Here is a 57,671-nt window from a genome sequence, read left to right on the forward strand (position 1 = left end):
ACAAGATTTATCATGAGAAGTCAGCAGAGGTCATGGTACAAAGGTAGTCATGAATGCCTTGGGAAGGACTGAACAATAGGAGGTCTTGGAAATTTGAAAAATTCGAAGGAAATGCAGAGACTGCAGAAAACTTCATAGGATAATATCCAACAGCCCAATTCTAAGTACAACTCTAACGAATTCATATCTTGAAAAGATAGGATATACAAGTATCTATAAAAGGTATATGCTAGTACAATAAATTCTATTGAACCGCCGTATACCGAACGGTACGTACGGTGGTGTGAGAGGTCGGTAGGTGAAATAATCACCTACCTCCTACTCGATAAGATTACGAAAGCTTTTCGATGACGTTTTCAATTTCCAAGCAGGCTTTTTCAATGGCCTTTTCTCTGCCTATTTCCGGCATGTCTATTCCTTCAACCAATATTTTTTCAAATCTTTTTATTCCTAAAAATTTAAATGTATCCTCGAAATAGTCTATACCATGATAGAATTTTCCCGAAAGTATTTTTGGATACTTACCCCCTGATGACTGAATATAAATCATGTTTCTTTCCTTATCATTGAGAAGACCGGTTACTTCTTCAGGCGTTGCTTTGATGACCCTGCCATTAATTATGATGCAATCTATGTATCTTTTCAATATAGAAGGAAAGCTTATATTCCACATGGGAGTAGCAATTACATAGGTATCGGCTCTTAGAAATTGGTCGCATAATGCATTTATCCTGTCCACTGCTTTTTTATCATTATCTGATAATGCTTCATAATCAGCTCCTGATACGGGTTCTGCCCTTTTTTTGAATATGACATGATTTACTTCTGGGATATACTCATTGTAAAGATCCAGCTCTTCAACCGCATAATCAGTATTTTTAGTTATGAAACGATTAACAAATTGTCTTCCAACTGTTTTGCTGATAGAAAGATTCTCAGGCTTTGAATTTACGGTAATATATAATAACGTTTTCAATATATCACCTCCCAACTGTTATTATTTGCTTGAAGCTTTTGTTTATGCAAAATAAGCTTCATTAGGTAAAAGCATATTAATTAATGACAAAAATGCCGTTAATATTACAGTTTATTTTTTAAAATCATAATCAAAATACTAAATAAGGAGGTTTTAAAATAGGGAGGGATGATAAATGGTAGATTTATTTCCTTATGGCAAAAATCATTTTTTAATGCCAAGAGATGCTTTCTCATCGTTTCCTATGTACTTTTTTGATGATGATTTTTCTTTGACAAGCCCCATGAAGGGAAATTTTAAAGTGGATTTAAAAGAAACAGAAGACAAGTATCTTGTGGAAGCAGACCTGCCTGGAGTGAAAAAAGAAAATATTGATATAGAATATGATAATGGCAATTTGACCATCAGTGCCAAGAGAGATGAGGTTTTAGAAGATAAGAAGGAAAACTATGTAAGGAGAGAAAGGCATTACGGCGAGCTTAAGAGGAGCTTATATATAAAAAATGTTGACGAAAACAATATAAGTGCTTCTTTTAATGATGGCGTATTGAAAGTTACTTTGCCAAAGTTGGAGAAAGGTGATGACAGAAGAAAAAGGATAAATATTCAGTAGCAACAATAGACAACATAAACCTCAGGAGAATTTTTTCTTGAAAATCTCCTGAGGTTTTTCATGGCTATGGTAGTGAATTTTTACATAACAGATGTTTTATATTATAATGTTTCTGCGTTATTTGCTTTTTTCATGTTATCATATCTGCCAATACCCAATATTATAGACACAAACATTACTGCCAACATTGCATATGCATATAATACATATGGCGTAACTTGAGTTGCCGTTAGAGGAATAGCGCTATCTCTTGCAAAGCTTATAGTATAGATAATGGCTGGAGTCCATGGCATTGAGTAAACAAGTGTATTTGATTGAGCATCTAATAAGTTAGCAGTTCTATAAGGGCTGATTCCATATTTTTGACTAAGAGGTTTAGCAAATGAAGCACCTACTGTTAAAATTGCTGGTGCATTTAATCCCATTAGTCCTGAAAGTATTATAATCATAACGCTGATTACAAATTCAGCTCCACGTGGAGATTTTGCAATTTTACCCAATACCTCCAATAACCTTTTATCTCCATGACCTGCTCTCATTATTTCGATGGAACCAAATAACAACAGTGCTAACATAATGACTTGTATCATCCCATTAATACCTGAATAAAGAACACCATCCACAGTTCTATCAAGGCCACTTCCATGAACTCTAATTAGAGCATTTTTTACTACATTTTGAGCGGGGTCTATTTGTGCAAAATCAATTAATCCAGTTATTACAGCAGTAGCACCTGCTAGAACTGAACCTAAAGTTGTAGCTATTATTATATCTCCTACTTTTATTGCAATCCATACAGTTATAGCAACCGGAATTAACATGACAAGAGTTAATGGATTATAATCAATAGTTACTTCAGATACTGTAGTTGTATCGTATCCAGAACCTATTATGAGAATACCTATAATAACTATTGCTCCAGCTGCAAGGGCATATTTAAGTCTTGACCTTACAACTCCGGGAACATCTACGCCTTGGCTTGTTGCAGAGCAAATAGTTGTATCGGATACTGGCGCTAAGTTATCACCAAAAGCACCTCCGGATATAATAGCACCGGCCAATAGTCCAGGATGTGCGCCTAAGGCTATGCCAGCAGGATATAGAACACCCATACCCATAGCGATGGTACCGAAGCCTGTACCGGTAGCAGTAGCAAACAAGCAGCAAGCTAAAAATGATATTATAATGAAAAACGTTCCTTTGATTCCCATTGAAGCAGCAACACCCGCAATACCATTGGCCAAACCTGAAGATTTAAGAATTGTTGCAAAAACTCCGGCAAATATCCAACAAACTATTGGGATAATAGCTTCTTCACTTGCCATACCTTTTATTATGGTATTTGCATATAATTTTTTATCTTTGGCAAAGAAAAAGGCAATTATGAGTGCACTAAAAGCTGGAACCCATAGAGCGCCATCAGAAATGGAACCCCATGCAAAAGTGGTTACGATGATTAGCGCGATAAAAATTAGGAAAGGTAAAAATGATACCCACTCACCACCGTAAAATTCTAGTTTTTTTGAGCTTTTTTCCATAAGTCTACCTCCTTATTTTTAGAGAATGATGTGCATATATTAAAACGCAAGATTCATGCCATAAAAAATTTGGATTTCAGAAGATTATTAATATAATGTGTGCAAAAATAGTGAGAAAAAAATTTCACTGTGAGAAAAAATTTTCTCAAATTTCTTATAATAATTGAAAATTTCTGTATGATTTTTTTCATAATCGCTACAGGATTTAATTATACTTATCTGCTATACTCTGGTAATTTTCACATAGAAAATATCTCCAAGTAGTAAACCAAATTCTAACTAATTTGATTCTCCACTTAAGGAATACGGTATTGCTTGTTTTAACATTGGTAGGCTATTTTAAAAATCGGAATTGTGATAAAATGAAAATATTAATGGTTTTGGAGGCGAAATATTGAAGCTTAACATTAGCAGAAATATTTTTAGAGTTTTTTTACTTTCGCTGGTTGTATTTATTTCCTTGACTTTTATAACAAAATATTTTGGGTTAAGTATAAGAAAAACCACTGACCTCACAGATGAGGAAATAGAATGGCTTAAAAATAACGGGGCTTTAATTTATGCTTCAGACAAAAATGCACCTCCTTTAAGGTATCTAGATGATAAGGATGGTCAATATAAAGGGGTTTTGATTGATTATGTACATTATTTATCAATAGAGTTAGGAACTAAAATTGAGGTCACGCCATTGCTATGGGAAGATGTTATGTTAGAATTATCCAGCGGAAATGCTGATATGTGTGATATGTTTTCCAGTGAAGAGAGGCAAAAGAAGTTTCTTTTTTCTAAGCCAATATATAATCTAAGAGGGATACTTGCCATCAATTCAAATTTGACTGATGAGATTAAAAGCTTAAAAGACTTAAAAGGGAGAACCATGGCTATACAGAAAGAAGACTATGCCAGTGAATATCTATCCAAATACTATCCGGAAATAAAGCAATATTTTGTAGCAGATCTGGAAGAAGCCCTCGTTTTGGTTGCTGAAGGAAAAGCTGATGCAACACTTGGTGATGAACCTGTGATGACTTATCAAATTGATAAGCATAATCTACATAATAAAGTAACTATAATTGAAAAAGCTATTTATGAAAATCAAGTTGTTTTTGCAATTCCAAAGTCAAAGCCAAAGCTTGTATATATTCTGAACAAAGGTATTAGTTCAATGAATGAAAAAAATGTATTGGAGAAGATACAGCAGAAATGGTTTGGCATATCCACTCCAATTGTAAAATATAGAGATTTGGATAGCATAAAAGGTTATATATTAATATTCATTATAATTGTAATTGCAATTCTAGGTCTAATGGCAATTTGGAACTACTCACTTAAAAGTCAAATTAAACTGCGTACAAAAGAATTGGAAGATAGCCGCAATGAGTTGCAAGCAGTATTTGACGGTATGACAGAATATATGTTGGTTTTAGATGAAAATAAGAACATAAAGAATATCAATAGAGGATTTTTAAAAAAGCTAGATAAGAATAAAGATCAAGTATTGGGAGCCAATTATAAAGAATCTCTTGGTGTTTTTTCTACGAAGGAATTTGAACAACTTATTGATAAGGCTATAGAAGAAGGCGTTTATATAACAGAGGAACTACAAATAAATAACTATATATATCAGGTAAGTTTGAACATATTGAACAGTTCAAATTTCGGGGAAAAATATATTTTAATTTTTTTATTTGATGTTACAAATGAAAAAATCAGCGCTAATAAGTTGCTGCAAGCTAATAAGATGTCTGCTATAGGAGAGCTGGCAGCCGGTATAGCTCATGAAATAAGAAATCCATTAGGAATAATAAGAAACCATAGTTATATTATAAGAAATTCGGCAAGTGACTGGGAACTGGTGAAAAAATCATTAGGGTTTATTGATTCTGCAGTGGCTAGGGCTAGCAAAATAATTGACAACCTATTAAACTTTTCAAGAATTTCTGGAGATAGCATGGAAAAAACCTATATGTTTAATTTTGTGAAAAATATATTTGAACTTCAAAATAAAATATTGCAAAAGAACAACATAGAATATGAATTAATCTGCGATGAAAGATTAATGGTTATAACAAATCAAGAATCACTTAAACACATTCTGATCAATCTAATAAGCAATGCAATAGATGCCATGGATAATGGCGGTAAAATAGCCTTTAAGGCATATGAAGACTCAAATAACTTAGTGTTAGAATGCATAGATACTGGAGTAGGAATAGCAAAAGAAAATTTGGAAAAGATTTTTAACCCATTTTATACTACAAAAGAACCTGGAAAGGGAACTGGACTCGGATTATATATAGTATATAATGAAGTAAAAAAATTAAATGGAGATATTACTGTAGATAGCAAACAAGGTGAGGGAACTGCATTTAAGATTCTTATTCCGTTAAGCAAAGAGGTGGCATAAGATGACTAAGCAATTTAAAATTCTAATTGTAGATGATGAAGCTGAGCAAAGAGAGGCTATAAAAATAATATTGGAAAGCAAAGGATTTATGGTAGGAGAGGCCAGTTCGGGCGGTGAAGCATTGGATTTATTGGAAGGTGAATTTTATCCTTTGGTTTTATGTGATTATATAATGCCCGGAATAAATGGACTTGAAGTATTAAAGAGGATAAAGCAATTATATGGTGAAAGTATTGAAGTGATAATATTTACAGGATACGGTGATGTAGAGTCTGCTGTAGAAGCCATGAAGCTGGGTGCATTTGGATATTTCATTAAAGGCAACAATCCGGATGAGCTGCTTCTTGAAATAGAGAAAGCTAAAAAATTATTAAGTCTTGGTAAAAAACATAGCTTGATTGCTAAGAAAAATGAGAAGAGATATCTATATCGAACCAAAAATCAAAAAATGAAGGAAATTTTATCAATATTGGAAGATGTAGCGAATACCAATGCAAATGTACTTTTATTAGGAGAATCGGGTGTAGGGAAAGAAGTAATTGCACAGAAAATACACGATATGAGCGATAGGGCCAAAATGCCTTTTGTAGCAATTAATTGTCAGTATTTTTCATCTAACTTATTAGAATCTGAGCTGTTTGGACATGAAAAGGGAGCCTTTACCGGAGCCAATGAAAAGCGCATAGGCAGATTTGAAGAAGCCAATGGAGGCACTGTTTTTCTTGATGAAATAGGAGAAATTTCTAATGAAATTCAAGTTAAATTTCTAAGAGTATTAGAAAATAGAACAATTGAAAGGTTAGGCTCTAATAAGCAAATTCCTGTAGACTTTAGATTAATTTGTGCCACTAATAGAGATTTGATAAAAGAAGTTAAGAATTATAATTTCAGAGAGGATTTATTTTATAGAATTAATACAATCACTATAGAAATACCCCCATTAAGGAAAAGAAGAGAAGACATAGAAGATATGATATATTTTTTTATGGATATGTATAAAGAGGAATTAAAAAAGGATATCAAGGAAGTTGATAATAATACATTAAAGTTTTTATTGAATTATGACTATCCTGGGAACATAAGAGAGTTAAAGAACATGATTGAAAGGCTTGTGGTATTATCTAAAAATGGCATATTAAAGATGGACAATCTTGGAGCCATAAGTTTTCCGGTAAAAGAGAGTAATAGGAGTCAAAAAGTTGCTCCCTATGAAAAAGCCAAAGAAGAATTTGAGAAGGAATATTTTTATAGTGCTTTAAAACAACATGACTTCAATGTAACTAAAACTGCTGATGCAATAGGAATCAGCAGAAGGCAGCTTATAAATAAAATAAACGAATATAATTTACGACAAGAAATGGACCATTAGGTTCATTTCTTTTTTGGCACAAAAATTGCAGTAATGTTAAAGAAAAAATACTAGGAGGGATAAATATGATTAAAGCCAAAAAGAATTATTGGGTTGAAATCGAAAACCTAGTTTTAAAACCAAATGAAAGAGCATCACACTTACCTGAAGATACAAAGGCTACGCCCCTTATGATGTGGATTAAGGGTTTCCTCATGGATGATGAAGCTGATATAGGAGATGAAGTTTCAGTTAAAACCTTAAGTGGAAGAATTGTAAAAGGAAGACTTGTAGACATTAATCCAAGGCATGTTCACGATTTCGGTAATCCCGTTCATGAATTGCTGGAAATAGGCATGGAACTTAAAGAGAATAAATAGGGGGGATATTATGAGAGATTTATCATATGATGCCGTAATGGCAAGAAAAAATGAAATTATGAAAAATGCTCTTGGAATAGACTATCAGATCTATGAATACGGTAAGATTGCATTTGATTATGAAAGAATGTTGAGAGAAAATTCCTATCCAATAGACAAAATTCAAGATATACAAAGAGAAACAAAGGTAGGAAATACTCCATTATTTGAATTGAAAAATATTACAAATTTAGTTAGAAAACATTCTCCAGCAGGAAAAGGAGCAAGAATATTTATAAAAGATGAAGCTGCAAATGCATCAGGCTCTTTCAAAGCAAGAAGAGCTGCTATTTCAGTTTATGAAGCTCAGAAAAGGGGATATAAAGGAGTAATAGCTGCAACCAGTGGTAACTATGGTGCAGCTGTAGCTAGCCAAGCTGCAATGAGAGGTCTTAGATGTATAGTAGTACAAGAAGTATATGATTCCAGAAAAGTGGGACAACCAGAGATTTTGGAGAAGGCTAGAAAATGTGAAGCCTATGGAGCAGAGGTAGTGCAATTAACTGTAGGTCCTGAACTATTCTATATGTTTTTAAGATTATTGGAGGAAACAGGATATTATAATGCGTCATTATATACTCCAACTTCTATTGCAGGAATTGAATCTTTGGGATATGAATTAGCAAATCAAGTTCTTAAAAGGGAAGGTAAATATCCGGATGCTGTAGTAGTAACGAATGCAGGAGGAGGAAATCTGACAGGAACTGCAAGGGGCTTGATAAAATCTGGAGCAAGAGATGCTAAAGTTATTGGAGCATCTGTAGACTTGACTGGTCTTCATATGGCTAGCGACAAAGACTTCAATAGAAAATCCTTTACAACAGGACATACAGGTTTTGGAGTTCCCTTTACAACCACTCCTGATAGGTCAGATGTACCGAGAAATGCTGCGAGAGTATTAAGATATATGGATAGATATGTTACAATTACGCAAGGTGATGTATTTTATGTAACAGAGTTATTAGCTCAATTGGAAGGATTGGAAAGAGGACCGGCTGGAAATACATCATTGGCGGCAGCAATAGCAATTGCTTCAGAAATGGATCAAGACCAGATAATAGTAGTACAAGAAACTGAATACACAGGAGCAGGCAAACACCCAATGCCTCAATTGACATTCGCAAAATCAAATGGAATAGAAGTAAGAAGAGGAGATTCAAAGGAAAATATACCTGGCAAGAATATTGTAATTCCACATGGCATAGACCAGATTTACTTAAAAGACTTTGATATGATGAAATTAAGAAGAGATTATATTAGAAATATAACAGTTCAAAAAGATATCTATGAAATAACTGAAGAGGATTTGCTATTTTTATGTGATGAAGTAAAATTAGGAAAAGAAGATGTATTAGGAATATTGGAATCCTTAAATGTGAAAGTGCAACAGTAAGTTTAGATAAAAAACGCAAAATAAAAAGCAGAAAATCTTAAAATTAGAAGATTTTCTGCTTTTTATTTTATCAATAATTTTTTGATATGAAATCTATTAATTTTTCAATTTTGCATTCAACTGAATAAAGCTTTTGCATATCAAGAGCAGCAGTATATTTCAGACCACTTCCAGTCGCTATGCATACTATATTTTCATTTCCTTTTAAGAATCCTTCAGCTTTTAGCTTGATTACAGCAGCTAATGGCACCGCTGAAGCAGGCTGACCAAATATGCCTTGTTCTGCCATCAATGCTTGTGCTTTTAATATCTCATAATCGGATACCGCTGTGGCTATGCCACCATTGTTTCGCAACATTCTTAATACTTGATTACCGCTTGGAGGGTAGGGGTTTTCTATGGCATGGGCTATGGTATGAGGATTATCAACTCTGGTTATGGCATTGCTGCCATCCATGAATGCATTGTATATTGGAGAGCAGCCTGAAGCCTGAGCGCATATGAATTTTGGAACATAATCTATCAAACCACAGACCTTAAACTCTCTGAAGCCTTTCTCAATACCTCTTATATTACCTCCTGCACTGGTGGGGACAATTACATAGTCAGGCATTTTGAAATTAAGTTGCTCGCATATCTCAAAGGCAATGGTTTTGGAACCTTCTACTCTCATGGGTACATCTGAATTGATGAAATATATGTCCTTATCCTTCCCTATCTCAAGGCTTTCAAAATAAAGATCCCCGTAGTTACCTTCAACTTTTATGAGATGAGGATTGTATATGGCAATGGGATTGATTTTCTCCGGTGATATATTCTTGCTTACTAGCACAAAGGTTTCCATTTTTGCGGCGGCACCATAGGCAGCAACAGATGTGGCCATATTTCCTGTGGATACGGTTCCTATCTTTTTATATCCTAGTTTTCTGGCGTGCATTATACCATATGCTGTGCCTCTGTCTTTAAAGGACCAGGTAGGATTCTGACTTTCATTTTTTATGTACAAATCCCCAATTCCTATGCTTTCTGATAGTTTCTTTAAATTTGTCAGCGGTGTAAATCCTTCTCCCAGTGATAACTCAGATTCCTTATCAAAGAAAGGCAAAAAGTCTGCATATCGTTCCCATATGGTCTGTGTCAAGAGATTTCCATCATTTATTTTAGCTTCTTTCAGTCCTTCTATTTCAAATTCAACGGGTTCGTTGCAGATATTGCAGCGAAAAACAGCCTCCTTTGATTCAATTTTTTGTCCGCAACTTGTACAATGTATCGATACACTTCTCAATAAATTTCCTCTCCTTTTGTTATATGCCTGTTTCATTATTTTCATGCATCAAAAGATTATTATATAATCCATTTATGTAAGAAAGTTATGTTAAAACCTATTACATGTCATTATGGTATATCAAATTTATATTGTCAATGAAGCTTCCATTGATAACCATAAAAGTAAATGGGGGGTCTTTATGGATGCAAAGATAAAGAAAGTAGCTTTTTTGGGACTTTTTATGGCTCTGCTTATCGTGGCTACCACAGTATTCCGTTTTCCCGTGCCAAACTTTAATCTCTATTTTAACTTGGGAGAAGGAATAATATACTTGGTAGCACTTATGTTTGGTGGACCTGCCGGTGCTGTAGTAGGTGGAGTAGGCTCTGGTTTAGCGGATGTCTTAGGCGGATATCCTGTATGGGCTCCTATAACGTTATTGATAAAAGGTACTGAAGGATTTATAGTTGGTATTTTGTCAAAGAAAGTAAAACCTTATCTTGCTGTAATGTCTGGCGCAACATTTATGATTTTGGGATATGCAACAGCAGCAGGATTATTATATGGTACCGGTGCTGTGCCTGTAGAACTGGCAGGTGATTTTGTGCAGGTATCAGTAGGTGGAATAATTGCATTATTGCTCCACAATAGACTAGAAAAACACATCATAGGGCGGTGATAAAATGTTGAAACACAATATTTTTAAAATAGGGAAAGTGCCACCCGAGGTGCTTAAGAGTTCCGTATATCCCTTTCTTGGAAAGAGAAGACAAGAGGTCTTAGTTCATTCAACTTTAGGTGAGGATTGCAGCATAATAGATTATGGAGAAAATGTAGCTGTTGTATCCACAGATCCGATTACAGGCGCAGATAAAAACAGCGGATATATTGGGGTTCATATATCCACCAATGACATTGCAGCTTGCGGTGCAAAGCCCATAGGTATAATGGTAACACTTCTCTTGCCTGTAGGTGCTGATGAAACCATGCTGAAGGATATAATGGAAGGAATCCATAAAGGTGCCAATGCTCTCGGAATAGAAGTTCTGGGTGGACACAGTGAAATCACTGATGGGGTTGTGAAGCCCATAATATCTGTAACAGCATTGGGAGTTGCTGCGAAGGATGAGTATGTTACTTCTTCCGGAGCCAAAGTAGGGGATGATGTTATAGTGACCAAAGCTCTCGGACTTGAAGGAACAGCCATCCTGGCAGCAGATTATGAGGATATATTGAAAGAAAAATTGGGAAATGAAGCAGTATCAAAAGCAAAGGCTTTTATAGAAAACATAGGAGTGGTGGAAGAAGGAATTACTGCTGCCAAAGTAGGAGTTTCTGCCATGCATGATATAACTGAGGGAGGACTATTGGGAGCGGCATATGAAGTTGCAGAAGCTTCGGGAGTAGGAATGGAAATATATGAAGAAAAGCTCCCAATTTATGATGAAACAAAAGCCATGTGCCAGTACTTTCAAATCAACCCTCTTGGACTTATTTCAAGCGGTTCCATGCTGATTTGTACTCCAAAGGGCAAGGAAGTGGTAGAAGCTCTAGAATCCAAAGGTATAAGAGCAACAATAGTTGGGAAGGTTACAAAGAAAGATAAAATATTGATATCAAAGTATGGTTCTAGTTCCATCATACCTCCTGAGAGAGATGAGCTTTATGTTGCAATAGAAAAGGCAACTAAATTATTGACAAAATAAAAAAGCAAGCATATAATAATAACATACTAAACATATAGGATATATAGTATACGTACATTATAAATGTCTCCCTGACAGCAGAGAGGTGTTATTTATGAAGATTTCTACCAAGGGAAGATATGGGCTTAGGGCTATGGTTGATTTAGCCCATAAATCTGTTTCCGATCATGTGCCATTGAAGAGCATAGCAGAAAGTCAGAATATTTCTGAGGGTTATTTGGAGCATGTTTTTTCAACCTTAAAAAAAGCAGGGCTGGTAAAAAGCATAAAGGGACCTCAAGGCGGATATATCTTAGCTGATGATCCATCAAACATTACTGTTGGGGCAGTGTTAAGAGTCCTAGAGGGAGACTTATCCATAGTAGACGATAATACAAACACTGATGGTGATAATCCTATAGAAAGGTGCATAAAGTTTTATGTTTGGAAAAAAATAGATCAGTGCATTAATTCTATAGTGGATGATATTACATTGGAAGATCTGGTTTTTGAATATAAGAAAATGGTGAATGAAGAAACAGATATGTATTATATATAGAATTAAAGTAATTTTTTTAGATAAAAACCTATTAAACATATAGGATATATATAAATTAATATTAATATGGAGGTTGTAATATGTCAAAAATTGCAAAGAGTCTTACGGATTTAATTGGAAATACTCCACTTCTAGAACTTTCCAACTATAACAAAGCAAATGAAGTAGAGGCAACTATCATTTCCAAGCTTGAGTATTTTAATCCAGGAGGCAGTGTAAAAGACAGGATAGCATATGCCATGATAAAGGATGCTGAAGAAAAAGGTTTGATTAACTCAAATACCACTATAATCGAGCCGACTAGTGGAAATACCGGTATAGGCTTGGCCTTGGTAGCTGCTTCAAGGGGTTACAAGCTTATAATCACCATGCCTGAGACCTTCAGCGTAGAGAGAAGGAAGCTCATGGCAGCACTTGGAGCTGAAATTGTGCTTACTCCAGGAACAGAAGGAATGCCTGGAGCCATAAAGAAAGCACAGGAACTGGCCTCAGAAATTGAGAATTCGTTTATCCCGCAGCAGTTTGAAAACCCTGCCAACCCAGAGTTTCACAAGAAGACAACAGCAGAAGAAATATGGAGAGATACAGACGGGAAAGTTGATATTGTTGTAGCAGGAGTAGGAACCGGAGGCACAATAACAGGAATTGGGGAAGTATTAAAGAAAAAAAATCCTGGTATAAAGGTAGTTGCTGTAGAACCTGCAGATTCTCCTGTATTATCCGAAGGACAGAAGGGATCTCACAAAATACAGGGAATAGGTGCTGGTTTCGTGCCAAAGATATTGAACAGGGAAATAATAGACGAAATTTTCAAGGTGGAGAATGAAAGCGCATTTGAAACATCAAGAAAGCTTGCTAAGAGTGAAGGACTGCTTGTGGGTATATCAGCAGGTGCTGCACTTTATGCAGCTACTGAAATAGCAAAGAGACGGGAAAACAAAGGGAAAACTATTGTTGTTATTTTGCCTGACACTGGCGAAAGATATTTGTCCACTGAATTATTTGTATAAAATGTAGAAGCAAAAGAGGCTGTTAACAGCCTCTTTTGCTTCTTGATAATTAATATACTAACAGCGTTACATAATATATAAAAGGCTTATAGTGAAGGGTTTCATATATCATAGTTGGGGTGAGATTATGTTTAAGAAAATAAAAGTAGCTATAGCAAGGTTTTTAAGGAAATTGGCCAAGTCGAGCCAAGAGGAATTTGGCAACAATAGATTGAACTGCTGCAAGCTTGACAAACCCAACAAGGACAAATAAGGGTGATGAAGATGAAATCAAAGGATATGAATATATTTTTCACTTATATTGACACTAAAAAGGAAATAATGTACTATGTAAGTATAGGGTAGGGGAGTATCCTATGTAAAGTGTGATGAGAAGGGATGAAAGGTATGAAGACCCAATCTTTGAATATAAAAGGCATGACCTGTGCAGCTTGTGCAAAGGCATCTGAAAGGGCTGTTAAAAAGCTTGATGGTGTAATTGAAGCAAATGTGAATTTTGCTACGGAGAAGATGCATATTGAATATGATGAAAGCAAAGTGGATCTGGACAAGATTAAAGAAGCAATTAAAAAGGCTGGGTATGAAGCTGTTGAAGATGTTAAAGCAAAGGAAATATCCATACCTATTGAAGGCATGACCTGCGCAGCTTGTGCAAAAGCCGTTGAAAGAGCAGTGGGAAAGCTTCAAGGTGTTGAAAGCGTATCAGTAAATTTTGCAACGGAAAAGGCAAATGTAAAATATGATCCCAAGCAACTAAGGCTTTCGCAGATAAAACAGGCTATTGACAAAGCAGGATATAAGGCCTTGGAAATTGAAAGCAAAAACAGAGTCGATGAGGATAAGGCAAGGAAAGAAAAGGAGATAAAGACATTATGGACTAAATTCGTCCTGTCAGCCATATTTGCTACACCTTTGCTCATATTTGCAATGGCACATATGATACCTGGTTTGAATAAATCGTTGCCTGCTTTTTTAGACCCAATGGCAAATCCTTTAAGATTCGCTTTGATTCAGATAGCGCTGGTTACTCCTGTGGTCACTGCAGGAAACAGATTTTATACAGTAGGCTTTAAAGCCATCATGAGAAGAAGCCCCAATATGGATTCCTTAATTGCCATGGGTACTTCTGCGGCTATTATATACAGCTTGTATTCAACATACAGAATATACATGGGAGACCATCACAGTGTTATGAACTTGTATTTTGAATCTGCAGGAGTGATTATAACGCTTATATTGCTTGGGAAATCCCTTGAAGCCGTATCAAAGGGAAAGACCTCTGAAGCAATAAAAAAGCTCATGGGCTTGGCACCTAAAACTGCAACGGTTATTCAGGACGGCAAGGAGATCCAGTTGCCCATAGAAGAGGTAGAAGTGGGAGATATAATATTAGTTAAGCCTGGTGAGAAAATACCTGTAGACGGTGAAGTCATAGAAGGATATACCTCCGTTGATGAATCCATGTTGACAGGGGAAAGTATTCCTGTGGAAAAGCATATTGGAGACAAGGTTATAGGAGCCAGCATAAACAAGAATGGTTCTATCAAATTCAAAGCCACAAAAGTAGGTAGCGATACTGCTCTTGCCCAGATAATAAAGCTTGTCGAAGATGCTCAGGGTTCCAAGGCTCCCATAGCCCAATTGGCTGATATAGTCTCAGGTTACTTCGTTCCCATAGTCTTTGCCATAGCTATAGCGGCATCAATTGCCTGGTATCTCAGCGGAGAGTCAGCAGTATTTTCATTGACCATATTTATATCTGTTTTAGTTATAGCTTGCCCTTGTGCATTAGGCCTTGCAACACCTACAGCCATAATGGTGGGTACGGGAAAGGGTGCTGAATACGGTATATTGATTAGGAGTGGAGAAGCATTAGAAACTACTCATAAAATTGACACAATAGTATTTGATAAGACAGGCACAATAACTGAAGGTAAACCAGAAGTGACGGATATTATAACAACTGATGGAAATCAAGGAAACAAGCTTCTTCAGATTGCCGCATCGGCAGAGAAAGGCTCTGAGCATCCTCTTGGAGAAGCCATAGTGAGAAAAGCAGAAAGTGAAAATGTTGATTTTCTAAAGGTTGATAAGTTTTCTGCAATACCAGGTCATGGAATAGAGGTTAATATTGAAGGGGCAAATGTGCTTCTGGGAAACAAAAAGCTTATGATAGACAGAAATATAGAGCTTAAGGAGTTGGAGGCAGAATCTGACAGGCTTGCTTCTGAGGGTAAGACTCCTATGTATGTGGCAGTGGACAATAAGCTGGCAGGTATAATAGCCGTGGCTGATGTGGTGAAGCAAAGCAGCGCCAAGGCCATTGAAAGGCTTCATCATATGGGTATCCAGGTTGTCATGATAACAGGAGACAATAAGAGGACCGCTGAGGCTATAGCAAGACAGGTTGGTATTGATAGAGTTCTTGCAGAGGTATTGCCTCAGGACAAGGCTGATGAAGTTAAGAAACTCCAGGATGAGGGGAAAAAGGTTGCCATGGTGGGAGATGGTATAAATGATGCACCGGCTCTGGCCCAGGCGGACATAGGAATAGCCATAGGTTCCGGTACGGATGTGGCTATGGAATCAGCAGATATAGTGCTCATGAGGAGCGATCTTATGGATGTGCCTGCTGCAATAGAGTTGAGCAAGAGCACCATAAGAAACATCAAGCAAAATCTGTTTTGGGCCTTTGGATATAATACTGCTGGAATACCATTGGCAGCCGGTGTGCTTCACTTATTCGGTGGACCTTTGCTAAACCCGGTGTTTGCGGCGGCAGCCATGTCGCTAAGCTCCGTATCTGTTCTTACCAACGCTCTCAGATTGAGAAATTTCAAACCAACAAGAGGATAAAACGAAAGATGATATCCTTAAGGCGTAGCCTGAAGGTGATTAAGATAGAATATGATATGAATGGAGGAAATGAAATGAAAAAGAAAATGAATATCGAGGGAATGAGCTGCGGACATTGTGTAAAACATGTCGAGGAAGCTCTGAAGGAAATCAGTGGAGTTGCAAAAGTGGAAGTTAGTTTGGAAGGGAAATATGCAATTGTGGAACTAAATGGTGATATTGAGGATTTTAAGCTGAAAGAAGCGGTAGAAGATGCAGGTTACGATGTAACAGGTATAAGTGACTTATAAAATATATAAACCTGGGGGTTATGGAATGAATGATGACTGCAAAATAGCTGATTGCGGGAGCTGCTGTGATGACAGTTGCAATCAAAGGAAGACAATAAGGCCAGATAAGATGAAGTCATCACTTATATCAAGGCTTAACAGGATCGAAGGCCAGATAAGGGGCATTAAGGGGATGATAGAGAAGGATGCCTACTGTGATGATATTTTCAATCAGATTGCTTCGGCTCAAGCCGCAATGAATTCTGTAAGCAAGTTGTTGCTGGAAAGCCATATGAAAAGTTGTCTTATAAGCAGGATACAGGCAGGAGAAATGGAAGTGGTGGATGAGCTTCTCAAAACCATAGAAAAGATGATGAAATAAAGAAAGGCTTATTGATTAAGCCTTTCTTTATTTACATGCAGCGGCTTGGAACCGTGGTTGGTGGTAGAAACAAAGGATTAGATTCTGATGTATCAACTGTATCATTTGTCCGCAACCTTTATGATTCTTCTTATCATGCCTATCAAGCAGCTGGAGTTTATATCTTTATCTTCTGGAGTAAATTCAACAATATTTTTTCCTTTGGTCAGCTTCCATTCAAGGTTCAATTCTCGTGCTACGATGGCATTATTGCATGAATTAATTTGTTGTTCATCCATTATCCATCTGACAAATATATCTTTTTGGAAATGATAAACATGATGTGCAAGTCATATAATAAACTTTGATTTTTCCTTTTATAATGCTTGTAGCCCACACCCCCTGTTATAAATGTTTACATAGGAAGGCATTATTTTTAAAAGTATATTATATTTATTGTAAGTATATAAAAAAATGTGTTGATATTATGGAGATGGATGATTATAAAGAAATTTTTTTAAATAATACAGCAACTATTCTCTTGATAGAAGTTTTTTTATTTCGTTATTTTCCATAATCTCTTCTATATTACTGATGCCTAATTGCTTTAGAATTTTCATGACGTTCAAATTATCAAAGGGAGTCAAAATAAATGAATCTTCTCCAAATTCATTTATTAGCCTAACAGCCTTTTCTGCATCTATATTAGTCCTGGGGCCGCCTACACAGCCACCAGAGCAGCCCATACCCTCTATAAAGTTTGAGCTAATTTTTACTCCATTGCGCAGAGCATCCAGAATATGCTTACACCCACTTACTCCATCAACTTTTTTGGCTTTAAGTTTGATGACTCTCGTTGGCTCTAGCCTGTTTACAACAGTTTTTACTGAAAAACTGACACCTCCGGTTCTTCCATAAACCCTTCCTCCAAAAGAGGCCTGATCCTTTTCGTCTGATGGCAGATTTTCCAGATTAATATCAAGAGCATTGAATATTTCATTTAACTCCCTGAAATTCAGTACATAATCAATGGCTCCCTTTAGATCTGCTTCTTTAGCTTCTGCTTTTTTTGCTATGCAGGGAGCAATGAATACTACCTTTGCATTGCTATATAATTTTTTCAGTATTCTACCTGAAGCAATCATTGGAGATACAGAAGGAGAGAGGTGTTTATAGATGTAAGGGTAGTTATTTTTAATCATGTTGAACCATACAGGGCAGCAACAGCTTGTCAAAAAGAAATCCTCTTCTGTCTTAACCAAATGATTGAACTCAAGAGCCTCTTTTATTGTGAGAATGTCTGCAAAGAGAGCTACTTCAACCATATCCTTGAATCCTATCATCTTTAGGGCGGTTCTGAGTTGTCCCATGGTGATGTTCTCACCAAATTGACCTACTATTGCGGGTGCCACTGCAGCAAAAACTGGAATGTCGTCATTTTTCAGCAAATCTATGAGAGGAATGAATTCTATCTTGTCGGATATGGCTCCAAAATCGCATCTTGAAGCACAATAACCGCAGTTGATGCATTTATTATTAACGATGATGGGATCATTTGATCTGTTATATATGGGAGCCTCATACTTTTCAAATATGGAACATTGGCAAGGATTTTCTTTGCAATATTCGCAAGGGCCTTCAATATTTGCAATGACAGGAAGATTGATTTCTTTATGAATTTTTATCTTGCTCAGCTCATCTTTAAACTCATTTTCCCCGTTAGGATCTAATCCCATTGCGATTCTTATGTGATCCTTTATGAAAATCATTTCATCATTTCTGAATCCATACTTATTTTTGACATCATAGGCTAAATCATTTAAGTCGTCTTCATTGTTCAATGTCCCATTCCAATACCTCTTTACAAGTTCACTGAATATATGCATGCGTTTCTCATTGAAATTTGCATATCTGTCATCCATAATAATATTCTCCTCTGATTTAGTTTTTTCAAACTTATTGTTTAATAATTATCCAAACTTATTCTTAAATACACTGAAAACCATAGATAGGGTGATATAATGGCCAATTTCACTTTTCGCATGCCAAATTATAAATTATTCGACATACAAGAAGGATTTTACATTTTTATGTCTAATATATATGATGGCAACTTGTATAGACATGTATACAAGAGGAGGTGAAAGATTGTTAAATAAGAGTGACCCTGTGCCTTTGTATATACAGTTGCAGAGAATAATCAAAGAGGAAATACTTCAAGGTAAGTATGAAGAAGGGCAGATGATACCATCTGAAACCCAGCTTTCTTCAAAATATGGTATAACAAGGACAACTGTGCGAAAGGCCATATCTATGCTGGCCAATGAAGGATATCTGCACCAGGTTCATGGAAAAGGTACCTTTGTGTGCTTTAAGCAGATGAAATACAACCTATGGAACTTTGGGGGCTTTACAGACTATCTGAAAAGTAAAAATGAAGTTCCGGTATCAAAGCTGATAAGCATGAATAAAGTGCTCGCTGATGACAATGAGTACATAGAGATTAAAAGAGCCAGAGGGGTTAAGAAGGATAATGATAAACCTCTGTTCCTTACCATAGATACCTCTTTGATTCCGATGAAATTGTTTCCAGATATAGACAGTTATGATTTCCAAGTAGAATCTTTATATAATATCATGAGGACTAAATATGATATATATCCTAAACGAGCAGTTCTCAAGATGTCAGCAGTTGAAAGCGATAAAACTGCCAAGGAATTTTTTAACTTGGATAGATCTATACCTCTACTAATGGCCCAGGGTAGCGTTTACGATCTTAATAATATAGAGATTGAAAAAGTAAAAGTTGTTTATGGACCTAAAATGGATTTTAATATTGTAGCCAATATGGAAACATATAGGCCATAATTGTGACAAATATACTATGAATGGAGGAGCGTAAAATTGAGTATTGGTAAGACTTTAAAGCGTATCATAGCTGCAATTCTTGTGTTAAGCATGATGATGGCATTGACAGCTTGCGGCGGAGGTAAAGAACAAGGAAGTAACCAAGAAAACAATACCTCTGAAGGAGAAAAAACAAAACTTGTGGTAGTTAACTGGAAAGACTATGGTTCTGATGATCCAAGAGTTATCAAATATTTTGAACAACAATACAATTGTGAAATAGTCCATGAGTACATGGCTTCAGAAGAGGAACTTTTAACTAAGTTAAGAACCGGTGGCTTAGGCAAATATGATGTGGTATTGCCCAATGCTTCAATATTGCCTGTTGCAATAGATGAAGGTCTTTTTGAAGAAGTTGATACATCAAAGCTTGAAAACTATCAGTACATATTCGATAAATTCAGTACACTGCCTGAAAATAAAAAGGATGGCAAGATATATGCAGTGCCGTGGGTATGGGGCTCTACTGCTATTGCCTATAACAACGAGTTAGTTGATGAAGAAATAGATTCCATAAATGTTCTTTGGGATGAAAAATACAAAGGTATGATAGCATTCAGAGATGACTTCAATGATGCAATTATGACAGCAGCCATAGCCTTAGGTCAGGACCCAAGCAACCCGTCTGATCTAAATGCTATAAAACAGAAACTCATTGAGCAGAAACCATTGAACAGAACCTATTGGAAAACAGGGGATGAATGGTCAAAACTATTTGCTAATAAGCAGATTGCTGTTGGTATGATGTGGAGCGGTCAGGCAGCCACCATGAAGAAGGCTGGAGAACCAGTAACATTTGTAGTACCAAAGGAAGGCGCCATAGGATGGGTTGATTATTGGGGAGTAGTAAAAGATGCCCCAAATAAAGATATGGCATACAAATTTATAGACTACATGATCAGTAAGGAATTCCAGTTACAATGGACAGTATCTGGAGGTCCTGCTCCGGTAAATTCAGAAGCTGTTAATGCTCTTGACAAAGAGACAATAAATGAAATGAATATTGGAGAAGATAGCTTGAACAAACTTTACTTCATAGAATATCATGGTGAAGATGTAAAGAAACAATGGAATGAGCTTTGGCAGGAAGTTAAGGCTCAGTAGCAATCTTAGGGCTGCTTGGACAAGCAGCCTTTCTCATAGTTCATGGGAAAGTATAAATCTACCTATATATAAACTTTCTGTAATTGCTTTCAGCAATTCTAGATGAAGGGAAGCCAAAGGGCCCTACGAATTATCGAATTGCTTATAGGGTTTGTATTGAATCTTAATTCTTTTGGAGTTTGGTTTCAATATAATGCTTAGGAAAGGCTACCTTGCCATAAGTAATGCTTCCAATGGAAACATTACTTATAAATTCATAGACGCAAAGGAGGTAAATCCTTGAAGAAGAAAGTGCTCTTAATGAGCCCGGCAATGTTTATACTGTTTGCTTTTGCAATTGTACCCCTATTCATCATGCTTTACTATAGTTTTTTGAGCGATAGTGCGGTGGCAAAGTTTACTCTGGAAAATTACATTAACTTTTTTAGCAAAGGTTTTTATTTGAAGCTTACTTGGAAAACCATAAAAATGAGCATTATTGTTACCTTGATATGCATAGTAATAGCCTATCCCATGGCTTATATTATGGCTAAGGTTATAGAAAAGGGTAAAAACCTGATTTTGCTTTTGATAATAATACCCTTCTGGACCAGCCAGCTTGTAAGAGCCTACTCCTGGTTGGTGTTTCTCAGAGATGGAGGAGTTTTGGCTCAGTTCTTGAATAAGATTGGTCTGATAGCAACCACAGATATGGGCATATTGTTTACAAGCAAAGCTGCTATAATTGCACTGGTACATATATTCTTCCCATATATGGTTATAACCATATATATGGCCTTGGAGAAGCTGGACAATTCAGTTATAGAGGCTTCAAAAAGCCTTGGGGCTAAACCTATAGAAACTTTTAGAAGAATAATACTGCCCTTAAGCAGGCCAGGTATAATAACAGGAGCTATTTTGGTTTTTGTCCCATGTCTGGGTAGCTTTGTTGAACCAAGGATATTGGGTGGAGTAAATGGTTCTGTAATAGGTACAGTTATCGAGGATCAATTCTTTGAGATATTTGGATGGAATTTTGGTTCAGCTATAGCCTTCATATTGCTGGCCATGGTTTTATTATCCATGGGTGGCATGTCATTACTACTTAATAAGGAGAAGTAAGATGTTGAAGAAGATATTGAGTTGGTTTTATACTGCTGTGGTGTTTATATTCTTATATGCTCCTATAGCGGTTCTCATGGCAATGGCATTTAATGAATCTCAATACAATGCGTTGCCTTTTAAGTTCAGCATGAGATGGTTTGAAGCTTTATCTCAAAATACAAGGCTCATTGATGCAACCAAGAACAGCATTTATCTGGCAGCAATCACAGGAGTCATATGTGTAATACTGGCTACCGCATTGATGTTAGGGAGTCGTGACACAAGTTCTAAGATAAAGGCTTTAGTAAACTCTGTAGTAATGTTGCCTCTTACTATTCCATGGCTTATCATGGGGTTATCCTTGCTGCTGCTTTTGAGAGCTTTAGGTCTGGATAAAAATTTTGTCATGTTGCTCATAGGTCATGTGGTAATATCCTTACCCTATGCAGTTTTAATACTAAGTGCCAGAATGCAAGATATGGATAAATCCATAGAAGAAGCCTCTTATAGTCTGGGAGCCAATGAATGGACTACATTCCGCAGAGTCATTTTTCCTATGATATCTCCTGCCATGTTAGCAGGTGGATTCATGGCTTTTATGATTTCCTTTGACAATTTTGTACTGTCCTACTTCCTAATACCTACAGGAACTACTACTTTGCCTATTGAGATATATTCATCCATAAAGTTTGGCTTTACTCCTGAAATAAATGCAATATCAACTATAATTCTTGTTTTGTCACTAGCAATAATAGGTATAATTGCTGCAATAATGGGTTCATCATTGAAGAACCTTATAAGATAGGAGGAGTATAATGTCTTTTCTTTCCATTAGGAATCTAACAAAAAAATATGATGGTGTGACGGTTCTAGATAATATAAGTCTTGATATAGAAAAGGGAAGTTTTTTATCACTTCTGGGACCTTCCGGTTGTGGTAAGACAACAACTTTAAGACTGCTGGCAGGCTTTGAGAAATGCGATGGAGGAACTATAGAGGTAAACGGTAAAATAATCAATGATATACCCGTCTATAATAGAAATTTTGGTATGGTTTTTCAAAGTTATGCTCTTTTCCCTCATATGACGGTTGAAGAAAATATAGCCTATGGTCTTGAGCAGAGAAAAATGAGTAAAAAGGAGATAAAAGAAGAAGTAGCGAAAGCCATAGAAATGGTAAAACTCACAGGCTTGGAAAAAAGAAAACCTAAGCAAATGTCAGGAGGACAACAGCAAAGGGTAGCTTTAGCCAGAGCCTTGGTCATAAAGCCGGATTTGCTGTTACTGGACGAGAGCCTTAGCGCATTGGACAAGAAATTAAGGGTTGAAATGCAGGTAGAGTTAAGACAGATACAAAAAAAGGTAGGTATAACCACAATATTTGTTACCCATGATCAGGAGGAGGCTTTGACTTTATCAGATAAGATTGCTGTTATGAAAGCAGGAAGGATTATGCAGATGGGAACTTCTGAAGAAATATATGAAACTCCCAGAAATATTTTTGTCGCCAGCTTCTTGGGTCAGGCAAACTTCTTTAAAGGAAGTATAGAAGAAAAATCTGGAGACATATATACTTTGAAGCTTAGAAATGGCAACGTGTTGAAGTTTAAATCCCATAAGGATTGGAAGATAGGTCAATTAGTAGCGTTAACAATAAGACCGGAAAAAACCGGAGTAAGCAGAGTAGAAAATGAGTTAAGCATAAAAGGAAAAGTTTTGTTTGTAACTTATGTAGGGGATACAACGGTATATAGGATTGAATCCATGGGACAAGAAGTACTGGCCAAAAAGCAGAACAGCGGAAATGATGAGAAGTTCAATATAGGTGATACAGTATATTTGAACTGGAAGCCGGAAAACAATCTGGTTCTGGACTGGGATGGTGAAGAATAATTGAATAAAGGCAACGTTCTAGTATTCGGGGGAATTATTATAGACAGTTACATGGCAGTAGAAGATTATCCTATAAGAGGACAAGATGTTTTTATTCATGACAGTTTTGATAGAGTTGGAGGATGTTCAATAAATGTTGCTCAAACTCTTAAGAATATGGGCATGAATCCTTATGTGGTCTCTGCTGTTGGTGGAGACGCAAGGGGAAATATGATAATGAAATATCTAAGTGATGAAAAGTTTTATACAGATTGCATCAAACAGTTTGAAAAAGAAAATACAGGTTATTGCGCTACAATATTGGAAGATGGGGGAGAGAGAACTTTCCTTACATACAAAGGATGTGAGTCCTTTTTTTCCACGGAAATGATACCAGATGTTTTGATAAAAGATACATCTTATGTTTACATTACCGGTTATTATCTGCTGGATGAAAGATATAGTAAAGACATTCTGAGTACCATTGGTAAACTTAAAGATAAAGGAAGCCGCATATTATTTGATCCGGGGCCTATGATACATCATGTAAAGAAGGAGACTATACTATCAGTTCTGTCTAAGGCTGATATAATAACTCCCAATGAATCAGAAGCAAAAAAATTAAAGAACTGCTCTCATTGAATACAGAACCGAAAGATTGGGCTGGAGAAATGAACATTGATCTTGTCCTGCTAAAGTCAGGAAGTAGAGGGGTAAAAGTTTGGAGTCGTAATATGGGATTTTATATGCCTCCCTTTAATGTGGAGGTAATAGATACAACAGGTGCAGGGGATAGCTTTGCTGCAGGTCTTATATATGGTTTGTGGAAAGATCTATCAATTTATGAGGCTGTAAGGTTTGCCAGCGCTTGTGGTGCTATTGCCACAACCTTTAAAGGACCTCATGGAAAGTTCGAAGTAGAAGATGTTATGAAGCTTATCAGAGTAAGCAGGGAGGAGTTTTATGATAGATAGAGCATATGGAAGTTTACTTGGAGCAGCTATTGGAGATGCCATGGGCATGCCGGCTTCATTTATGTCGCCGGAAGAAATAAATAGAATATATGGGAAAATCACAGATTTTTTAAAGCCCGCAGAAGAACAGATTGCCCATGGGTCTTTGAAACAGGGTGAAATAACAGATGATACAGAGGAATCCTTGATAATCTCCTCCGTATTAATAGAAGCAAAAAGATTTGATGTAGATCTTTTTATAAAAAAGATGCGAAATTGGGCTATAGAAAGAAAAATGCTGGAATCAACGGTTATTGGCCCTAGCACACGAAGGTTCTTGGAAGCCATAATCAGCGGAAAAGATTATAAGGAAGTAGGCAAAAAGGGGGATACAAACGGTGGAGCTATGAGAGCTATGCCAATTGGCATATTCAATCATGGAAATATAGACAAGGCCGTTGAAGATGCAATACAATCCGCATTACCCTCCCACGGTAGCAAGCCTGGTGTAGCTTCCACCTGTGCAGTGGCAGCCGCAGTAGCAGCAGGTGTAGAAGGAGGCTATACAGTTAAGGAAGTAATGGAAAAGGCCTTATATGCAGCTCGAAGAGGAGAAGAAGCAGGTTTTGATATACCGGCTCCATCTGTAGCTGCCAGAATTCAATTGGCCATGGATATAGTAGATAAGAATAGAAGCAAAAGTCTGGAAGACATATGCTATGAACTTTATAGATACATCGGTTCTGATATGAAAAGCTATGAATCCATACCATTGTCATTAGGTATATTCTATGCAGCCCAAGGTGATGCAGGAAAAGGTATTATTGCTGCTGTAAATGTAGGAAATGATGCAGATACCAATGCCTCCATAACAGGAGGAATCTGCGGAGCCTACAGCGGAACCAAGTATCTTAAAGAAAGCTGGATAGAAGAAATAAAGGCTAGGAATAAGATTGACTTTATAAAGATAGCAAAGGACTTGCTCATGTTATCTTGAGGGAACTATAAAAAACATGGATGGAATAATCCATGTTTTTTTAATATAAACCCATGGTGTCAATGAAAAGGCGTATGAACAGAGTCTTTTTAGCCAGGCCTTCTACAACAAGGGATATTGGGTTTTTCATGTTACAATTCTTTAGTTGCTGTGATGATTTTCAAAAAATAAAGTTAGTTAGTTGAAAAATTTTCTATTTTCAGTATAATAAGAAATATGACAAATATTGTCGAAAATTATAAAACATAAAACAAAAGAAGGATGGGATTAAAATGGAAAAAGCGGTAAGTATTCTATTAACACTAACATTTATTTTATCCTCTACTATCTTTGTATCTGCTGATGAAAATTTTAAAACTTATGGAGAATTGCTTTACGACATAGGTGTGATATCAGGCTCCGATGGAAACATTAATGAAAACGGCCAAATAACAAGAGAAGAAATGGTAACGGTTTTGATTAAAATATCGGATAAATATATAGATTTTGAATCTTATGTTCCTCCCAAAACTCCGTCATTTAAAGATGTACCTGTTTCTCATTGGGCTTATAAGAATATAGAATTTGCACTTAAGAACAATATTACTACAGGTGTAGGAAATGGTTACTTTGGATTAGGACAGCCCATTACATATAATCAGGCATCTATATTTTTGATAAGAAGTTTAAATGCAAATCTTGATGGCATAAATTATGCAACTGCAGCAAGTGAAATAAAGGAAAAGTTCAAATTGTCTCTTTCGCATGAAGTGGCGCCAAATGATCCATTAAAAAGAGGAGAAGTTTTTGAATTATTAGCGAAAACATTAAATATGGATGATTATAATCTTAAAGTAAAAAAGGTAGAGACAATAGGGCTTGATGAGTCAAAAATATCTATGTTCAACCAAAACATTGGTGATGTAATTTCATATAAAGATAAAGCAAATGTATCAGAGAATGTGTCTAATAAAACGGAAAAGAGCGCTAATGATGAATTCCCTGTTGATTTGCTTGAAAATATAAGTGTAGATGGTTTCGCTCCGGAAGAAAGAGAAGAGTTTATTCAAATATTAGAAGAAAGGAAATTGATGAAAGATTTAATCGGCAAGTATTTGGCAGGGAAGTATATGAATATATCCTTAAAAGACTTTGATAGCATGTTTAAAGACCGTGATATTAAAGCAAATGGTACTATTATAGACGAATATACAAGGGAAGATGTAGATTATAAGTATTCTGTATCAAGATACAAACCCACATTTTTCTTTATGCCGGAGGATAATATATGTGCAGTAACAATAAGTTATTATGAATTTGGTTATGATTGCAATGTCAAAGAAATAAGAAAGTATGAAACTGTTGATGATACTACTCCTTATGCATTAATTCTTAGACCTGTATGGTATGATGAACTTGAGGATAATGATCAAAATTATGTAGACAGCTATTTGATAGTTTTCCATGATAAAGACGATAATGTAAAAACAATTTTCATATCACCTCATTGTGAAGGATATTTCAATGAGGCAGATAATACAAACTGAAAGATATTTTAGCATATGATGATTTGCAGAAAAAGCGGCATTCAAAATTTGAAAGCCGCTTTTTCTGATAAAGTGCAGAGCTTTTCAACACGAACCGGTGCTTTTATTATTTCTTACGAACAGGAATCCAAACCTCACTATACCCGTAATCCTTTTTATCTGGATCCATCTTTGTAAAAGAAAAGGAAGGAGCATTTATCACTTCGTAGTTGGAAGAAGGGAGCCATTCAGAATATATTCTAGCCATTGTCTGTTGCAATGTAGATGGGAATGGTCCTTCATTAGGAAATACTGCCCAAGTGCAAGCTTCAATGGGCACCTTGTCTAATTTATCACTGATATTATTTTCTGTGGTCAGAACACCAATTAAATGAGTTAAATATCCTTCTTCTTTTAAGAAATTCGTATCAGAATCATAAGACGCATTTACGACCTCATAAGGTTCTATGTTTTGAAGAGCGTGCATTTCTTTTCTTTGCTCTTCTGTTATGCTTTGGGCAAGCTTTACAATCTCATTATTAACACCTTCAAATTGCAGGGGAACACGCTTGCTTACACCTACCAAATTAAAGGCTGGTTTCTCTTCAATCCTGAATTCCATGCTGATTCCTCCTTTAACGGTTATTATAAATGAAAGTTTAGGGAAGCACTTGCTTACGCCTTTCTTCATCACATCTGATGGCAGAAATCCGCTCCATTTCTTAAATGCTCTGGTAAAGCCGTCAATAGACTGATATCCGTATTTAAAAGCCACATCCGTTACTTTTTCTCCATGCAATAAATCCATATTTGCTTCTGATAACCTTCTGTATTTTATATACTCATTTAGACTTAATCCAGAAAGATAATAAAATATTTTTCTGAAGTGATAATCAGAAACCCCAGTATACTCAGATATAATTTCAGATGATATATCATCAGTTAAATGTTCTTCAATATAATCCATCACATGATTTAATTCTTTAAGCATTGTCTCCCACCTTTCATATTTACATGATACCAAAGTTGTTATATTGATGCTCGACATTTTCATATAAATATTATCGAATAGCTTTAAAAGGTATTAAAACTCCTTTCCTGTGCAATCTTCGCTAGGAAAGGAGTTTTTGTTACTGTTCCTCTGTTTTAATATTATCCACAATTTTTGTCACGCCTCTGGCTGAAGAAGCCAGTTCCGTGGCCTTTTTCTTATACATATCATCTTCAACATGCCCCATCAATACAGCAGTGCCGCCTTTTACATCTACTTCCACATTGGATAAGCCTTCTTGTTTTTCACTTTTGTATAGCTTGTTTTCGATTTCATATTTAATGTGGCTGTCTGTAATATTGCTGCTGTCCATGCTAATGGTTATGTCGTTTTCTACAGATAAGACTCCATCAATTTTCTTTGCTATTTCTTCTGCAAAAATTTTTTCTGCCAATACATCTGCAACTCCAGATATAATCACGTTGCCTTCACGACAGTCAATGTTTATGTCCATTGCACTGAGCTGCATTTTTTCCTCAAGTTCCTTTTTTATGCGATTGACAATTTCTGCATCTCTATTCATATAAACTTCTCCGATAATATTATGGTGTCTTAAAATACGGTTCCACAAAAATGGATGGTTAATGTATTCGTAAGATATTTTCAAATATATAAATAAGGGATATGATTATATCAGATGCTAATTTGAAGGAGAAGAGTTATGAGTAAAAAAATAGAATTGAGCAAAGAAAAACATGGACATATGATATTGCTGATTAAAAATTACTTCAAAAAAGAAAGAGATGAGGAATTGGGAGATTTGGCTGCCATGCTGATTCTGGATTTTTTCATAGAAAAATTAGCTCCTGAATTCTATAATCAAGGTGTCTATGATTCCTATAAATATTTCTCGGAAAAGCTGGAAGACTTATTGGAGATTCAAAAGTACTAGGTCTAATTAAACAACAGTAACCTATTAATATGAATGTTTGGTATAATATACCTAATTAGAATATTTGAAGGAGTGGTGTTATGGGGAAGATAAGAGTTGGCATATGCCAAATGCGTGTGGATCTGGATAAAAGCAGCAATTTGAAGAAAGCTGACAACATGATAAGAGAGGCTGCCGCTAATGGAAGCGATTTTGTTGTTTTGCCCGAAATGTTCAACTGCCCCTATGAAAACAAGTATTTTCCCATATTTGCAGAAACCTATTCAGGAGAGACTACCCGCATGTTGTCCAATCTGGCAAAGGAGCTGGGAATATATATTATAGGCGGTTCCATTCCGGAAGAAGACAACGGATCGATATATAATACTTCATACTCCTTCGATAGAGGTGGCAAACTCATAGGCAAGCATAGAAAGATGCACCTGTTTGATATTGATGTAGAAGGTGGAATAAGGTTCAAAGAATCGGATACATTGGAATATGGAAATAATGTAACTGTATTTGATACAGAGTTTTGTAAAGTAGGTGTTGCCATATGTTATGACATGCGCTTTCCTGAGCTCATGAGGCTTATGGCATTGGCGGGTGCTGAGATTATCATAGTTCCGGCAGCTTTCAACATGACCACCGGTCCGGCTCATTGGCATATTACAGTTAGAGCAAGAGCATTGGATAATCAGGTGTATTTCATTGCAGCTTCACCTTCAAGAGATCTGGATTTCACCTATCATGCCTATGGCCACTCATGCATAGTAAGCCCATGGGGAGAGATAATTAAAGAAGCAGAAGAGAAAGAATGCATCCTTTATGGTGAATTGGATTTGGATGTGGTGGAAAAAGTGAGGAGAGAACTGCCTTTGTTGAAACATAGGAGAACTGACATTTACGATGTTTATAAGAAATAGATGGTGAAAGGTGTGAGAATCATGTCCAAGCTTTTTTCCAGCTTTAAGATAAAGAATATGGAGGTAAGAAACAGAATCGTTATGCCTCCTATGTGCATGTATAGCTCTGATATTGAAGGCAAAGCAAATTCATGGCATTTCGTGCATTATGTCACAAGATCAATAGGCGGTGTTGGACTTATCATAGTTGAAGCCACCGCTGTTGAGCCTAAAGGAAGGCTATCAGACAGAGACTTGGGTATATGGGATGATTCACATATTGAAGGGTTGTCTAAAATTGTTGAAGAAGTAAAAAAGTACGGAGCCAAAATTGGAATACAGATCAACCATGCAGGAAGAAAATGCGGTGCCAACGAGAAATCAATAATAGCTCCAAGTGCCATTGCCTTTGATGAAAACTATAAAACACCAGTTGAAATGACCAAGGATGACATTAAAAACACTGTAAATTTATTTAGAAATGCGGCCTTAAGAGCATATAAAGCAGGATTTGACATGATTGAGATTCACGGAGCCCATGGTTACCTGATAAATCAGTTCCTATCACCTTTATCCAACAGGAGAACCGATGAATATGGAGGATCCCCAGAGAACAGAGCCAGATTTCTTAAAGAAGTTATACATGCAGTAAGAGAAGTATGGCCTGAAATTATGCCCCTTGGTGTCAGAGTTTCTGCAGAAGATTATGCTGAAGGGGGAAACCATGATACAGACTTGGCAGAAATTATCAATATGGTTAAATCTGAAGGGGTTGATATAGTCAATGTAAGCTCAGGTGCTGTAGTACCCGCCAATATTAAAGCATATCCTGGATATCAGATAAAATTTGCAGAAACCATCAAAAAAATTACCGGATTGCCTGTCATAGCAGGAGGACTGATTACGGAAGCTGTTATGGCGGAAGAAATAATCCAGAATGAAAGAGCTGATATGGTATATATTGGAAGGGAGCTTCTAAGAAATCCATATTTCCCACTAAATGCTGCAAAAAAAGTAAGAGATGAAATAACTTGGCCAGTACAATATGAAAGAGCAAAATAACAAAATCTCCTCAACAACGAATTAGATTGTTGAGGAGATTTTATTATTTTGCTAGGAAAGTATAAATTAAAAGTTATACTTTCCGTTAAAAGCCTTTCTTGTGAACCATAGAAGAAATAATTCCACCTTAATATAAACTTTCCGTAATGTTTTTCTTATAACCAGAAATTACTAAAAAATAATTAAGTTATTGACATAAACTATTGAATGAACAGAAAAAATATATTATAATATACCTATACGGGGTATAAGGATATTGTTTATAGGGAGGTATAAAAATGAGTATTACAGTTTATTCAACTCCTACATGCCCATGGTGTCACAGGGTAAAAGAGTATTTGCAGAGCAAAGGTATTGAATACAAGGATGTAAATGTAGCAGAAGATAGGGCTGCTGCCATGGAGATGATTAAAAAGTCTGGCCAAACGGGAGTGCCAGTAGTAGATATTGATGGTAATATAATAGTGGGTTTTGATCAATATAGAATTGACTCTCTATTAAAAATATAGAAAAGTCAATAAAACTTTAGTATATGCACCCTGAATGTCAGATAAACATGACATTTAGTGGTGCTTTTTTTTTTCAAAAGTAGTTGACAACTGATGATATAAAAGCTTATACTGTATATAAACTATATAAACAGTATAGCCTTTATGCGAATAATGGAGGTAAGCAATGTGAACATTATAATATCCAACCAGAGCGATAAACCAATTTATGAACAAATAGCTGATCAGATGAAAAATCTCATAATAAATGGCGAATTATCAGAATCCGAGCTGCTGCCTTCCATACGAAATCTGGCTAAGGAATTGCAGATAAGTGTCATAACGACAAAAAGAGCCTATGAAGAGTTAGAAAGGGAAGGATATATAGTAAGCGTACCCGGTAAAGGCTCCTTTGTAAGACCTCAGAACAAAGAACTGCTTAAGGAAGCCAGAATACGAATTGTGGAAGACAAGATGGCTGAAGCTGTATCAGCAGCAAAAACTATAGATATGTCCTTAGAAGAACTTCAAGAAATACTGAGGCTTTTGTATGAGGAGGTATAGAGAATGGAGACCATATTAGAAATTAAAGGATTGAAAAAAAGTTTCAAGGATTTTAGTCTCAAGGGTATAGATATCACCATAGAAAAAGGCTATATAATGGGATTTGTTGGACCAAATGGTGCAGGTAAGACTACTACAATAAAGCTCATTATGAATCTTATGAAAAAGGATGAAGGTGTCATCAAAATATTTGGTCTGGATAATGTTAAGCATGAATTAGATATAAAGCAAAAGATAGGATTTGTATATGATGAAAACAATTATTATGAAGAGCTTACAATTTTAGAGATGAAAAGGGTTGTGGCACCATTTTATAAAACATGGGATGATAATGCTTTTAATAAGTACATTGGAGAGTTTAGATTACCTCTAAAGAAGAAGATAAAGGATTTGTCAAAGGGAATGAAGATGAAATTTTCTCTGACAGTAGCCTTATCCCATAATGCACAATTGCTGATAATGGATGAACCTACTTCCGGATTGGATCCTTTGGTAAGAAGGGAGCTTTTGGAGATACTTTCTCAGATTATCCAGGATGAAAACAAGGCGGTATTCTTCTCTACCCATATAACTACAGATCTTGAAAAGATTGCAGATTATATAACCCTAATAAATGACGGTGAAATTGTATTATGCTCAGATAAAGATGAGCTTATGAACAACTACGGTTTAGTAAGGGGAGGCAAAGAATTGCTTTATAATCTGAACACAAAGGACTTTATCGGTATTAAGGAAAACCAGTTTGGTTTTGAGGCATTGGTTAAAGATAAAAATCAGGCCCAAAAGGCTTATAAAGATAAGATAATCATAGAAAAGCCCAGCTTAGAGGATATAATGCTATATTATACCAGGAGGTGTCAAAATGTTTAATCTTGTCATTAAGGATATCTTGATACAAAAGAAACAACTCATATTCAGTTTGGTATATTTAGTTTTTATTCTAGTGACATTTCAGGGAATGGGTGAAGCTATGTTTCCTATGGGGTTGGTGGCAATGGCATATATGTTGTCTATGACAGCCTGTGCATATGAGGAAAAAAACAGGTCGGATTTGCTGCTTAATAGCTTGCCCATTAAAAGAGAAAGCATAGTAGCTTCCAAATATCTTTCAGTGTTCGTATATACTTTAATGGTGACAGCGTTATATGAGGCAATGGTTATAATAATCAACATACTAAATATACCATTGAAGACCTTTCCTTTATCATTAGAGATGTTTATAGGCGGTTTGGTAGCGGTATGTTCCATGACGGGAATATACTTTCCCATATACTTTAAATTTGGATATATGAAAATGAGAGTAGCCAACTTCGTATTGTTCTTCCTGTTTTTCTTTGGTTCGTCCTATATGACACATTTTTTAAATTCAAATCATGACAGCCTATTGGTTAATGGTATCATTAACTTTTTCAATACACAAAGTGATATCACAATTTCACTGGTTTTATTAATAATAATTGCAGTGTATATGCTTTTATCTTTCTTGTTATCCGCATGGTTTTATAATAGAAGAGAATTTTAGCCTAAAAATGCACCACATCTTACAGATGTGGTGCATTTTTATTTTTTATGACACCTGCAAAAGAATGTGCTGAACTAAATGTTTCTTTTGATGTTAATATGTAAATTTTACCGTAATATAAAGTGGATTGATCATCATGAGGAATTTTATAGAGAAAATCATAACAATCTTTACTTTTATTATATACTCAAAATTATATATGCAAAATTTAAGTAAAAAACTTCAATACTATTTGCTTCATTGAAGGTGTAATAAAGCAGGGATAATATTTTTCATGTTTGATAAGATTTGTTCAGGTGCCATGTTTCCTATCATAATAATTTTGTCACATTTTTTAAAGCATTGTTTCCATTACCTATCCATTTAAATTTAAAATCTAATGCAGATAAGTAGAATCATACAAATCAACTCCGGTATGATCATCTTTTAGTGTGGCTAGGATTTCCATAATGAGATATAATTTTCATGATCATTTATATTTTTGTAAACATAGGAAGTTGAGCAACTTTAAGCGTGTAAAATAGAAGGATAATTATTGATATGGATAAAAAGATAGTTGTTAGATAACTTAATTTATGTAGAGAATAGATATATGAAGCTGTAAGATGCAAATGTAATTGAAATTTTGCTTATCATACTATATATAACGTATAGTGTTAGAACTTAAAAGTCCACAAATGTATGATGAATGGCAGAGTTTTAATGACAAGATGCAATTTAAAAGATTATTATTGTTTGTATGTTATAGTAATACACTTGTCTATTACTTTGTTGGTTTGAGTTTATATATTCAACTGGACACTATAATAGCCATATATTAGAATATGATATAATATAAAGAATGAAGGAGGAAGTTGTGATGTTAGAATTGTTGAAGACAAGAAGGAGCATAAGAAAATACTTGGACAAGAGCATTGAGAAAGAAAAGATGAATTTAATATTAAAAGCAGCTTTAATGGCGCCTACATCGAGAAATAGGAGGCAATGGGAGTTTTACATTGTTGATGATAAGGAAAGGTTGGCTAAGTTATCTAAATGCAGAGAAAGCGGTTCTCAATTTTTGGAGGATGCAGCTGCAGCAATTGTAGTGGGAGTTGGCGGAGATCCCTATGAGGTATGGATTGAGGATGCAGCTATTGCAGCCGTAATAATGCAGCTTACTGCTCACTCATTGGGACTTGGTTCTTGCTGGGTACATGTAAGAGGAAGACAGTATAATGACAGCACATCAACGGAGGAATATGTAAAAGGTGTTTTAAACATTCCTGAGAACATAAAGGTTGAGTGCATAATTGCCCTTGGATATCCTGATGAGCAAAAAGAACCACATGACGAAGAAAAGCTGCTTTATAATAAAATACATAGATAGCACAACAATTTAAAACCCTTCATTGTCTGTAATGGACTCTGAAGGGTTATTTTTTCATAAGACTTTGCATAATACACCCATATCATTTAAAGACCATGGATATTAAGTGTATAACCTGAGGGAAAATTGATATAACTGTTATGAGACGAATTATCTGCATGACAACAAGGTCTGTGCTATAGGCTCCAATATCCGATGATATAAGGGCCATGTCTGTGGCCCCTGCAGGTGTAGCTGCCAACATGGCTTCCTTTATAGGTATTTTGAATGTTTTATTCAGGATTTTACCAACTACAAAGCAGTTCAAAAAATATCCAAGCATTATGATTACAGAAGGTATAACGATATATTTCAATTCATTTAGACTTCTGTAATCTATGCTGCAACCTATAAAAGAACCTGATAATACCTGAGCCAGCCTTCTTGCCTTTAAAGGCATATAAGCTTTGTTTAAGAATAAGTTCACACATATTGTGCCTATCATGGAAAACAATAATATGCCTGCAGGAATGTTCAATAGCTTACCGATTATTCCTCCCAATGTAGCTATGATTGTTGTGTGTATGAAATTTACTGTATTAGCATTTTCATTTTTTCTCTTTGATGAAACAACAGCATTGTTTTCCACATTATCATTTCTAGAACCAATTTGAGAAATTATACTTGGCAACAATCCTATACATGCAACCATTCTGATAAATTGAAGAACTGCTACCTTAGCCATATCAGCTCCCATATCGGCGCTTATAATCGGAATTTCCGTCATCCCACCTGGCACACAGCTCATAAGAGATGTTATAAGATCCATAGGGCTTATGAAGTATACTATAAAACCTGTTAAGATATTTGTCATTAACATACCCAACATCAGAACCAATGAGGGTTTTATGATCTTTTTAATTTTTCTTATATCTTCTTTTTGCACTGAACAGCCTATAAATGCTCCTGCTAATATTTGTGCTGCATATTTGCCATAAATGGGCATATAAGCCATATCCAATGAAATATTCAATAGTGCAACTCCAAAAATTGCGCCTACCATCATACCTCCGGGGATCTTGATTTTATAAAATACATATCCGCATAATAATCCAATTAAAAAGGTTAATATAATGTTAGTCATATGATGCACCCTCTAGAAAGTTGAATCAATAATCAATATACTATATTTTTATGGAAGTTTCAAATGAACCATTTTAGAAAATAATTAAAATTTATACATTTATTTTTATAATAATAAACAAATCAATGAGACATAGTGATATAATTAAACTATGACATAAAAGTTGTGAGGAGCTGAAATGATGATACATTTTGATGATGTTGTAAAATCCGTGGAGAGAATAGATGAGTACATATACAATACTCCGCTGGATTATTCAATATATTTGAGTAGTAGTAAAACAAACACTTCTGTTTTTTTGAAGCTTGAGTGTCAGCAAAAACTGAGGGGCTTTAAAATAAGAGGGGCATTGAGTAAATTGACCAATCTGACAGAAGAAGAGAAAGCCAAAGGAGTTCTGGCTGTGTCCTCCGGCAACCATGGTGCAGGTGTAAGTTATGCGGCTCATGTTCTGGGAGGAATAAAAGCTAAAATATATGTTCCAGAGACTATTCCAGCATCAAAGCTTGATAAAATTAAATACTATGGAGCAGATGTAGTCGCAGTGGGTAAGAATTATGATGAAGCCCATGCAGCAGCTTTGAAAGCATTGGAGGAAGAGAAGCTTACATTTGTAGATCCATGTTCAGATGTAGATGTTATTGCAGGACAGGGAACTATTGCCACTGAAATATTGAAAGCGAACCCCGATATAGATACAATAATAGTTCCAATAGGTGGCGGAGGTCTAATAACAGGTATATCTGTAGCTGCAAAACACATTAAACCATCTATAAATGTTATTGGAGTTCAGACAGTTGCTTGTCCTGCCATGAAAAGAGCCATGGAGGATCAAGTCTTCTATGAAGACTTTCCTTCGGAACCATCCATATGTGATGCACTGGTCGGTGGAGTGGGGGAGATACCCTATAAAATGTCTCGAAAGTGTATAGATGATATAATTATTGTGGAAGAAGAAAAAATAAAGGAAGCTCTTTTGTTCCTTATTCAAAAGGAAAAGATAATAGCTGAGCCTGCTGGAGCTGTTGGCGTAGCAGCATTTATGGCTAATCCGGAAGTCTTTAGAAACAGAAATGTAGCCATAGTCATAAGCGGAGGTAATTTGGATTATTTATTGATAAAATCTATAATAAATAAAGAGATTATAGATAAAAACTATTGGTAATAATATTGCAAACATATTAGAATCACTATGTGCATGATACATGATGCTAAATGAGGAATAGAGGAGGAAATTTATGAAAAGGGTTTGGAGTATCATAATATGTTTGTCGTTGATTTTTGCCATGGTTTTAACAGGCTGTACAAGCCAGGGTGCTGATGTTCAGACCAATAGCAATAAAGAAAACGAAACTAATAATGAGTTTAAAGCTGAAATGACATTCAATGGTTCTTCTACATTGGCGCCGGTTATAACTGCTATAGCTACAGAGTTTATAGAAGAAAATACCACTTGGGATAAAGTTGATTCAAGTTTCCCTGATAAGTATATATCAATTTATGTGTCTGCCGGCGGTTCAGGAGCCGGCGTAAAGGCAGTTATAGAAGGAACTGCAGATTTTGGTATGTTGGCTAGAGAAGTTAAGAGTGAGGAATTAGAAAAAATAGGAGATGCAAAAGTATATAAACTTGGAGTAGATGCATTGACTATTTCCATCAATCCAGAGAATCCACTGGCTCAACTTAGAGATAATCTGACAACGGAAGAAGTTAAGAAGATTTTTGCAGGAGAATACAAGTATTGGGATGAGCTTGACAGTAGCTTACCTCATAGAGAAATTGTTGTTGTAATTAGAGATTTAAGCGGTGGAGCTCATGAAGTATTCCAGAAAAGCGTCATGGGTGATACTCAAATAAGACCGGATGCTATCCAGTCTCCTTCAATGGGAGCTTTGGTTACTAAGATAATAGAGAACAAAGATGCAATTGGATATGCTTCTTATGGTATGGTTAATCAGAATAAAGGCAAATTAATGCCATTAAAAGTAGATGGAGTTGAACCGACAGAGCAAACTATAGTAGATGGTTCTTATAAAATATCAAGACCACTTATAGTTGTAAAAAGAGGAGAATTGACTGCTCCCCAGAAAGCATTCATGGATGTTGTAATGTCAGAAAAAGGAGCGGAAGTAATAGAAGAAATGGGTTTTGTACCTGTAAAATAGTAATTTATCAGGGGATTTATCCCCTGAATTTTTTTAGGGTGATAGTATGAAAACAGCATTTGATAAAGTTTCAGTATTTTTGGTTAAGGTTTTGACTCTTTTTTCATTGTTGCTTCTTTCTTTTATAATTATTTTTATCTTTAAAGAAGGTTATACATTTTTTAAAGAAGTTCCCATACTCAAGTTTATAACAGGCACGACATGGAATCCTACGGGGGATCCAAAGAAATTGTCTATTTTCAATATTATCTTAGGAACATTGTATGTTTCTATTGTTGCCATAGTCATTGCATTGCCCATTGGCATAGGATGTGCACTATTATTATCAGGATATGTGAAAGAAAGGCCAAGATTGATAATAAGAGGATTCATTGATATAATAGCCGGCATACCTTCTGTAATTTTTGGATTTATAGGTTTAATGGTATTGGTGAAATTTTTTGAAAAAGCTTTTGGTTTCGCTTCAGGTGAGTCAGTGTTAGCTGGAGGCATACTTCTGGCGATAATGGTTTTGCCATATATAATATCAACTTGTGATGAAACAATGGATAAGTTATATAGAGCTTATTCTCCGGTTGCTCAAGCGATGGGTATTTCAAAAATCTATATCTTACGGACTATCGTTTTGCCACAAAGTCTGAGAGGTATTGCAGCTGCTGCAGTTTTGGCTTTTGGCAGAGCCATGGGTGAGACTATGGCTGTTATGATGGTTATAGGAAATGCACCAATAATGCCAAAATTGCTAGGCAAATGTCAAACCATACCATCTCTTATTGCTCTTGAGATGGGGATGGCGGAGGTAGGCAGCTTGCATTATCATGCTCTTTTTGCAGCCGGTTTCGTATTAATGGCTATTTTGCTTATCTTAAATATAGCTCTATACTATGTGAAAAGGAGCCTGGACAGATGATGAAAAGGATAAAATCCGTAATGTTTGCATTATGGATATGTTTAAGCTTTATCTTAACCATTGCATCAGGATCATTCGTCATATTATATATTTTTATAAAAGGCTTTAAATCAGTAGACTTGGAATTCTTGCTGTCAAATCCTGGCGGGATACCTATCGGAACAGAAGGTGGTGTTTTTCCTGCTATAATTGGAAGCATACTTCTCATGCTTATTGCCATTGTTTTTGCATCAATTTTGGCTATTGCCACAGCTGTTTATATAGTGTTTTACTGTAGATCACAAAGATTGGAAAACATTGCCGATGCCATTATACAATGCATGGCAGGAGTTCCATCTATAGTGCTTGGGCTTTTTGGATATTCGGTTATGGTTGTTACTTTTAATATGGGCAGATCTTTATTATCTGCAGGCTTGACTTTGGGTCTAATGATATTTCCTTTTATACAGGTAAGAGTAGAAAAGGCTTTTCAGGAATTCAGCAGATCTGCCATAAATGCTTCCTATTCGTTGGGAGTGAGCAAGGTTTATACTATCTTTAAGCTGGTGTTGCCCCAATGCAGAAGAGATATAGTATCTTCCATAACCTTGGCTGGGGGTTTTGCCATGGGTGCAGCAGCGCCAATCATGCTTACAGGAGCAGTTATATTCGCTCCAGTGCCAAAATCATTATCTTCGCCTGTTATGGCATTACCTCTTCATCTATATATACTGGCTAATGAAGGCATATCAATGGAAAAGGCCTATGCTACTGCACTGGTACTTATAGCCTTGTTGATAATAATAAATATATTTGCTATGACCTTAACCTTATGGAGAAAGGAAGTTAAGAGATGAATGTACTGGAATTAAAGGACTTTAGAGCTTATTATGGGAGTAAAAGGGTAATTAATAATCTGAATATGGCAATCAAAAAGAATAAGATAACTGCAATAATAGGACCATCAGGTTGCGGTAAGTCAACTTTATTGATGTCCTTAAACACAATGTTAGAGGAAGCCGAAGGAAGAACAGAAGGCCAGATTTTGTTTAATGGTAAGGATGTACATTCTATATCAAAAGAAGAGGTTAGAAGAAGAATAGGAATAGTTTTTCAGAAACCAACGCCATTTCCATTCTCCATATATAAAAATCTTACTTACGCTCCCATATATTATGGAGTAAAAGATAAGAAAAGGCTTGATGGAATTGTTGTGGAGAAACTAAAAATATCAGGCCTTTATGAAGAAGTAAAAGATGAAATTCATGGATCTGCTCTTAAACTATCAGGTGGACAGCAACAAAGGCTTTGCATAGCAAGAGCCTTGACGGTGGAGCCTGATGTTTTGCTGTTAGATGAGCCTTGTTCTGCACTTGATGTGAAGAATACGGCTAATATAGAAAAAATGTTAATGAACTTGGTTCAGGATTACACTATAGTAATAGTAACCCACAATCTTTCTCAGGCAAAAAGAATATCAGATTATACTGCATTCATGCTTGATGGAGAACTCATCGAATATGATGAAACTCATAGGATATTCACTTCTCCTCAAGATAATAGGACAAAGGAATATATAGAAGGAATTTATGGTTAAATAGGAGTGATTACTGATGTTGAAATATGATATACCAGGTTTAGGAGAAATATATATTGAAAATGTTGTTTTCGATTATAACGGCACCATTGCAGAGGATGGCGAGCTTATAGAAGATGTTGGTGAACTTTTAACAGAGTTGAAGGAATACAGCAATGTATATATACTCACTGCAGATACCTATGGAACTGTAAGAGAAAAATGCAGTCATCTAGGTGTTATGATTAAGACATTTCCCACAGGGAAAGCTTCTGAATACAAGAAAGAGGTGGTTGTAGATCTTGGAGCAGATAAGACAATCTGTATAGGTAATGGTTTCAATGACATTGAGATGTTTAAAGTTTCAAGGTTGTCAATAGCTGTTGTTTCAAGAGAAGGATGCAGCGGAAAATTGCTGGCCCATGCAGATGTGGTAGTACATTCTATAAAAGATGCCATTGATATTTTGTTAAATTCTGATAGATTAAAGGCAACTTTGCGAGAGTAGGAACATGAAGATAAAAGTGAAGATTGGGAATATTGTAGCAAATTACTTCAATTCTATTGTTTAATATGCTATATTATTCATATATAACCTTATTCATAATATATCATTATTTTGGATATTTAATAAAGGTGAACTTATGAATAAAGCAAAACATACCTTTCTTATTGCAGCATGTGTAGCTCTAGCATCTCAGTTTAATTTTAAATGTTTCGTTCCAGGTTTTATAATTACACTTTCAGTAATATTACTGCCAATTTTTTTATATAATTATGTGGAGCTTAATCCCATAGTAGTCTGCTTTACAACAGGTATAGTATCACCCCTTTTCAGGGGAATTATTGAATATTTGGAGATAAAAGATGCTGTAACTACGTGGGTTATGGTAGCTCCAGATGTTTTTTTCTATTTTTCCTATGGCATCTTTTACTATTTTTTATATTACAAGGAAGTAAAAGAAGATCTGACAAGATTCTTTACAACTGCCTTCTTTTGCGATTTTTTATCTAATATAGTCGAGATGAGCATCAGGATAAATATAAGTAGCATGAGTTTTGAAATAATAAGGAATTTGATGGCAATAGCTTTAGTTAGAGCTTTCATTTCAGTAGGGGTTGTAATATCCATAAAGCACTATAGGGCATTTCTTGACAGGGTAGAGCATGAAGAGAGATACAGAAGACTGGTTTTACTCACATCCAGCTTTAAAAGCGAAATTTATTTCATGAGCAAGAACATAAAAGAAATAGAAGATGTTATGAAAAAATCTTACTATGCATATAAACTAATATCTGAAAATGATTATCCGGAAGAGTTGAAGCATTTGGCATTGGATATATCAAAGGATGTCCATGAAATCAAGAAAGGATATCTGAGGATAATTAGCGGTTTGGAAGAGATATCAAAGGATAAAACAGATGAAACAAGCATGAGTATCAGAGATATAATAAGGATTTTGGAAATAGACACAAAGGATTTTATTAGGTTAAACAAATTAGATATTCAAATATATTTCAATACAAAGGTTGATTTTTATGTAGAAGAGCATTACTATCTCATGTCTATACTGAAAAATCTGATAAATAATTCTATAGAAGCTTTAGAAAGAAGAGAAAGGGGTTTTATAAAGCTTAATGTATGTGAGAGTGGAGAAGATTACATTTTTATAGTTTCAGATAATGGTGAAGGGATTAAGCCAGGGAACATTGATTATATTTTTAATCCTGGTTTTTCTACAAAGTTTGATGAAAGTACTGGGAATATCGGAAGAGGCTTAGGTCTTGCATTGGTAAAGGATTTAACAAACAGTATTTTTTATGGAAGTATAACCGTTCAATCCGAAGTCGATAAAGGGACAAGCTTTACCATAACTATTCCAAAAAATGTGTTTAGGGGAGAGAATGATGAAGTATTATATTGTGGATGATGATATAAACATTGTAAAAATTCTCAGTAATATTATAGAAGATAATAACCTGGGTGATGTAGTGGGATACAGTTATGATGGAGAAACGGCATATAAGGAGATTCTTGCTACTAATCCCGATATTGTTTTGGTAGATCTTCTGATGCCTAAGCTGGATGGCAATACTTTAGTTAGAGAGGTAAAACAACTGAGAACCAGTATTAATTTTGTAATGGTTTCTCAAGTTTCAGATAGTCAGCTTATAACTGAATCTTATAAGTCAGGTATTGAGTTCTTTATAAGTAAGCCATTGAATAAAATTGAAGTAGAAAAAGTAGTCAACAAGGTTGCAGAAAAAATCAAACTGGAGGAAATGCTGAACAATATACGAAAAGTGTTCAGCAATGTGGATAGAAGGTTGGAGAATATAGATAAGCGGGATAGAACAAAGGAAATAAGATATATCCTCAGTATGCTGGGTATGCTGGGGGAAAAAGGGACAAATGACATAATAAACACATGCACATATCTGATCAATATGAAGAAATCTTTTAATGAATGCTCAATGGATGAAATATGCAAATATTTGAAAGAAAACTCGAAAACTGTTAGGCAAAGAATGAGACGAGCAATGAAAGAAGGTTTAAAAAATCTTGCTAATACGGGCCTTGAAGATTATGGAAATGAATACTTCCAAAGATATGCCAATATGCTTTTTGATTTTGAAAGTGTCAAGGCTGAAATGGACTTTATACGAGGGAAGAGAAATAATGGCGGAAAAGTTAATATGGGGAAGTTTTTTGAAGGTTTGATTTTGTTGTCTGAAAAAGAATATTAAATATTTTTTTGAAGCATTATGAGTTTTTTTGAAGTTTTTTGAATATTCCATCATATAATTTATAAAAGCCATCTGGCTTCATAAATTAAGGGAGGGATATTGATGTTCAAAAAAACTCTTGCATTATTATTGGTTAGTTTGATGATTGTTACATTGGCTTTATCAGGATGTTCAAAACCAGCTACAGAGACAGGTTCTCAGGCAGGAGGAGCAGATGCCTCAGCAGGAGATGTTATCAAAGTAGGTTGGATGGGATCATTGACAGGAGACCAGGCAGTTTGGGGACAGTGCGAGTTAGATACCATAAAGATGCTCTTTGAAGAGATCAATGCAAAAGGTGGAGTTTTGGGCGGCAAAAAACTCGAAGTAATAGGTTATGATACTAAAGGTGATCCACAGGAAGCAGTTAACGTTGCCAAAAGACTTACAGGACAGGACAAGGTTGTTGCTATCCTAGGACCTAATGCCAGTGGCAGTGCTATACCAATAGCTCCTGTTTTGGAAGAGGCAAAGGTGCCTGATATTGCAACAGTTGCTACAAATCCAAAGGTTACTGTATTGGATGGCAAGGTAAAACCCTATAACTTCAGAGTATGCTTCATTGATCCATACCAGGGAGCCGTTGCTGCAGGATATGGTTATGATGTGCTCGGTTTTAGAAAAGCTGCAATTTTATATGATGTGGCCGATGATTATTCTCAAGGGCTAACTGAATTCTTTGAAGAGTTCTTTACAACTAAAGGTGGAACTATAGTTGCCAAAGAAGCATTCAAATTCGGTGATGTTGATTTCAGACCTCAGCTAAGCAAAATAAAAGATGCAAATCCAGAAGTGCTGTTCCTCCCTGTATTCTTTAAAGAAGCAGCACTTATAGCAAATCAGGCGAGAGAACTTGGCATAACAGCACCCCTTATGGGTGGAGACGGTTTACCTTCTGAACAACTATTTACAATGGCTAAGGATGCAGTACAGGGTACTTATATAGTAAACCATGTAGATTATGATGATCCAGAGGTTCAAGATCTAAAGAGCAGATATAAAAATAAATATGGAAAAGAGTTAGAGCTAAATGGATACTTGGCTCATGATGCAGTTGTTTTATTGGTAGATGCTATAGAAAGGGCTGGATCAGCCGATTCTGTAAAGATAACCGAAGCTCTTGAAACTGCAGATGTAAAAGGTGTTACAGGCAGGATAAAGATAGGAAAAGACACGCATAATCCAGAAGGAAAGGAAGCAGCAATAGTTAAGATAGAAGGGGACAAGTACGTATTCCAGCAGAAATACTCTGCTAAACTTGACTAGAATTAAATTTGCAGTTTGCATAAAAGGGGATTATATCTCCTTTTATGCAAATTTGAATAGTAAGGGGTGAAGAAATGTCACAGTTATTACAGCAATTAATCAATGGTCTCTCTATAGGTAGCGTTTATGCACTTATGGCAGTTGGTTATTCTCTGGTTTATAGCATTATGAACTTCAGTAACTTTGCTCATGGTGGCGTTATAATGCTGGGAGCTTATTTTGGTTATTATTATTTGACCTCAGTAGGTTTACCATTCCCTATAGCATTCATTGCATCAGCTTTGACTACCTGTGTGCTTGCAGTGATCATAGAAAGAGGAGCATATAAACCCTTAAGAGAGAGAAAGGCTCCGTTTTTATATTTCATCATTTCTGCCATGGGTACCTCCATATTTTTAGAGAACATAGTAATAGCTACTATTGGTCCTACCTTTAGAACCTATCCTGAGGTATTATCCAGGACTCCTATACAACTGGGGAGTGTTTCTATAGGAAGATTGGACTTGGCTATGTTCATCATTTCTGCCATATGTTTAGCATTGTTGGTATTTTTCATTGATCATACTAAGATGGGTAAAGCTATACAAGCAACAGCCTATAATATAAAAGCCAGTGCATTGATGGGCATTAATACGGATTTAGTAATAATAGTTGTATTTGCTCTTGGAGGATTTTTTGCAGGAATAGCAGGAGTTTTATTCGGAATGAAATATACTGTTTATCCTCAGATTGGAGTAATAACCAATAAATCTTTTATAGCAGCAGTATTCGGAGGTTTAGGAAGCTTACCGGGTGCTGTTATAGGCTCAATTTTGCTGGGTGTAATAGAGACCATAACATCAGGATATCTTTCCTCCCAGTATAGAGATTTAATTGCCTTTGTTCTTCTCATCGCTGTCCTAGTCTTCAGACCTAGAGGATTGATGGGCAAGGTAACAGAGGATAAGGCATAGAAGGGAGGCGGAATCATGGATCTGAACTATATTACGGGTATATTGACTCTTGCGGGAATAAACCTGATGGCGGTACTGGGGTTATCGCTTTTAACAGGGTTTACAGGAATGTTTTCCTTTGGGCATGCAGGATTCATGGCCATAGGTGGTTATACATCAGCTATGATGACAGTCAAATTTGGCTTGCCTTTTATACCTGCCCTTCTCATAGGAGGATTGGTAGCAGCCTTGGTAAGCTCTGTTATAGGAAAACTCACTTTAAACCTGAAGGGAGATTATTTCTGTATAGCTACACTGGGATTCGGAGAGGCTATCAGATTGATTTTAGATAATGTCCAGTACTTTGGAGGGGCCAGAGGTTGGCCCGGAATACCGCATCATACCAATTTGCTTAATGTAGTCATTATTAATATAGTGGCAATCTTTATTCTGGCCAACATAGTAAGATCAAAGCATGGAAGAAACATGATTGCTGTAAGAGAAGAAGAACTTGCTTCTCAAATAGTAGGTATAAATGTATTTAGATATAAGCTTATTTCTTTGATGATAAGCGCTGCATATGCCGGTATTGCAGGAGGTCTTATGGCCCATTACATGACCTTCCTTCAGCCGAAGATGTTCAGTTTGACTAAGTCTACAGAGTTGACAATAATAGTAATTTTTGGAGGCTTAGGCAGTATATCCGGCAGCGTCCTTGGAGCGTTGGTGCTGACGTCATTGCCTGAAATATTGAGGGCTTTTTCCAATTGGCGTTTAGTAATTTATGGATTAGCTGTTGTCATAATAATGATAACCAGACCTAGTGGATTGATGGGTGGATATGAATTAACTCCTTCAAGCATGAAGACGCTTTATACGAGGATGAAGAATAAGAATAAAGGCCTTCCAAACCAAATGGAAGGAGGAAAGACCATATGAACATTCTTGAATTGAAAAATCTCACAAAAACCTTTGGCGGTCTTACTGCTGTCGGCAATGTGGACTTTGAAGTACCAAATGATGGTATAAGCGGGTTGATAGGACCAAACGGAGCAGGAAAGACAACCATATTCAATCTTATAACAGGAGTCTACAAGGTTACTGATGGAAGAATAATATTCAAAGGCAAAGATATAACCAATATGGATCCATATAAGATCGCAGGAAGCGGCATTACAAGAACTTTTCAGAACATAAGGCTTTTTAAGAAGCTGACGGTGTATGAAAATGTCTTGACTGCCTGCCACGCCAATGCCAATTATGGCCTTTTTGAAGCCGTGGTGAGGACACCAAAATGCAGGAAACAGGAAAAAGAACTGGAAGAAAAGGCCAATGATCTTCTTGATATTATGGGGCTTTATGATAGAAGAGACCTTATCGCAAACAATCTTCCCTATGGACTCCAAAGAAGATTGGAAATTGCGAGAGCATTGGCATTAAATCCTGAATTGCTGCTCCTTGATGAGCCTGCGGCAGGCATGAATCCAGATGAAACAGTTCAGTTGATGACTCTCATCGCAGACATACGATCTAAGTTTAATTTAAGTGTTCTTATAATTGATCATCATATGGATTTGATAATGGGAATATGTGAAAAGATAATGGTACTTAATTTCGGTTGCAAGCTTGCTGAAGGGACCCCTCAGGAAATTCAGAACAATCCTAAGGTTATTGAAGCATATCTAGGAGTGGAGGGGTAGAGTATGTTGAATGTTGAAAAATTAAACGTATATTATGGTGGAATTCACGCATTAAAAGGAGTCAGCTTGAATATAAACAAGGGTGAAATTGTAACTATAATAGGCTCTAATGGAGCGGGCAAGTCAACTTTATTAAATGCTATATCAGGATTTTTGAAGTATAAAGAAGGGTCAATAAGTTACAAAGGAGAAAAGCTGCCCATAAACCCTAATAAGGTTGTTAAGATGGGAATTTGTCATGTTCCTGAAGGAAGATTGGTATTTGCGAATCTCACTGTTGAAGACAATCTCATGCTGGGAGCTTATCTGAGAAAGGATGCCAAAAAGATCAAGGAAGATTTAGAGAAGGTATATACTCTTTTCCCAAGGTTAAAGGAAAGACAAAAGCAAATGGCAGGTACCCTAAGCGGAGGAGAGCAACAGATGCTGGCTATGGGCAGAGGATTGATGAGTGATCCTGAAATTATGCTATTGGATGAACCTTCATTAGGTCTTGCACCACTATTGGTTCAAACAGTATTTGATATTATACTGGATATAAGAAAAATGGACAAAACCATATTATTGGTAGAGCAAAACGCATACAAGGCATTGTCTATTGCTGATAGAGCTTATGTGCTTGAACAAGGAAGAATCAAAATGGAAGGATCGGCTAAAGAAATTGCTGAGAATCCTGTGATAAAAGAAGCATATTTAGGTGCCAAAATATAGAACATAGAGGGATGAATTCTATCCCTCCATGTTACCTTTAAGCCCTATTTCATCAGCTACCTTTCTCATGCCTTTGATGGTTTCATCTATTATGTAATTAATGTCCATACCTAGCATTTCTACACCTTTTTCAATTATTGATCTGTCAACACCTGCAGCAAAGCCTTTCTGACCCCATTTCTTTTTTACAGATTTTACTTCAAGATCCAGTATGCTTTTGCTTGGTCGCAAAAGTGCTGTTGCAGTGATGAGACCTGTCAATTCATCAGTTGCATAAAGAATTTTTTCCATTTGGTGGATAGGTTCAACATCTGTGCATATTCCCCAGCCGTGGCTGACTATAGCATGTATGTAATCTTCAGGATAGCCTTCCTCCTCAAGTATTTCCCTGACTTTAGAACAGTGTTGTTCAGGGTACATCTCATAGTCCAAATCGTGAAGTAAACCTATGATAGCCCATTTTTCCTTATCTGGTTCATCTAATAATTCCGCAAAATGCTTCATTACCGCTTCTACAGCTAGTGCGTGTTTAACTAAGCTTTCGCTTTTGTTATATTTTTTTAGGAGCTCGAAGGCTTCAGCTCTTGTAGGTTTATCTTTATTCATTTTTTAACCTTCTTTCCTAATTTTATTATAGTTATTATTAAGAATAGTAAACTCAAATGCAAATTTTGTCAACATGGAAAATATCCAAATCATACAACACAAAAACATATATAAAAATGCTAATAATATAATTGTCATGAAATATGACAATTATGTTTGGAAAGGAGAGATAAAATGGGAAAAAACAGAAAACTCATTAATCTCATGACAACTGTTCTGATACTTTCCTTCATATTTTCCATTGGCTCTGTGAATTTAGCTGAAGCACCAAGTGAAGATAAGAAGCCATTCCCAAAGGAAGAAAGGATTACTAAGTCATTAGAGCAATTGGTTGAAAAAGGTGTACTCAAACCTGAAGATGTGGAAAAGATAAATAATTATTTGAAGATTGAAAGAGAAGAAAAGAGAAAAATGTTTGAACAGATGAAAAACATGACTGAAGAACAAAGAAAGGAGTTCATAAGAAATTATAGAAAGGACAAAGTAGATTTGTGGGAAAAGATGGTTGATGATAAGATAATCACAAAAGAACAAGCAGATGAAATCAGAAAATTACTTCCTCATCATAGACATGAAGGCTGTAAGAGAAAACAACAATAAATTTAGCCGGGGATAAGCCCCGGTATTTTAATTGATATAAATAATTATGCAAAAATATTGCAATAATACAATTGTAGTAGTATACTATACTACAATAGCATACTAAGTATAATAATTATGGATTTTAGTTACAGAAAGGAAGTCAACTATGTTTACTGTATTTATATTGAATTCTAATAAGAAGCATCATCACCATCATAGTGACAGGGTTTGTATTCTAGGCATATAATTATGCATAGGTACAATCCCTGATTCTGTTTTGAATTTTGGGGTTGTACCTATGATGGTTAAGATATAAAAAAAAGAAGCCATATAGGTATACCTATATGGCTTCTTTTTTTAAAAAACCATAGGAAAGTATAATTATACCTTAATATAGACTTTTTGTAATGGGTTTCAAGAAAGGCTTCCTTGTTATTAATATATTTTAAATAGAAGCCTTTCTTATGCAGCAATTAATGGCAGGAGGCAGGAAAAGTAAATGCAATTTTTAAGGATTGAAGATGAAATAGGCTATTTAAAAAAAAGATATGAAATCAAAAAAAAGATAGAAGATATGTTTTTGAATGAAGGTTATGTTCAGATTGAACCTTCCATATTTGAAGACTTTGATATATTTGAACATGTGAATAAATGGCTTAAGAAGGAATCTATGGTTAAGGTAATAGGAGGTAGCTCTGATGTATTAATTCTTAGACCTGACATAACAACCAATATAATAAGGAACCTGATACCAAGATGGCAAGAGGGTTTTAAATTGAAATTATTTTACAATTCATCTATCTACAGGAATCAGGAGATTGTAAATATAAGGGAAGTACGGCAGATGGGAATAGAATACCTAGGAGAGGATTCATTGAAAGCGGATAAAGAGGTTGTTCTCCTCGCATTAAAAATACTAGACAGCTTTGATAGCAGATTCATTTTAGAAATGTCAAATAGCAAGTATATCAATGGATTACTAAAGGAAATGGATATTGAGGAAAATCATAAGAGACATATAAAAGATTTGATATACCGCAAGAATAGGCAAGAGCTGGTAAGTTACATGGGGATTTTAAATGTGCCAAAAAGCATTTATGATACATTAGCAAGTATTACAGATTTGCAAGGCAAAATTGAAACAGTGGAGGTAAAAGCAAAGCTATATTATTTGAATGATGAGATGATGGAAGCTTTAGATGAAATCAAAGCCATTAGTAAGCTCATAGAAGAAAAAGGATATAAGAGCAATGTGCAGGTGGATATGTCCTTGATCACTGAGTTGGATTACTATGATGGCTTGATTTTTAAAGGATATCTCCCACAATCCTATAAATCCATAATCAGCGGAGGAAGATATGACTCCTTTACAGGAATATTTGGTAAGGAGGTTCCAGCTATAGGATTTTCAATAGATATGGATGAGTTGACAGAAATTAATTATGAGGAGGGATAGCAAAGTTGGATTATATAAATATAGCCCTTGCAAAGGGAAGACTTGGTGATGAAGCATACAAACTTTTGAAAGCTATAGGTTTAGGAGAATCAATAGTACCTGAATCTCGGAAGCTCATATTTAAGGATGAAGAGCGGAAGATCAGCTTTGTATATGTAAAACCATCGGATGTGGTTACATATGTGCAAAACGGTGTCGCAGATCTTGGAATTGTAGGCAAGGATGTCATCCTTGAAAGTGATAACGATGTATATGAAATACTTGACCTTGGATTTGGAAAATGCAAGTTTGCAGTAGCAGGGATAAAGGGAAAGAAAACCTATAAAAAGGATGAGGTGCTTAGGGTAGCTACCAAATATCCCACAATAGCAAAAAAATATTTTGATGAAAAAGGTCAAAAAATCAAGATTATAAAGCTTAATGGTTCAGTGGAGCTGGCACCGTTGGTTGGACTTTCGGATGTAATAGTGGATCTGGTTGAGACTGGGAATACCTTGAAAGCTAACGGACTTGAGGTTTTTGAGGATATGTTTGGCATTACTGCCAAGCTTATATGCAACAGAGTCAGCTATAGATTCAAATATGACAGGATCAGTAAATTGATAGAGAGTATAAAAGAGTGGGAGGGGATGTATTATGAGGATAATTGATATCTCTAAGGAGAAGGATTTCTTAAATAAGCTTTTTGACAGAAGTAAATTGGAAATGGATGAGGTTAATAAAAAAGTAGATAAAATCATATGGGATGTGAAGCAGAATGGGGACAAAGCTCTAAAGGAGTATACAAAAGAATATGATGGTTTAATGTTGGAGAATTTATTGGTATCCAAGGAAGAGATGGAGGAGGCTATAAAAAATACAAGCAGAGATCTATTGGAGGATTTGACTAAAGCTAAGGAAAACATAATGAAGTTCCACAAGAAGCAACTAAGAAATTCCTACTCACTTTATGAAGAGGAAGATATAATACTGAGTCAGTTGATAAGACCGTTGGAAAGAGTGGGGATATATATCCCAGGTGGAAAAGCCGCATATCCATCAACAGTGTTGATGAATGCTATACCTGCCAAAATAGCAGGAGTGAAGGAAATAGTCATGATAACTCCTCCTTGCCCCGATGGCAGTATTAAGCCTTCCATACTTGCAGCGGCTTCCATTGCAGGGGTTGATAAGATATATAAAGTGGGAGGAGCTCAGGGTATAGCTGCTCTGGCTTTCGGCACCGAAAGCATACCAAAGGTGGATAAAATAACAGGTCCCGGCAATATCTACGTAGCCATGGCAAAGAAAAAGGTCAGCGGCTATGTAGGAATTGACATGATAGCAGGACCCAGTGAAATTTTGATCATAGCAGATAAATGGGCAAATCCCAAGTATATAGCTGCAGATTTAATCTCTCAGGCAGAACATGATGAAATGGCAGCAGCCATATTGGTGACAGATTGGGAACCTATGGCATATAAGGTCATGGAGGAAATAGAGGTTCAGCTACAAACCATTGATAGAAAAGAAATAGTAAAGAAGTCTCTTGAAAACTATGGTGCAATAATTGTTACCAGCTGCATGGCTGAGTCGATGGATGTGGTAAATGCGATTGGACCAGAGCACCTGGAGATACTTACGAGAGATCCCTTTGAAGTATATAAAGGAGTAAAAAATGCTGGAGCAATATTTTTAGGTGAATATTCTCCTGAAGCTGTAGGAGATTATTTCGCAGGGCCAAACCATACATTGCCTACCAGCTCCACATCAAGATTTTCTTCACCATTGGGTGTAGACGATTTTATTAAGAAGACATCTTTGATTTACTACAGCAAAACCGCCCTGGAAAGATCAAAGAATTCAATTGTGAGGATAGCAGAGGAAGAAGGCTTGACAGGTCATGCCAATTCCATAAGGGTTAGATTTGGGGAGGTAGAGTTGTAATGCAATTAGTAAAAGAAAGCATAAAAGGATTAAAGGCTTATAGTGCAAATCAAGGATCATTCAGAATCAAGCTGGATGCCAACGAAGGCAAGAACATATTATTCAAGGATATAACTTCGGAAGGTCTTAAGTTTGAAGAGGATTTCTACATCAATTATTATCCGGATAATGATGCAGTAAGGCTTAGAGAAGAACTAGGAAACTATGTTGGTGTGAATCCTAGAAATATATTAGTAGGCAATGGTTCAAGCGAGCTTATCGAATTGGTTATAAAGACCTATGTGGATAAAGGTGAGGTGATAATGGGCTTTTTACCCAGCTTCAGCATGTATCAGATATTCAGTCAGATACATTCTGCCAGATTCATAGGAGTGGAGAGCAATGAAGATTTTACCGTTGACATAGACCTTTTGATAAAACGAGCGAAGCAAATGAATCCTAAGCTCATATTGATATGCAATCCCAACAACCCTACTGGACATTTGATAGAACAAAAAGATGTCAAAAAGCTGTTAGAGGAGACTGATTCAATAGTAGTGGTGGATGAAGCCTATATGGAGTTTGCTGAGGGATCCATGGTTCAAGAGGTCTCCAAATATAGAAATCTTATAGTATTGAGAACATTGTCTAAGGCATTAGGCTTAGCAGCAATAAGGCTTGGATATATGATAGCCTGTGAAGACATCATCAAAGTTATAAACTGTGTAAGAGCACCCTATAACCTCAATGCCATAACTCAATATGTAGGTGTTTTAGCCCTAAAAAACAAGGATAGAATCTATGACTATGTAGAGGAAGTAAAAAGGGAGAGGGCATTTTTGTATGATGAACTGAGGAAGCTTCCATTTACAGTGTATAAGTCTTATGGGAATTTTATACTTATTAAATCCGATATCGAAGATTTGGGAGAGAAGCTGGCAGCACAGGGAATACTTATTCGAAGCTTTTCCGGGGATATGAGGCAGTACTATAGAATAGCTGTAGGAAACAGGAGTGAAAACCAGGAGCTTTTAAAGTCACTGAAGGAGATAGTTAAAGATGAGAAAGTTTAAGGTAGAAAGAAAAACTTTGGAAACGGATGTAATGGTGGAAATAAATATGGATGGAAGTGGAAATAGCTGTATAGATACAGGCATAGGATTTTTGGATCACATGCTCAATCTTTTGGCCTTTCATGGTTCCTTTGATTTGAACATAAAGTGCAATGGAGATATTAAGGTAGACGGACATCACACCGCTGAGGACATAGGAATAGCTTTAGGACAGGCTTTTAATAAAGCATTGGGGGATAAGAGAGGTATAAACAGATATGGAAATTGTTATATACCCATGGATGAAGCTTTAGCAAGAGCAGTGTTGGATATAAGCAATCGCTCTTATCTGGTCTTCAATGCAGATTTTAAGAGTGAAAGGATAGGAGATATGAACTCTCAAGACTTCAAGGAGTTTTTCAGAGCCTTTGCAAATGAGGCAAGGATTACGCTTCACTTAGAAGTATTGTACGGTGAAAATGATCACCATAAGATAGAAGCAGCGTTTAAGGCCTTTGGAAGAGCATTGAGAGAAGCTATACAGATTACCTGTGACAGTGTTTCATCATCAAAGGGGGTCTTATAGTGAACATCATAATAGATTATGGATTAGGAAATCTGGCATCAGTGTCAAGGGCCTTTGAAAGAGAAGGTATAGAATGCAAGATTTCCAGAGATGTAGAAGAGATAAGAAATGCAGATTCTTTAATATTGCCTGGGGTTGGGGCCTTCCAATATGCCATGAGTTCCCTGGAAGAAATGAAGCTCATACCTGTTATAAAGGAACATGTGGATAGAGGGAAATATCTATTGGGAATTTGTCTCGGCATGCAGCTTTTATACGAAAAAAGCTATGAGAATGGGGAACACGAAGGCCTTGGCCTCATAGAAGGAACTGTGGAAAAGTTGGATGTAAATTTAAAAGTACCTCACATGGGATGGAACAGTATAAGTTTTAATAAGCAAGACCCAATATTGAAATATATAAATGAAGGTAATTACGTTTATTTCGTGCATTCCTATTATATAAAATCATCCAACAGTGAATTGATAGCTTATGGAGAATATGAAGTGAGGGTTCCTGCCATAGTGAGGAAAGGAAATGTTTTGGGCTTTCAGTTCCATCCTGAGAAAAGCGGTGAAGTTGGAGCAAATTTGATAAAGGCATACAGGGAGATGATAAGATGATAATATTTCCGGCTCTTGATATAAAGGATAATAAATGTGTGAGGCTTACACAGGGTGATTTTGACAAGGTAAAAGTATATTCTGACAATCCTGTTGACATGGCTCTTAAATGGCAGGAACAAGGAGCCAACTTTTTGCACCTGGTGAATCTGGATGGTGCAAAGAGTGAGGAAATTATAAACAAAAAATCCATAGAGCAAATTGTAAAAATGCTTCATATTCCTGTTCAGGTGGGTGGAGGTATTAGAAGTGAAAGACATGTTGAGGAACTTCTAAACCTTGGGGTGAAAAGGGTTATAGTAGGTACCATGGCAATAGAGAATAGGGATCTGCTGAAAAAACTGGTATCAAAATATAAGGAAAGAATCCTGGTATCCATAGATGCAAAGGATGGAAAAGTAGCTACAAGGGGTTGGAAGGTAATAAGTAGCATTGATTCCTTGGAGTTGTGTAAAGAAATTGAAGCAATTGGCGTAAAAACCATAGTATATACAGATATAGCCAAAGATGGTATGCTGGAAGGTCCTAATTTTCAAATATATGAAACTCTGGTGAAAGAGACCAGTTTGAACATCATAGCTTCCGGAGGCATATGCTCTATGGAAGACATTGAAAAGCTTGACTCTCTGAACATGTATGGAGCAATAATAGGAAAAGCATTTTATGATAATTTGCTGGATTTTACGGAGGTAATGGAATGCTTGCAAAAAGAATAATCCCATGTCTTGATGTGAGACATGGAAGAGTAGTAAAGGGAAAAAAGTTTCAAAACATAGTGGATGTAGATAGTCCTGAAGTGTTGGCAGAATATTATAGCAACTGTGGGGCAGATGAGTTGGTGTTCTACGACATTACAGCTTCAAATGAGGAAAGAAAAACATCTCTGGAATTTGTGGAAAAGGTAGCAGCCAATATTAATATACCCTTCTGTGTAGGTGGCGGAGTATCAAGTGTTGATGACTTTACTGATATACTGCGCAGAGGAGCTGATAAGGTATCAGTTAATACAGCAGCTGTAGAAAACCCGTGGCTTCTGAGGCAAGCCTCAATGAAATATGGAGCCCAATGTGTGGTTTTATCCATAGATGCCAAGAAAAATGAGAAAGGCTCTTGGAGTGTCTACATAAAAGGCGGGAGAGAAAAAACGGATCTGGATGCCGTAGAATGGGCTGTAATGGGTGTGAGGCTGGGAGCCGGAGAAATAGTAGTAAACAGCATTGATGAAGACGGAATGAAAGAAGGGTATGATATAGAATTATTGAAGAGGATAACACAATCTGTAAATGTGCCCGTTGTAGCGTCGGGAGGGGCAGGAAGACTGGAAGACTTTTATGATGGCATAAAGTATGGCGGTGCTGATGCAGTACTGGCAGCTTCTGTTTTCCACTATGGAGAAATTAAAATACAAGATCTGAAAAAGTATCTAAAAGAAAGAGGGATAGAAGTTAGAATATGAACATAGATAAAATAATAGAAGAGATAAATTTTGACGATAGAGGATTGGTGCCTGCAGTGGTACAAGATGTAGATACCAAAAAAGTATTGATGCTTGCGTACATGAATGCAGAATCCATAAGAAAAACCCTGGAGGGAAAGAAAGTTTGCTACTATAGCAGAAGCAGGAAGGAACTGTGGATAAAAGGGGCAACATCAGGTAACACCCAGAAGCTTAAGGGGTTTTATTATGATTGTGACAAGGACAGCATTCTTTTAGAAGTGGAACAAACAGGGGCCGCTTGTCACACAGGTGAGTTCTCTTGCTTTTTCAATGAAGCAATACCGGCAGAAAATGAAGGAACAGATGTATTAGAAGAACTGTATATTCTTTTAAAAGAAAGAAAGAGAACTCCTAAAGAAGGGTCTTATACCAATTATTTATTTGATGAAGGTTTGGACAAGATACTCAAAAAGGTAGGAGAAGAAACCAGTGAAGTCATTATTGGAGCCAAAAATAAGGACAAGGAAGAATTAGTTTATGAAATAAGCGACCTTGTATATCATCTTTTGGTGTTGATGGTCAATGAAAATATTTCCGTGAAAGACATAAGAAAGGAACTGATAGAAAGAAGAAAAAGAAATGGAGCCTAACTACTATAGAAGAATGTTTGATGCTAAATATGACATATATGTTATTATCCAAGGAATTTTATTGAGGGAGAGTGCACATTGGCTTGGAGCACACCCCTCAATAGCTATGCAAAAACAGTTCACCAATTGCTGTAGGTAAAGTTTCAGATTATCTTGTTATATCCTATTTCAGTACCCCTCGTATTTTATTTAAACTATCTTTATATAGCACATAATAGGAAATCTTATCAATCATTTTGCTATATCCTTCCAAAGTGTAATATTCAAAATTATTTCTCAACCTATAAGCGCTTATAAAATATGATGCCATATTGGAGGCGCTTAAATCGGTTTTAATCTCATCCTTTACCGCTAAGTATGCTTTTGGAATGAGAGGTACATTTTCTAATTTCAAAAAGCTTTGCTGTAAATCCTTTATAAACTCCTGCTGCCTATATATCCTGCCTATATCACCTCGTCCGTCACTCCTGTATCTTAAGTATTCCAAAGTTTGAATGCCGTTTAGTTTAATGCTTCCTTGTCTTAACGTAAAACATTTTTTTAGTTCCGGATCCTTGATTTTTATGGTTTTTGGTATTGTTACCGTAAATCCCCCTAAAGCATCTACTCCTTTTTGTATAGCCTTGAAATTGAATACAAGGTAGTTGTCAATTTTTGTATCAAGCAATTTCTCCACAGAGTCTATACATAGA

Annotated in this window: 63 protein-coding genes (1 of these 63 running past the window's edge); 53 read left to right on the plus strand and 10 right to left on the minus strand. The window is 36.0% G+C overall.

Going from position 1 to position 57,671, the window contains the following annotated elements:
- Positions 1 to 331 precede the first annotated feature (331 nt).
- A complete protein-coding gene (locus tag BUB48_RS09330) occupies positions 332 to 976 on the minus strand; it encodes an FMN-dependent NADH-azoreductase (protein ID WP_073025974.1) in 645 nt (214 codons plus the stop codon).
- Positions 977 to 1,151: 175 nt separating this feature from the next.
- Here BUB48_RS09330 and hsp18 point away from each other — a divergent pair, with 175 nt between their 5' ends.
- Positions 1,152 to 1,589, plus strand: a complete 438-nt coding sequence (gene hsp18, locus BUB48_RS09335; RefSeq protein ID WP_073025975.1) for a heat shock protein Hsp18 — start codon at positions 1,152 to 1,154, stop codon at positions 1,587 to 1,589.
- 101 nt (positions 1,590 to 1,690) lie between these two features.
- Here hsp18 and BUB48_RS09340 read toward each other — a convergent pair whose 3' ends face one another.
- Positions 1,691 to 3,127: a Na+/H+ antiporter NhaC family protein gene (locus BUB48_RS09340; RefSeq protein WP_073025976.1), complete on the minus strand. Its 1,437-nt coding sequence runs from the start codon at positions 3,125 to 3,127 to the stop codon at positions 1,691 to 1,693.
- Between the two features lie 394 nt (positions 3,128 to 3,521).
- Between BUB48_RS09340 and BUB48_RS09345 the strand changes: the two genes are divergently transcribed.
- The 4 genes from BUB48_RS09345 (at position 3,522) to ortB (ending at position 8,694) form a co-directional block, all read left to right on the plus strand.
- A complete protein-coding gene (locus BUB48_RS09345) occupies positions 3,522 to 5,534 on the plus strand; it encodes an ATP-binding protein (RefSeq protein ID WP_073025977.1) in 2,013 nt (670 codons plus the stop codon).
- 1 nt (position 5,535) lies between these two features.
- Positions 5,536 to 6,903, plus strand: coding sequence for a sigma-54-dependent transcriptional regulator (locus BUB48_RS09350; RefSeq protein WP_073025978.1), 1,368 nt, complete (start codon positions 5,536 to 5,538; stop codon positions 6,901 to 6,903).
- Positions 6,904 to 6,968: 65 nt separating this feature from the next.
- Positions 6,969 to 7,262, plus strand: a complete 294-nt coding sequence (ortA, locus tag BUB48_RS09355; RefSeq protein WP_139249956.1) for a 2-amino-4-oxopentanoate thiolase subunit OrtA — start codon at positions 6,969 to 6,971, stop codon at positions 7,260 to 7,262.
- Positions 7,263 to 7,272: 10 nt separating this feature from the next.
- Positions 7,273 to 8,694, plus strand: a complete 1,422-nt coding sequence (gene ortB / locus BUB48_RS09360) for a 2-amino-4-oxopentanoate thiolase subunit OrtB (protein WP_207648332.1) — start codon at positions 7,273 to 7,275, stop codon at positions 8,692 to 8,694.
- 70 nt (positions 8,695 to 8,764) lie between these two features.
- Here the strand turns inward: ortB and thrC are convergent, their stop codons facing one another.
- Positions 8,765 to 9,979 carry a threonine synthase gene (thrC, locus tag BUB48_RS09365; RefSeq protein ID WP_242944192.1) on the minus strand — a complete coding sequence of 405 codons (1,215 nt, stop codon included), beginning with the start codon at positions 9,977 to 9,979 and terminating at the stop codon, positions 8,765 to 8,767.
- A gap of 181 nt (positions 9,980 to 10,160) precedes the next feature.
- On the opposite strand from thrC, the gene BUB48_RS09370 reads away from it, so the two are divergent.
- The 8 genes from BUB48_RS09370 (at position 10,161) to BUB48_RS09400 (ending at position 16,722) form a co-directional block, all read left to right on the plus strand.
- Positions 10,161 to 10,640, plus strand: coding sequence for an ECF transporter S component (locus BUB48_RS09370; RefSeq protein ID WP_073025981.1), 480 nt, complete (start codon positions 10,161 to 10,163; stop codon positions 10,638 to 10,640).
- A 4-nt stretch (positions 10,641 to 10,644) separates the two neighbouring features.
- Positions 10,645 to 11,667, plus strand: coding sequence for an AIR synthase family protein (locus BUB48_RS09375; RefSeq protein ID WP_073025982.1), 1,023 nt, complete (start codon positions 10,645 to 10,647; stop codon positions 11,665 to 11,667).
- A gap of 94 nt (positions 11,668 to 11,761) precedes the next feature.
- On the plus strand, positions 11,762 to 12,205 hold the full coding sequence (locus tag BUB48_RS09380; protein ID WP_073025983.1) for an RrF2 family transcriptional regulator: 444 nt from the start codon (positions 11,762 to 11,764) through the stop codon (positions 12,203 to 12,205).
- Positions 12,206 to 12,285: 80 nt separating this feature from the next.
- Complete coding sequence (cysK, locus tag BUB48_RS09385; protein WP_073025984.1) at positions 12,286 to 13,215, plus strand: cysteine synthase A; 930 nt, start codon at positions 12,286 to 12,288, stop codon at positions 13,213 to 13,215.
- Positions 13,216 to 13,342: 127 nt separating this feature from the next.
- Positions 13,343 to 13,468, plus strand: a complete 126-nt coding sequence (locus tag BUB48_RS18845; RefSeq protein ID WP_278308952.1) for an LDCC motif putative metal-binding protein — start codon at positions 13,343 to 13,345, stop codon at positions 13,466 to 13,468.
- Between the two features lie 134 nt (positions 13,469 to 13,602).
- Positions 13,603 to 16,071 carry a heavy metal translocating P-type ATPase gene (locus tag BUB48_RS09390; RefSeq protein WP_073025985.1) on the plus strand — a complete coding sequence of 823 codons (2,469 nt, stop codon included), beginning with the start codon at positions 13,603 to 13,605 and terminating at the stop codon, positions 16,069 to 16,071.
- Between the two features lie 74 nt (positions 16,072 to 16,145).
- Complete coding sequence (locus BUB48_RS09395; protein WP_073026092.1) at positions 16,146 to 16,361, plus strand: heavy-metal-associated domain-containing protein; 216 nt, start codon at positions 16,146 to 16,148, stop codon at positions 16,359 to 16,361.
- Between the two features lie 109 nt (positions 16,362 to 16,470).
- Positions 16,471 to 16,722, plus strand: coding sequence for a metal-sensitive transcriptional regulator (locus BUB48_RS09400; RefSeq protein WP_242944197.1), 252 nt, complete (start codon positions 16,471 to 16,473; stop codon positions 16,720 to 16,722).
- A 101-nt stretch (positions 16,723 to 16,823) separates the two neighbouring features.
- Here BUB48_RS09400 and BUB48_RS18110 read toward each other — a convergent pair whose 3' ends face one another.
- A complete protein-coding gene (locus BUB48_RS18110; RefSeq protein ID WP_175548402.1) occupies positions 16,824 to 17,000 on the minus strand; it encodes a hypothetical protein in 177 nt (58 codons plus the stop codon).
- A 234-nt stretch (positions 17,001 to 17,234) separates the two neighbouring features.
- Complete coding sequence (locus BUB48_RS09405) at positions 17,235 to 18,623, minus strand: [Fe-Fe] hydrogenase large subunit C-terminal domain-containing protein (RefSeq protein WP_073025987.1); 1,389 nt, start codon at positions 18,621 to 18,623, stop codon at positions 17,235 to 17,237.
- 226 nt (positions 18,624 to 18,849) lie between these two features.
- Between BUB48_RS09405 and BUB48_RS09410 the strand changes: the two genes are divergently transcribed.
- The 9 genes from BUB48_RS09410 (at position 18,850) to BUB48_RS09445 (ending at position 27,142) form a co-directional block, all read left to right on the plus strand.
- Positions 18,850 to 19,569, plus strand: a complete 720-nt coding sequence (locus BUB48_RS09410) for a GntR family transcriptional regulator (RefSeq protein WP_073025988.1) — start codon at positions 18,850 to 18,852, stop codon at positions 19,567 to 19,569.
- Between the two features lie 36 nt (positions 19,570 to 19,605).
- Positions 19,606 to 20,712 carry an ABC transporter substrate-binding protein gene (locus BUB48_RS09415; protein WP_242944193.1) on the plus strand — a complete coding sequence of 369 codons (1,107 nt, stop codon included), beginning with the start codon at positions 19,606 to 19,608 and terminating at the stop codon, positions 20,710 to 20,712.
- Between the two features lie 279 nt (positions 20,713 to 20,991).
- Positions 20,992 to 21,813 carry an ABC transporter permease gene (locus BUB48_RS09420; RefSeq protein WP_073025989.1) on the plus strand — a complete coding sequence of 274 codons (822 nt, stop codon included), beginning with the start codon at positions 20,992 to 20,994 and terminating at the stop codon, positions 21,811 to 21,813.
- A 1-nt stretch (position 21,814) separates the two neighbouring features.
- Positions 21,815 to 22,600, plus strand: a complete 786-nt coding sequence (locus BUB48_RS09425; RefSeq protein ID WP_073025990.1) for an ABC transporter permease — start codon at positions 21,815 to 21,817, stop codon at positions 22,598 to 22,600.
- A gap of 10 nt (positions 22,601 to 22,610) precedes the next feature.
- The gene (locus BUB48_RS09430; protein WP_073025991.1) at positions 22,611 to 23,687 is read left to right on the plus strand and encodes an ABC transporter ATP-binding protein; all 1,077 of its coding nucleotides are present in this window, start codon (positions 22,611 to 22,613) and stop codon (positions 23,685 to 23,687) included.
- The gene (locus BUB48_RS18850) at positions 23,688 to 24,308 is read left to right on the plus strand and encodes a carbohydrate kinase family protein (protein WP_084524470.1); all 621 of its coding nucleotides are present in this window, start codon (positions 23,688 to 23,690) and stop codon (positions 24,306 to 24,308) included.
- Positions 24,305 to 24,640: a carbohydrate kinase family protein gene (locus BUB48_RS18855; protein ID WP_084524471.1), complete on the plus strand. Its 336-nt coding sequence runs from the start codon at positions 24,305 to 24,307 to the stop codon at positions 24,638 to 24,640. Before BUB48_RS18850 ends, BUB48_RS18855 begins: the two co-directional genes overlap by 4 nt.
- A complete protein-coding gene (locus BUB48_RS09440) occupies positions 24,630 to 25,616 on the plus strand; it encodes an ADP-ribosylglycohydrolase family protein (RefSeq protein ID WP_073025992.1) in 987 nt (328 codons plus the stop codon). Before BUB48_RS18855 ends, BUB48_RS09440 begins: the two co-directional genes overlap by 11 nt.
- Before the next feature lie 272 nt (positions 25,617 to 25,888).
- The gene (locus BUB48_RS09445; protein ID WP_073025993.1) at positions 25,889 to 27,142 is read left to right on the plus strand and encodes an S-layer homology domain-containing protein; all 1,254 of its coding nucleotides are present in this window, start codon (positions 25,889 to 25,891) and stop codon (positions 27,140 to 27,142) included.
- Between the two features lie 106 nt (positions 27,143 to 27,248).
- On the opposite strand, the gene BUB48_RS09450 is transcribed toward BUB48_RS09445, so the two are convergent.
- Together BUB48_RS09450 and BUB48_RS09455 are read right to left on the minus strand one after the other, a co-directional pair.
- Positions 27,249 to 28,112, minus strand: a complete 864-nt coding sequence (locus BUB48_RS09450) for an AraC family transcriptional regulator (RefSeq protein WP_073025994.1) — start codon at positions 28,110 to 28,112, stop codon at positions 27,249 to 27,251.
- A gap of 139 nt (positions 28,113 to 28,251) precedes the next feature.
- Entirely contained in the window at positions 28,252 to 28,695 is a 444-nt protein-coding gene (locus BUB48_RS09455) for a BON domain-containing protein (RefSeq protein ID WP_073025995.1), read from the minus strand.
- A 138-nt stretch (positions 28,696 to 28,833) separates the two neighbouring features.
- On the opposite strand from BUB48_RS09455, the gene BUB48_RS09460 reads away from it, so the two are divergent.
- The 8 genes from BUB48_RS09460 (at position 28,834) to BUB48_RS09495 (ending at position 34,953) form a co-directional block, all read left to right on the plus strand.
- Positions 28,834 to 29,064 (plus strand): DUF2164 domain-containing protein, encoded by a 231-nt coding sequence (locus BUB48_RS09460; RefSeq protein ID WP_073025996.1) that lies wholly within the window; start codon positions 28,834 to 28,836, stop codon positions 29,062 to 29,064.
- 80 nt (positions 29,065 to 29,144) lie between these two features.
- Positions 29,145 to 29,969: a carbon-nitrogen hydrolase family protein gene (locus BUB48_RS09465; RefSeq protein ID WP_073025997.1), complete on the plus strand. Its 825-nt coding sequence runs from the start codon at positions 29,145 to 29,147 to the stop codon at positions 29,967 to 29,969.
- 21 nt (positions 29,970 to 29,990) lie between these two features.
- A complete protein-coding gene (gene namA / locus BUB48_RS09470; protein WP_073026094.1) occupies positions 29,991 to 31,010 on the plus strand; it encodes an NADPH dehydrogenase NamA in 1,020 nt (339 codons plus the stop codon).
- 278 nt (positions 31,011 to 31,288) lie between these two features.
- On the plus strand, positions 31,289 to 31,519 hold the full coding sequence (locus BUB48_RS09475; protein ID WP_073025998.1) for a glutaredoxin family protein: 231 nt from the start codon (positions 31,289 to 31,291) through the stop codon (positions 31,517 to 31,519).
- Between the two features lie 168 nt (positions 31,520 to 31,687).
- Complete coding sequence (locus tag BUB48_RS09480; protein WP_073025999.1) at positions 31,688 to 32,062, plus strand: GntR family transcriptional regulator; 375 nt, start codon at positions 31,688 to 31,690, stop codon at positions 32,060 to 32,062.
- A 3-nt stretch (positions 32,063 to 32,065) separates the two neighbouring features.
- Positions 32,066 to 32,932 carry an ABC transporter ATP-binding protein gene (locus BUB48_RS09485; protein WP_073026000.1) on the plus strand — a complete coding sequence of 289 codons (867 nt, stop codon included), beginning with the start codon at positions 32,066 to 32,068 and terminating at the stop codon, positions 32,930 to 32,932.
- A complete protein-coding gene (locus BUB48_RS09490) occupies positions 32,925 to 33,584 on the plus strand; it encodes an ABC-2 transporter permease (protein WP_073026001.1) in 660 nt (219 codons plus the stop codon). The genes BUB48_RS09485 and BUB48_RS09490 overlap by 8 nt, the downstream gene beginning before the upstream one ends.
- 859 nt (positions 33,585 to 34,443) lie before the next feature.
- Entirely contained in the window at positions 34,444 to 34,953 is a 510-nt protein-coding gene (locus BUB48_RS09495) for a nitroreductase family protein (RefSeq protein WP_073026002.1), read from the plus strand.
- Between the two features lie 82 nt (positions 34,954 to 35,035).
- Here the strand turns inward: BUB48_RS09495 and BUB48_RS09500 are convergent, their stop codons facing one another.
- A complete protein-coding gene (locus tag BUB48_RS09500; protein WP_073026003.1) occupies positions 35,036 to 36,076 on the minus strand; it encodes an AbrB family transcriptional regulator in 1,041 nt (346 codons plus the stop codon).
- A gap of 178 nt (positions 36,077 to 36,254) precedes the next feature.
- Between BUB48_RS09500 and BUB48_RS09505 the strand changes: the two genes are divergently transcribed.
- From BUB48_RS09505 to BUB48_RS09565, 13 genes are all read left to right on the plus strand, one after another.
- On the plus strand, positions 36,255 to 37,241 hold the full coding sequence (locus BUB48_RS09505; RefSeq protein WP_242944194.1) for a threonine ammonia-lyase: 987 nt from the start codon (positions 36,255 to 36,257) through the stop codon (positions 37,239 to 37,241).
- Between the two features lie 73 nt (positions 37,242 to 37,314).
- Positions 37,315 to 38,241, plus strand: coding sequence for a phosphate ABC transporter substrate-binding protein (locus tag BUB48_RS09510; RefSeq protein ID WP_073026005.1), 927 nt, complete (start codon positions 37,315 to 37,317; stop codon positions 38,239 to 38,241).
- A 46-nt stretch (positions 38,242 to 38,287) separates the two neighbouring features.
- Positions 38,288 to 39,151: a phosphate ABC transporter permease subunit PstC gene (gene pstC / locus BUB48_RS09515; protein ID WP_073026006.1), complete on the plus strand. Its 864-nt coding sequence runs from the start codon at positions 38,288 to 38,290 to the stop codon at positions 39,149 to 39,151.
- Positions 39,148 to 39,987, plus strand: a complete 840-nt coding sequence (locus BUB48_RS09520; protein WP_073026007.1) for a PstA family ABC transporter permease — start codon at positions 39,148 to 39,150, stop codon at positions 39,985 to 39,987. The genes pstC and BUB48_RS09520 overlap by 4 nt, the downstream gene beginning before the upstream one ends.
- Positions 39,984 to 40,727, plus strand: coding sequence for a phosphate ABC transporter ATP-binding protein (locus BUB48_RS09525; protein WP_073026008.1), 744 nt, complete (start codon positions 39,984 to 39,986; stop codon positions 40,725 to 40,727). The genes BUB48_RS09520 and BUB48_RS09525 overlap by 4 nt, the downstream gene beginning before the upstream one ends.
- 16 nt (positions 40,728 to 40,743) lie before the next feature.
- Entirely contained in the window at positions 40,744 to 41,214 is a 471-nt protein-coding gene (locus BUB48_RS09530) for an HAD family hydrolase (protein WP_073026009.1), read from the plus strand.
- 136 nt (positions 41,215 to 41,350) lie between these two features.
- A complete protein-coding gene (locus BUB48_RS09535; protein ID WP_073026010.1) occupies positions 41,351 to 42,637 on the plus strand; it encodes a sensor histidine kinase in 1,287 nt (428 codons plus the stop codon).
- Positions 42,612 to 43,454, plus strand: coding sequence for a DNA-binding domain-containing protein (locus tag BUB48_RS09540; protein WP_242944195.1), 843 nt, complete (start codon positions 42,612 to 42,614; stop codon positions 43,452 to 43,454). The genes BUB48_RS09535 and BUB48_RS09540 overlap by 26 nt, the downstream gene beginning before the upstream one ends.
- A gap of 102 nt (positions 43,455 to 43,556) precedes the next feature.
- Complete coding sequence (locus tag BUB48_RS09545; RefSeq protein ID WP_073026012.1) at positions 43,557 to 44,759, plus strand: ABC transporter substrate-binding protein; 1,203 nt, start codon at positions 43,557 to 43,559, stop codon at positions 44,757 to 44,759.
- Positions 44,760 to 44,833: 74 nt separating this feature from the next.
- Positions 44,834 to 45,712, plus strand: coding sequence for a branched-chain amino acid ABC transporter permease (locus tag BUB48_RS09550; RefSeq protein ID WP_073026013.1), 879 nt, complete (start codon positions 44,834 to 44,836; stop codon positions 45,710 to 45,712).
- Positions 45,713 to 45,727: 15 nt separating this feature from the next.
- Positions 45,728 to 46,630, plus strand: a complete 903-nt coding sequence (locus BUB48_RS09555; protein ID WP_073026014.1) for a branched-chain amino acid ABC transporter permease — start codon at positions 45,728 to 45,730, stop codon at positions 46,628 to 46,630.
- On the plus strand, positions 46,627 to 47,391 hold the full coding sequence (locus BUB48_RS09560) for an ABC transporter ATP-binding protein (protein WP_073026015.1): 765 nt from the start codon (positions 46,627 to 46,629) through the stop codon (positions 47,389 to 47,391). Before BUB48_RS09555 ends, BUB48_RS09560 begins: the two co-directional genes overlap by 4 nt.
- Positions 47,392 to 47,394: 3 nt before the next feature.
- The gene (locus tag BUB48_RS09565) at positions 47,395 to 48,102 is read left to right on the plus strand and encodes an ABC transporter ATP-binding protein (protein ID WP_073026016.1); all 708 of its coding nucleotides are present in this window, start codon (positions 47,395 to 47,397) and stop codon (positions 48,100 to 48,102) included.
- Positions 48,103 to 48,120: 18 nt separating this feature from the next.
- On the opposite strand, the gene BUB48_RS09570 is transcribed toward BUB48_RS09565, so the two are convergent.
- Complete coding sequence (locus tag BUB48_RS09570; RefSeq protein ID WP_073026017.1) at positions 48,121 to 48,708, minus strand: HDIG domain-containing metalloprotein; 588 nt, start codon at positions 48,706 to 48,708, stop codon at positions 48,121 to 48,123.
- 174 nt (positions 48,709 to 48,882) lie between these two features.
- On the opposite strand from BUB48_RS09570, the gene BUB48_RS09575 reads away from it, so the two are divergent.
- From BUB48_RS09575 to hisIE, 10 genes are all read left to right on the plus strand, one after another.
- Entirely contained in the window at positions 48,883 to 49,308 is a 426-nt protein-coding gene (locus tag BUB48_RS09575) for a hypothetical protein (protein WP_073026018.1), read from the plus strand.
- A 481-nt stretch (positions 49,309 to 49,789) separates the two neighbouring features.
- A complete protein-coding gene (locus tag BUB48_RS09580; RefSeq protein ID WP_073026019.1) occupies positions 49,790 to 50,746 on the plus strand; it encodes an ATP phosphoribosyltransferase regulatory subunit in 957 nt (318 codons plus the stop codon).
- A 5-nt stretch (positions 50,747 to 50,751) separates the two neighbouring features.
- Positions 50,752 to 51,396, plus strand: coding sequence for an ATP phosphoribosyltransferase (hisG, locus tag BUB48_RS09585; RefSeq protein ID WP_073026020.1), 645 nt, complete (start codon positions 50,752 to 50,754; stop codon positions 51,394 to 51,396).
- On the plus strand, positions 51,383 to 52,672 hold the full coding sequence (gene hisD / locus BUB48_RS09590) for a histidinol dehydrogenase (protein ID WP_073026021.1): 1,290 nt from the start codon (positions 51,383 to 51,385) through the stop codon (positions 52,670 to 52,672). The genes hisG and hisD overlap by 14 nt, the downstream gene beginning before the upstream one ends.
- A complete protein-coding gene (hisC, locus tag BUB48_RS09595; RefSeq protein WP_073026022.1) occupies positions 52,672 to 53,724 on the plus strand; it encodes a histidinol-phosphate transaminase in 1,053 nt (350 codons plus the stop codon). The genes hisD and hisC overlap by 1 nt, the downstream gene beginning before the upstream one ends.
- Positions 53,711 to 54,289 carry an imidazoleglycerol-phosphate dehydratase HisB gene (hisB, locus tag BUB48_RS09600; RefSeq protein WP_073026023.1) on the plus strand — a complete coding sequence of 193 codons (579 nt, stop codon included), beginning with the start codon at positions 53,711 to 53,713 and terminating at the stop codon, positions 54,287 to 54,289. Before hisC ends, hisB begins: the two co-directional genes overlap by 14 nt.
- On the plus strand, positions 54,289 to 54,891 hold the full coding sequence (gene hisH / locus BUB48_RS09605; RefSeq protein WP_073026024.1) for an imidazole glycerol phosphate synthase subunit HisH: 603 nt from the start codon (positions 54,289 to 54,291) through the stop codon (positions 54,889 to 54,891). The genes hisB and hisH overlap by 1 nt, the downstream gene beginning before the upstream one ends.
- Entirely contained in the window at positions 54,888 to 55,607 is a 720-nt protein-coding gene (hisA, locus tag BUB48_RS09610; RefSeq protein WP_073026025.1) for a 1-(5-phosphoribosyl)-5-[(5-phosphoribosylamino)methylideneamino]imidazole-4-carboxamide isomerase, read from the plus strand. Before hisH ends, hisA begins: the two co-directional genes overlap by 4 nt.
- Positions 55,589 to 56,347, plus strand: coding sequence for an imidazole glycerol phosphate synthase subunit HisF (gene hisF, locus BUB48_RS09615; RefSeq protein ID WP_073026026.1), 759 nt, complete (start codon positions 55,589 to 55,591; stop codon positions 56,345 to 56,347). Before hisA ends, hisF begins: the two co-directional genes overlap by 19 nt.
- On the plus strand, positions 56,344 to 56,979 hold the full coding sequence (gene hisIE, locus BUB48_RS09620) for a bifunctional phosphoribosyl-AMP cyclohydrolase/phosphoribosyl-ATP diphosphatase HisIE (RefSeq protein ID WP_073026027.1): 636 nt from the start codon (positions 56,344 to 56,346) through the stop codon (positions 56,977 to 56,979). The genes hisF and hisIE overlap by 4 nt, the downstream gene beginning before the upstream one ends.
- A 163-nt stretch (positions 56,980 to 57,142) precedes the next feature.
- Here the strand turns inward: hisIE and BUB48_RS09625 are convergent, their stop codons facing one another.
- Positions 57,143 to 57,671, minus strand: partial view of an LCP family protein gene (locus BUB48_RS09625; protein WP_073026028.1) — the 3' portion only. The gene runs 464 nt beyond the window's last position; 529 of the gene's 993 nt are visible here — the last part of the coding sequence; its start codon lies off the right edge, out of view; its stop codon occupies positions 57,143 to 57,145.

The sequence above is a fragment of the Lutispora thermophila DSM 19022 genome (genome assembly GCF_900142105.1).
Taxonomy (GTDB): Bacteria; Bacillota; Clostridia; order Lutisporales; family Lutisporaceae; genus Lutispora; species Lutispora thermophila.

Coding starts and splice junctions, on each gene's coding strand:
- ortA (WP_139249956.1), top strand. CDS start 6,969: ATGATTAAAGCCAAAAAGAATTATTGGGTTGAAATCGAAAACCTAGTT.
- BUB48_RS09520 (WP_073026007.1), top strand. CDS start 39,148: ATGATGAAAAGGATAAAATCCGTAATGTTTGCATTATGGATATGTTTA.
- BUB48_RS09580 (WP_073026019.1), top strand. CDS start 49,790: ATGCAATTTTTAAGGATTGAAGATGAAATAGGCTATTTAAAAAAAAGA.
- BUB48_RS09540 (WP_242944195.1), top strand. CDS start 42,612: ATGATGAAGTATTATATTGTGGATGATGATATAAACATTGTAAAAATT.
- BUB48_RS09455 (WP_073025995.1), bottom strand. CDS start 28,695: ATGAATAGAGATGCAGAAATTGTCAATCGCATAAAAAAGGAACTTGAG.
- BUB48_RS09445 (WP_073025993.1), top strand. CDS start 25,889: ATGGAAAAAGCGGTAAGTATTCTATTAACACTAACATTTATTTTATCC.
- BUB48_RS09465 (WP_073025997.1), top strand. CDS start 29,145: ATGGGGAAGATAAGAGTTGGCATATGCCAAATGCGTGTGGATCTGGAT.
- BUB48_RS09460 (WP_073025996.1), top strand. CDS start 28,834: ATGAGTAAAAAAATAGAATTGAGCAAAGAAAAACATGGACATATGATA.
- BUB48_RS09525 (WP_073026008.1), top strand. CDS start 39,984: ATGAATGTACTGGAATTAAAGGACTTTAGAGCTTATTATGGGAGTAAA.
- BUB48_RS09350 (WP_073025978.1), top strand. CDS start 5,536: ATGACTAAGCAATTTAAAATTCTAATTGTAGATGATGAAGCTGAGCAA.
- BUB48_RS09450 (WP_073025994.1), bottom strand. CDS start 28,112: ATGCTTAAAGAATTAAATCATGTGATGGATTATATTGAAGAACATTTA.
- BUB48_RS09405 (WP_073025987.1), bottom strand. CDS start 18,623: ATGGATGACAGATATGCAAATTTCAATGAGAAACGCATGCATATATTC.
- pstC (WP_073026006.1), top strand. CDS start 38,288: ATGAAAACAGCATTTGATAAAGTTTCAGTATTTTTGGTTAAGGTTTTG.
- BUB48_RS18110 (WP_175548402.1), bottom strand. CDS start 17,000: ATGGATGAACAACAAATTAATTCATGCAATAATGCCATCGTAGCACGA.
- namA (WP_073026094.1), top strand. CDS start 29,991: ATGTCCAAGCTTTTTTCCAGCTTTAAGATAAAGAATATGGAGGTAAGA.
- hisD (WP_073026021.1), top strand. CDS start 51,383: ATGAGGATAATTGATATCTCTAAGGAGAAGGATTTCTTAAATAAGCTT.
- BUB48_RS09570 (WP_073026017.1), bottom strand. CDS start 48,708: ATGAATAAAGATAAACCTACAAGAGCTGAAGCCTTCGAGCTCCTAAAA.
- BUB48_RS09430 (WP_073025991.1), top strand. CDS start 22,611: ATGTCTTTTCTTTCCATTAGGAATCTAACAAAAAAATATGATGGTGTG.
- BUB48_RS09510 (WP_073026005.1), top strand. CDS start 37,315: ATGAAAAGGGTTTGGAGTATCATAATATGTTTGTCGTTGATTTTTGCC.
- BUB48_RS09555 (WP_073026014.1), top strand. CDS start 45,728: ATGGATCTGAACTATATTACGGGTATATTGACTCTTGCGGGAATAAAC.
- BUB48_RS09490 (WP_073026001.1), top strand. CDS start 32,925: ATGTTTAATCTTGTCATTAAGGATATCTTGATACAAAAGAAACAACTC.
- BUB48_RS09505 (WP_242944194.1), top strand. CDS start 36,255: ATGATGATACATTTTGATGATGTTGTAAAATCCGTGGAGAGAATAGAT.
- BUB48_RS09545 (WP_073026012.1), top strand. CDS start 43,557: ATGTTCAAAAAAACTCTTGCATTATTATTGGTTAGTTTGATGATTGTT.
- cysK (WP_073025984.1), top strand. CDS start 12,286: ATGTCAAAAATTGCAAAGAGTCTTACGGATTTAATTGGAAATACTCCA.
- BUB48_RS09500 (WP_073026003.1), bottom strand. CDS start 36,076: ATGACTAACATTATATTAACCTTTTTAATTGGATTATTATGCGGATAT.
- BUB48_RS09475 (WP_073025998.1), top strand. CDS start 31,289: ATGAGTATTACAGTTTATTCAACTCCTACATGCCCATGGTGTCACAGG.
- BUB48_RS09485 (WP_073026000.1), top strand. CDS start 32,066: ATGGAGACCATATTAGAAATTAAAGGATTGAAAAAAAGTTTCAAGGAT.
- BUB48_RS09340 (WP_073025976.1), bottom strand. CDS start 3,127: ATGGAAAAAAGCTCAAAAAAACTAGAATTTTACGGTGGTGAGTGGGTA.
- BUB48_RS09575 (WP_073026018.1), top strand. CDS start 48,883: ATGGGAAAAAACAGAAAACTCATTAATCTCATGACAACTGTTCTGATA.
- BUB48_RS18845 (WP_278308952.1), top strand. CDS start 13,343: ATGTTTAAGAAAATAAAAGTAGCTATAGCAAGGTTTTTAAGGAAATTG.
- ortB (WP_207648332.1), top strand. CDS start 7,273: ATGAGAGATTTATCATATGATGCCGTAATGGCAAGAAAAAATGAAATT.
- BUB48_RS09380 (WP_073025983.1), top strand. CDS start 11,762: ATGAAGATTTCTACCAAGGGAAGATATGGGCTTAGGGCTATGGTTGAT.
- BUB48_RS09400 (WP_242944197.1), top strand. CDS start 16,471: ATGAAGTCATCACTTATATCAAGGCTTAACAGGATCGAAGGCCAGATA.
- BUB48_RS09425 (WP_073025990.1), top strand. CDS start 21,815: ATGTTGAAGAAGATATTGAGTTGGTTTTATACTGCTGTGGTGTTTATA.
- BUB48_RS09495 (WP_073026002.1), top strand. CDS start 34,444: ATGTTAGAATTGTTGAAGACAAGAAGGAGCATAAGAAAATACTTGGAC.
- hisIE (WP_073026027.1), top strand. CDS start 56,344: ATGAACATAGATAAAATAATAGAAGAGATAAATTTTGACGATAGAGGA.
- hisF (WP_073026026.1), top strand. CDS start 55,589: ATGCTTGCAAAAAGAATAATCCCATGTCTTGATGTGAGACATGGAAGA.
- BUB48_RS09395 (WP_073026092.1), top strand. CDS start 16,146: ATGAAAAAGAAAATGAATATCGAGGGAATGAGCTGCGGACATTGTGTA.
- BUB48_RS09565 (WP_073026016.1), top strand. CDS start 47,395: ATGTTGAATGTTGAAAAATTAAACGTATATTATGGTGGAATTCACGCA.
- BUB48_RS09390 (WP_073025985.1), top strand. CDS start 13,603: ATGAAGACCCAATCTTTGAATATAAAAGGCATGACCTGTGCAGCTTGT.
- BUB48_RS09440 (WP_073025992.1), top strand. CDS start 24,630: ATGATAGATAGAGCATATGGAAGTTTACTTGGAGCAGCTATTGGAGAT.
- BUB48_RS09560 (WP_073026015.1), top strand. CDS start 46,627: ATGAACATTCTTGAATTGAAAAATCTCACAAAAACCTTTGGCGGTCTT.
- BUB48_RS09370 (WP_073025981.1), top strand. CDS start 10,161: ATGGATGCAAAGATAAAGAAAGTAGCTTTTTTGGGACTTTTTATGGCT.
- hisC (WP_073026022.1), top strand. CDS start 52,672: ATGCAATTAGTAAAAGAAAGCATAAAAGGATTAAAGGCTTATAGTGCA.
- hisB (WP_073026023.1), top strand. CDS start 53,711: ATGAGAAAGTTTAAGGTAGAAAGAAAAACTTTGGAAACGGATGTAATG.
- BUB48_RS09535 (WP_073026010.1), top strand. CDS start 41,351: ATGAATAAAGCAAAACATACCTTTCTTATTGCAGCATGTGTAGCTCTA.
- BUB48_RS09530 (WP_073026009.1), top strand. CDS start 40,744: ATGTTGAAATATGATATACCAGGTTTAGGAGAAATATATATTGAAAAT.
- BUB48_RS09550 (WP_073026013.1), top strand. CDS start 44,834: ATGTCACAGTTATTACAGCAATTAATCAATGGTCTCTCTATAGGTAGC.
- BUB48_RS09375 (WP_073025982.1), top strand. CDS start 10,645: ATGTTGAAACACAATATTTTTAAAATAGGGAAAGTGCCACCCGAGGTG.
- hsp18 (WP_073025975.1), top strand. CDS start 1,152: ATGGTAGATTTATTTCCTTATGGCAAAAATCATTTTTTAATGCCAAGA.
- hisA (WP_073026025.1), top strand. CDS start 54,888: ATGATAATATTTCCGGCTCTTGATATAAAGGATAATAAATGTGTGAGG.